Annotated in this window: 39 protein-coding genes and 2 tRNA genes (1 of these 41 running past the window's edge); 29 read left to right on the top strand and 12 right to left on the bottom strand. The window is 64.6% G+C overall.

Annotation, left to right across the window (positions count from 1 at the left end):
* Window positions 1-279 precede the first annotated feature (279 nt).
* The 9 genes from folP to phoR all read left to right on the top strand — a co-directional run bounded on the left by folP (window position 280) and on the right by phoR (window position 9,622).
* Entirely contained in the window at window positions 280-1,164 is an 885-nt protein-coding gene (folP, locus tag AWB70_RS24880; protein ID WP_053568512.1) for a dihydropteroate synthase, read from the top strand.
* 120 nt (window positions 1,165-1,284) lie between these two features.
* The gene (glmM, locus tag AWB70_RS24875; RefSeq protein ID WP_053568511.1) at window positions 1,285-2,646 is read left to right on the top strand and encodes a phosphoglucosamine mutase; all 1,362 of its coding nucleotides are present in this window, start codon (window positions 1,285-1,287) and stop codon (window positions 2,644-2,646) included.
* 209 nt (window positions 2,647-2,855) lie between these two features.
* Window positions 2,856-3,887 (top strand): phosphate ABC transporter substrate-binding protein PstS, encoded by a 1,032-nt coding sequence (gene pstS, locus AWB70_RS24865; RefSeq protein WP_014191916.1) that lies wholly within the window; start codon window positions 2,856-2,858, stop codon window positions 3,885-3,887.
* Between the two features lie 129 nt (window positions 3,888-4,016).
* The gene (gene pstC, locus AWB70_RS24860) at window positions 4,017-5,000 is read left to right on the top strand and encodes a phosphate ABC transporter permease PstC (RefSeq protein WP_041730542.1); all 984 of its coding nucleotides are present in this window, start codon (window positions 4,017-4,019) and stop codon (window positions 4,998-5,000) included.
* A complete protein-coding gene (pstA, locus tag AWB70_RS24855; RefSeq protein ID WP_014191914.1) occupies window positions 5,000-5,887 on the top strand; it encodes a phosphate ABC transporter permease PstA in 888 nt (295 codons plus the stop codon). Before pstC ends, pstA begins: the two co-directional genes overlap by 1 nt.
* 15 nt (window positions 5,888-5,902) lie before the next feature.
* Entirely contained in the window at window positions 5,903-6,763 is an 861-nt protein-coding gene (pstB, locus tag AWB70_RS24850) for a phosphate ABC transporter ATP-binding protein PstB (RefSeq protein ID WP_014191913.1), read from the top strand.
* Window positions 6,764-6,803: 40 nt separating this feature from the next.
* The gene (gene phoU / locus AWB70_RS24845; RefSeq protein ID WP_014191912.1) at window positions 6,804-7,508 is read left to right on the top strand and encodes a phosphate signaling complex protein PhoU; all 705 of its coding nucleotides are present in this window, start codon (window positions 6,804-6,806) and stop codon (window positions 7,506-7,508) included.
* A 50-nt stretch (window positions 7,509-7,558) separates the two neighbouring features.
* Window positions 7,559-8,260: a phosphate regulon transcriptional regulator PhoB gene (gene phoB / locus AWB70_RS24840; protein WP_008342029.1), complete on the top strand. Its 702-nt coding sequence runs from the start codon at window positions 7,559-7,561 to the stop codon at window positions 8,258-8,260.
* A 48-nt stretch (window positions 8,261-8,308) separates the two neighbouring features.
* Window positions 8,309-9,622 (top strand): phosphate regulon sensor histidine kinase PhoR, encoded by a 1,314-nt coding sequence (gene phoR / locus AWB70_RS24835; RefSeq protein ID WP_014191910.1) that lies wholly within the window; start codon window positions 8,309-8,311, stop codon window positions 9,620-9,622.
* A 672-nt stretch (window positions 9,623-10,294) separates the two neighbouring features.
* Here the strand turns inward: phoR and ppk1 are convergent.
* On the bottom strand, window positions 10,295-12,358 hold the full coding sequence (gene ppk1 / locus AWB70_RS24830) for a polyphosphate kinase 1 (protein ID WP_045450840.1): 2,064 nt from the start codon (window positions 12,356-12,358) through the stop codon (window positions 10,295-10,297).
* Window positions 12,359-12,622: 264 nt separating this feature from the next.
* On the opposite strand from ppk1, the gene ppx reads away from it, so the two are divergent.
* On the top strand, window positions 12,623-14,134 hold the full coding sequence (ppx, locus tag AWB70_RS24825; RefSeq protein ID WP_041730539.1) for an exopolyphosphatase: 1,512 nt from the start codon (window positions 12,623-12,625) through the stop codon (window positions 14,132-14,134).
* Between the two features lie 61 nt (window positions 14,135-14,195).
* Here the strand turns inward: ppx and AWB70_RS24820 are convergent, their stop codons facing one another.
* Both AWB70_RS24820 and AWB70_RS24815 read right to left on the bottom strand, forming a co-directional pair.
* Window positions 14,196-15,020 carry a GNAT family N-acetyltransferase gene (locus AWB70_RS24820; RefSeq protein WP_014191907.1) on the bottom strand — a complete coding sequence of 275 codons (825 nt, stop codon included), beginning with the start codon at window positions 15,018-15,020 and terminating at the stop codon, window positions 14,196-14,198.
* 147 nt (window positions 15,021-15,167) lie between these two features.
* Window positions 15,168-15,626 carry a SixA phosphatase family protein gene (locus AWB70_RS24815; RefSeq protein WP_045450839.1) on the bottom strand — a complete coding sequence of 153 codons (459 nt, stop codon included), beginning with the start codon at window positions 15,624-15,626 and terminating at the stop codon, window positions 15,168-15,170.
* A gap of 84 nt (window positions 15,627-15,710) precedes the next feature.
* On the opposite strand from AWB70_RS24815, the gene AWB70_RS24810 reads away from it, so the two are divergent.
* The 3 genes from AWB70_RS24810 to AWB70_RS39360 all read left to right on the top strand — a co-directional run bounded on the left by AWB70_RS24810 (window position 15,711) and on the right by AWB70_RS39360 (window position 16,453).
* A tRNA-Pro gene (locus AWB70_RS24810) sits at window positions 15,711-15,787 on the top strand.
* Between the two features lie 70 nt (window positions 15,788-15,857).
* Window positions 15,858-16,031 carry a hypothetical protein gene (locus tag AWB70_RS38865; RefSeq protein ID WP_159680310.1) on the top strand — a complete coding sequence of 58 codons (174 nt, stop codon included), beginning with the start codon at window positions 15,858-15,860 and terminating at the stop codon, window positions 16,029-16,031.
* A gap of 278 nt (window positions 16,032-16,309) precedes the next feature.
* Window positions 16,310-16,453: a DUF2147 domain-containing protein gene (locus tag AWB70_RS39360; protein WP_232355357.1), complete on the top strand. Its 144-nt coding sequence runs from the start codon at window positions 16,310-16,312 to the stop codon at window positions 16,451-16,453.
* Window positions 16,454-16,458: 5 nt separating this feature from the next.
* On the opposite strand, the gene AWB70_RS24805 is transcribed toward AWB70_RS39360, so the two are convergent.
* The 3 genes from AWB70_RS24805 to AWB70_RS24795 all read right to left on the bottom strand — a co-directional run bounded on the left by AWB70_RS24805 (window position 16,459) and on the right by AWB70_RS24795 (window position 18,526).
* Window positions 16,459-16,779, bottom strand: a complete 321-nt coding sequence (locus tag AWB70_RS24805; protein WP_014191904.1) for a hypothetical protein — start codon at window positions 16,777-16,779, stop codon at window positions 16,459-16,461.
* 29 nt (window positions 16,780-16,808) lie between these two features.
* Window positions 16,809-17,498 carry a peptidoglycan DD-metalloendopeptidase family protein gene (locus tag AWB70_RS24800; RefSeq protein ID WP_082378063.1) on the bottom strand — a complete coding sequence of 230 codons (690 nt, stop codon included), beginning with the start codon at window positions 17,496-17,498 and terminating at the stop codon, window positions 16,809-16,811.
* A gap of 125 nt (window positions 17,499-17,623) precedes the next feature.
* Window positions 17,624-18,526: an aldose epimerase family protein gene (locus AWB70_RS24795; protein WP_053568509.1), complete on the bottom strand. Its 903-nt coding sequence runs from the start codon at window positions 18,524-18,526 to the stop codon at window positions 17,624-17,626.
* A 569-nt stretch (window positions 18,527-19,095) separates the two neighbouring features.
* Here AWB70_RS24795 and AWB70_RS24790 point away from each other — a divergent pair.
* The 3 genes from AWB70_RS24790 (at window position 19,096) to AWB70_RS24780 (ending at window position 20,805) form a co-directional block, all read left to right on the top strand.
* The gene (locus AWB70_RS24790; protein ID WP_053568508.1) at window positions 19,096-19,926 is read left to right on the top strand and encodes an undecaprenyl-diphosphate phosphatase; all 831 of its coding nucleotides are present in this window, start codon (window positions 19,096-19,098) and stop codon (window positions 19,924-19,926) included.
* A gap of 101 nt (window positions 19,927-20,027) precedes the next feature.
* Window positions 20,028-20,104 (top strand) — tRNA-Arg (locus AWB70_RS24785).
* A gap of 245 nt (window positions 20,105-20,349) precedes the next feature.
* Window positions 20,350-20,805 carry a response regulator gene (locus AWB70_RS24780; RefSeq protein WP_053568507.1) on the top strand — a complete coding sequence of 152 codons (456 nt, stop codon included), beginning with the start codon at window positions 20,350-20,352 and terminating at the stop codon, window positions 20,803-20,805.
* On the opposite strand, the gene AWB70_RS24775 is transcribed toward AWB70_RS24780, so the two are convergent.
* Both AWB70_RS24775 and AWB70_RS24770 read right to left on the bottom strand, forming a co-directional pair.
* On the bottom strand, window positions 20,705-22,006 hold the full coding sequence (locus AWB70_RS24775) for a cyanate transporter (protein ID WP_045450835.1): 1,302 nt from the start codon (window positions 22,004-22,006) through the stop codon (window positions 20,705-20,707). The two genes, AWB70_RS24780 and AWB70_RS24775, sit on opposite strands and share 101 nt — an antisense overlap.
* Window positions 22,003-23,205 carry an amidohydrolase family protein gene (locus AWB70_RS24770; RefSeq protein WP_053568506.1) on the bottom strand — a complete coding sequence of 401 codons (1,203 nt, stop codon included), beginning with the start codon at window positions 23,203-23,205 and terminating at the stop codon, window positions 22,003-22,005. The genes AWB70_RS24775 and AWB70_RS24770 overlap by 4 nt, the downstream gene beginning before the upstream one ends.
* A gap of 148 nt (window positions 23,206-23,353) precedes the next feature.
* Here AWB70_RS24770 and AWB70_RS24765 point away from each other — a divergent pair, with 148 nt between their 5' ends.
* Complete coding sequence (locus AWB70_RS24765) at window positions 23,354-24,055, top strand: GntR family transcriptional regulator (protein WP_053568548.1); 702 nt, start codon at window positions 23,354-23,356, stop codon at window positions 24,053-24,055.
* A 77-nt stretch (window positions 24,056-24,132) separates the two neighbouring features.
* Here the strand turns inward: AWB70_RS24765 and AWB70_RS24760 are convergent, their stop codons facing one another.
* Window positions 24,133-25,698 (bottom strand): acid phosphatase, encoded by a 1,566-nt coding sequence (locus AWB70_RS24760; RefSeq protein ID WP_053568505.1) that lies wholly within the window; start codon window positions 25,696-25,698, stop codon window positions 24,133-24,135.
* 247 nt (window positions 25,699-25,945) lie between these two features.
* Here AWB70_RS24760 and AWB70_RS24755 point away from each other — a divergent pair, with 247 nt between their 5' ends.
* From AWB70_RS24755 to AWB70_RS24745, 3 genes are all read left to right on the top strand, one after another.
* The gene (locus AWB70_RS24755) at window positions 25,946-27,289 is read left to right on the top strand and encodes a cytochrome-c peroxidase (RefSeq protein WP_053568504.1); all 1,344 of its coding nucleotides are present in this window, start codon (window positions 25,946-25,948) and stop codon (window positions 27,287-27,289) included.
* Window positions 27,290-27,412: 123 nt separating this feature from the next.
* Window positions 27,413-27,811 (top strand): RT0821/Lpp0805 family surface protein, encoded by a 399-nt coding sequence (locus tag AWB70_RS24750; RefSeq protein ID WP_053568503.1) that lies wholly within the window; start codon window positions 27,413-27,415, stop codon window positions 27,809-27,811.
* 19 nt (window positions 27,812-27,830) lie between these two features.
* Window positions 27,831-28,280: an NUDIX hydrolase gene (locus tag AWB70_RS24745; RefSeq protein ID WP_053568502.1), complete on the top strand. Its 450-nt coding sequence runs from the start codon at window positions 27,831-27,833 to the stop codon at window positions 28,278-28,280.
* Here the strand turns inward: AWB70_RS24745 and AWB70_RS24740 are convergent, their stop codons facing one another.
* Both AWB70_RS24740 and AWB70_RS24735 read right to left on the bottom strand, forming a co-directional pair.
* On the bottom strand, window positions 28,281-29,237 hold the full coding sequence (locus AWB70_RS24740; protein ID WP_075644229.1) for a transporter substrate-binding domain-containing protein: 957 nt from the start codon (window positions 29,235-29,237) through the stop codon (window positions 28,281-28,283). It abuts the gene before it with no gap.
* Between the two features lie 92 nt (window positions 29,238-29,329).
* Complete coding sequence (locus tag AWB70_RS24735) at window positions 29,330-31,039, bottom strand: glutamine--tRNA ligase/YqeY domain fusion protein (protein WP_045450829.1); 1,710 nt, start codon at window positions 31,037-31,039, stop codon at window positions 29,330-29,332.
* Window positions 31,040-31,370: 331 nt separating this feature from the next.
* Here AWB70_RS24735 and AWB70_RS24730 point away from each other — a divergent pair, with 331 nt between their 5' ends.
* Window positions 31,371-31,583, top strand: a complete 213-nt coding sequence (locus AWB70_RS24730; RefSeq protein ID WP_053568501.1) for a hypothetical protein — start codon at window positions 31,371-31,373, stop codon at window positions 31,581-31,583.
* A gap of 26 nt (window positions 31,584-31,609) precedes the next feature.
* On the opposite strand, the gene AWB70_RS24725 is transcribed toward AWB70_RS24730, so the two are convergent.
* Window positions 31,610-32,830, bottom strand: coding sequence for a CaiB/BaiF CoA transferase family protein (locus AWB70_RS24725; RefSeq protein ID WP_053568500.1), 1,221 nt, complete (start codon window positions 32,828-32,830; stop codon window positions 31,610-31,612).
* 212 nt (window positions 32,831-33,042) lie between these two features.
* Here AWB70_RS24725 and alaS point away from each other — a divergent pair, with 212 nt between their 5' ends.
* The 8 genes from alaS to AWB70_RS24685 form a co-directional block, all read left to right on the top strand.
* Complete coding sequence (alaS, locus tag AWB70_RS24720; protein ID WP_045450827.1) at window positions 33,043-35,667, top strand: alanine--tRNA ligase; 2,625 nt, start codon at window positions 33,043-33,045, stop codon at window positions 35,665-35,667.
* A 154-nt stretch (window positions 35,668-35,821) separates the two neighbouring features.
* Window positions 35,822-36,067 (top strand): hypothetical protein, encoded by a 246-nt coding sequence (locus AWB70_RS24715; RefSeq protein WP_041730535.1) that lies wholly within the window; start codon window positions 35,822-35,824, stop codon window positions 36,065-36,067.
* A 112-nt stretch (window positions 36,068-36,179) separates the two neighbouring features.
* On the top strand, window positions 36,180-37,235 hold the full coding sequence (locus AWB70_RS24710) for a threonine aldolase family protein (protein WP_053568499.1): 1,056 nt from the start codon (window positions 36,180-36,182) through the stop codon (window positions 37,233-37,235).
* Window positions 37,236-37,310: 75 nt separating this feature from the next.
* On the top strand, window positions 37,311-37,745 hold the full coding sequence (locus AWB70_RS24705) for an acyl-CoA thioesterase (RefSeq protein ID WP_053568498.1): 435 nt from the start codon (window positions 37,311-37,313) through the stop codon (window positions 37,743-37,745).
* A 70-nt stretch (window positions 37,746-37,815) separates the two neighbouring features.
* Window positions 37,816-38,697, top strand: a complete 882-nt coding sequence (locus AWB70_RS24700) for a branched-chain amino acid ABC transporter permease (protein ID WP_053568546.1) — start codon at window positions 37,816-37,818, stop codon at window positions 38,695-38,697.
* Complete coding sequence (locus AWB70_RS24695; protein WP_053568497.1) at window positions 38,690-39,778, top strand: branched-chain amino acid ABC transporter permease; 1,089 nt, start codon at window positions 38,690-38,692, stop codon at window positions 39,776-39,778. The genes AWB70_RS24700 and AWB70_RS24695 overlap by 8 nt, the downstream gene beginning before the upstream one ends.
* Entirely contained in the window at window positions 39,775-40,515 is a 741-nt protein-coding gene (locus AWB70_RS24690) for an ABC transporter ATP-binding protein (protein WP_053568496.1), read from the top strand. Before AWB70_RS24695 ends, AWB70_RS24690 begins: the two co-directional genes overlap by 4 nt.
* A protein-coding gene (locus AWB70_RS24685) for an ABC transporter ATP-binding protein (RefSeq protein ID WP_053568495.1) crosses the window boundary here: on the top strand, window positions 40,512-40,557 show its start. It continues 647 nt past the right edge of the window; the window shows 46 of its 693 coding nt (coding positions 1-46); it begins with the start codon at window positions 40,512-40,514; the stop codon falls past the right edge of the window. Before AWB70_RS24690 ends, AWB70_RS24685 begins: the two co-directional genes overlap by 4 nt.

The raw sequence follows: 40,557 nt of genomic DNA, 5'->3' as shown, positions 1-40,557 counted from the left end.
ATCATGGCGGATCGTCCGCCGCGTCCGCCGAAGAACATGCCGCCGCCGTCGGGCGATACGCCTTCGGGTGGCAGCAGCGGTACCGAGGTCAAGCCGGGCAACGCGCCGGCAACGGCCTGAGTTTTCCGCGTTCGTTCATGGGCCGGTGTGCATTGCACGCCGGCCCATTTTCCATTCAGGGCCCGGTTTTAATGAGATGCTGAACGGCACGTAGCGCACGGCGCTCGCTATGCCAGACGATCTCCCCGTCCAGCCCATTCCTTCATTCGTTCGACTCGCTTGACCACTTCGACCTCATCCCCGTTTTCAGCAGCACCGCTTCAGTGCGGCCGCTTCACGCTGACCTTCGAACGCCCGCTCGTCATGGGCATCCTCAACGTCACGCCGGATTCCTTTTCGGATGGCGGCCGGTTCATCGCTCGCGATGCCGCGCTTGCGCGCGCCGAGCAGATGCTCGCCGACGGCGCCGACATGATCGATATCGGCGGCGAGTCCACGCGTCCCGGCGCGCCGCCTGTCCCGCTGGACGAGGAGTTGGAGCGCGTCGTGCCGATCGTCGAGGCGTTGCGTGACGTCCGTGCGCCGCTTTCCGTCGATACGTACAAGCCGGCGGTCATGCGCGCCGTGCTCGACGCCGGCGCGGACATGATCAACGACATCTGGGGCTTTCGCCGGGAAGGCGCGCTCGACGTCGTCAAGAACAGCAACTGCGGCCTCTGCGTGATGCACATGCTCGGCGAGCCGCAGACGATGCAACTGCACGAGCCGATGTACGAAGATGTCGTCGCCGAGATCCGTGCGTTCTTCGCTGAACGCGTGACCACGCTGACGCAGGGCGGCGTGAGCGCGGCGCGCATCAGTCTCGATCCGGGCTATGGTTTCGGCAAGACCGTCGAGCACAATTACCAGTTGCTCGCGCATCTCGCCGCGACCCAGCCGGCCGGAGCAGCCTTCCCGCTGCTCGCGGGCATGTCGCGCAAATCGATGCTCGGCGCCGTCACCGGACGCGGCGCGGGCGAGCGGCTCGCGGCGAGCGTCGCCGCCGCGGTCTGCGCGGCGGAGCGGGGCGCGGCGATCATCCGCGTGCACGACGTCGCCGAAACCGTCGATGCGCTGAAGGTCTGGCAAGCAACAAAAGAAGCCGCCGCGAATGGGCATCATTGAGCCTTGGCGCCATTGGAGAGGTCTTCCGGCGCAGGCCGCGCGCGCCAATATAACTATCATCAACACTATGTCGCGGATCGATAACCGCAGCCATATGTCCCGCGAGGAGGGCAAGCAATAATGGCACGTCAATATTTTGGAACGGACGGCATCCGTGGGCGCGTCGGCGTCGCGCCGATCACGCCGGATTTCGTACTTCGGCTCGGCTACGCCGCGGGCAAGGTGCTCGCGGGCGCGGATCGCGCGCTGCAGAAAAAGGGCAATCGGCCGACGGTGCTGATCGGCAAGGACACGCGCGTGTCCGGCTACATGCTGGAAGCGGCGCTGGAGTCGGGCTTTTCGGCGGCGGGCGTCGACGTGATGCTGGCCGGCCCGATGCCGACGCCGGGCGTCGCCTACCTCACGCGCGCGCTGCGGCTGTCGGCGGGCGTGGTGATCAGCGCGTCGCACAATCCCTACAACGACAACGGCATCAAATTCTTCTCCGCCGACGGCAACAAGCTGCCCGACGAAGTCGAGCTTGAAATCGAGCGCCAGCTCGAACTGCCGATGGAGTGCGCGCCTTCCGAGCAACTCGGCAAGGCGCGGCGCCTCGACGATGCGGGCGGCCGTTACATCGAGTTCTGCAAGAGCACGTTTCCCGCGAATTTCGACTTGCGCGGCCTGAAGCTCGTGGTGGACTGCGCGCACGGCGCCGCCTATGACGTCGCGCCGCACGTCTTTCACGAACTGGGCGCGGAAGTGGTGTCGATCGGCGTCTCGCCGAACGGCTTCAATATCAACGACGGCGTCGGCGCGACCGCGCCCGATGCGCTCGTGCGCGCCGTGGTGGAGCACAAGGCCGACATCGGCATCGCGCTGGACGGCGACGCCGATCGTCTGCAGATCGTCGATTCGACGGGCCGGTTGTATAACGGCGACGAGTTGCTGTACGTGCTGGTGAAGGATCGCATCGCGACCGACGGCAAGGTGGACGGCGCGGTCGGCACGCTGATGACCAACATGGCCGTGGAAGTGGCGCTGAAAGAGGTCGGCGTGCAGTTCGTGCGCGCGGCCGTCGGCGACCGCTACGTGCTCGAGAAACTGCGCGAGAACGGCTGGCAACTGGGCGCGGAAGGCTCCGGCCACATTCTGTCGCTCGACCGTCATTCGACCGGCGACGGCATCGTCTCGGCGCTTCTGGTGCTCGCGGCGATCCAGCGCAGCGGCAAATCGCTCGATCAACTGCTCGACGGTGTGAGCCTTTTCCCGCAGAAGCTGATCAACGTGCGCATGAATGCAGGCGCGGACTGGAAAGCCAGCGACGCGATTCGCCGCGCGGTCGAGCAAGCCGAGCGTTCCCTCCAATCGCACGGCCGGGTCTTGATTCGCGCGTCGGGAACTGAGCCGGTTCTGCGCGTGATGGTAGAAGCGTCGGCGCAAAAGGATGCGGTTCAGTACGCGGAAACGATTGCGCAGGTCGTAAAAGAAGCGACTTCGTAGGCGTTTACTGAATTTCTCGTCACTTCGCTAAAAGCGGGCTTCGGCCCGCTTTTTTATTTGCGTCGGGCGCTTGACAAAGCCGCTGTGATCAAACTTTCGGCGCGTAAGAAAACTGACATGTTTGCTTCACGATTAGTCATATTACTGTCACAGACTCCTCCTATATTTCGCGGTGTCGTCTCACACGCTCACAACCCTGGAGGTTAAGAATGAAATTGATGCAAACCGCGCTGGCCGGCCTGATTGGCGCCGTGTTCGCCATCTCCGCGCAAGCAGCCGACATCACCGGCGCGGGTAGTACCTTCGCAGCCCCGATCTACACCAAGTGGGCAGACGCCTACCAGAAAAACGGCGGCGGCAAGGTCAACTACCAAGGCATCGGCTCGTCGGGCGGTATCAAGCAGATCATCGCGAAGACCGTGGATTTCGCGGGCTCCGACGCTCCGCTGAAAGACGACGAACTCGCGAAGGACGGCCTGTTCCAGTTCCCGACGGTGGTCGGCGGCGTGGTGCCGGTGATCAACGTGCCGGGCGTGAAGGCGGGTGAAGTGACGCTGTCGGGCCAGGTGCTCGGCGACATCTACCTCGGCAAGATCAAGAAGTGGAACGACCCGGCGATCGCCGCGCTGAACCCGAAGGTCAAGCTGCCGGATACGGACATTGCCGTGGTGCGCCGCGCCGACGGTTCGGGCACGAGCTTCATCTGGACGAACTATCTGTCGAAGGTCAACACGGAGTGGAAGTCGAAGGTCGGCGAAGGCTCGACCGTCAACTGGCCGACGGGCACGGGCGGCAAGGGCAACGACGGCGTCGCGGCCTTCGTGCAGCGTCTGCCGGGCGCGATCGGCTACGTGGAGTGGGCGTACGCGAAGCAGAACAAGATGACCTACGTCGGCCTGAAGAACGCGGCCGGCACCGTCGTCGAGCCGAAGACCGACACGTTCAAGGCCGCTGCCGCGGGCGCGGACTGGTCGAAGTCGTTCTATCAGATCCTGACGAACGAGCCGGGCCAGAACGCATGGCCGATCGTCGGCGCGACCTTCGTCCTGCTGCACGCGACGCAAGAGAAGCCGCAGCAAGGTTCGGAAACGCTCAAGTTCTTCGACTGGGCGTTCAAGAACGGCAATCAGGCTGCGAACGATCTGGACTACATCTCGCTGCCGGATTCGGTCGTTGCCGAAATCAAGACGCAATGGAAGGCGAAGGTGAAGGACGCTTCGGGCAAGTCGGTCGCGGAATAAGCGCGGCAAGCAGTCGTTTCAAACTGTCCTAAGCTATCGATTCGAGGGACAGCAAAGCAGAGAAAGCAAGCCGCGCGGCGAGCCCAAGGTTCGCCGCGCGGTCTGACACGTAGCGAAACCAAGGCTCCCATGTCGGACATCAATCTTTCGTCGGCGGTGCCGGCGGCGCATACACAGCGCGCGCCGAGCCGTATCGGCGACATCGTTTTCGGCGGCGTGACGCGGCTTGCGGCCGTCATCACGCTGCTTCTGCTTGGCGGCATCATCGTTTCGCTGCTCATCGCGTCGCTGCCGACCATCCACAAATTCGGGCTTTCGTTTCTCTGGCGCGCGGAGTGGGATCCACCCAGCGAGAGCTTCGGCGCGCTGGTGCCGATCTACGGCACGATCGCGACCTCGATCATCGCGCTTATCATCGCCGTGCCGGTGAGCTTCGGCATCGCGCTGTTTCTGACGGAACTCTCGCCCGCGTGGCTGCGCCGTCCGCTCGGCGTCGCGATCGAACTGCTCGCGGCGATTCCGTCGATCGTGTACGGCATGTGGGGCCTGCTCGTGTTCGCGCCGATCTTCGCGGAATACTTCGAGAAGCCGCTCGGCCATTTGCTCGGCGACGTGCCCGTCATCGGCATGTTCTTTCAGGGCGCGCCGATCGGCATCGGCATTCTGTGCGCGGGCGTGATTCTCGCGATCATGATCATCCCGTATATCGCCTCCGTGATGCGCGACGTGTTCGAAGTCACGCCCGTGCTGCTGAAGGAATCGGCGTACGGCATCGGCTGCACGACGTGGGAAGTGATGTGGAAGATCGTGCTGCCCTATACGCGCGCCGGCGTGATCGGCGGCGTCATGCTCGGCCTCGGCCGCGCGCTCGGCGAAACGATGGCCGTCACGTTCGTCATCGGCAACACGAATCTGCTCGACAACGTCTCGCTGTTCTCGCCCGGCAACAGCATCACCTCCGCGCTCGCGAACGAATTCGCGGAAGCGAGCCCGGGCCTGCATACGTCCGCGCTGATGGAACTCGGTCTCATTCTGTTCGTGATCACGTTCTTCGTGCTCGCGATTTCGAAGATCATGCTGATTCGCATGGAACGCGGGGAGGGCCGTAAATAATGAGCCGTCCCGCTACCTTCAATCAGGACCCGAAGCGCCTGCAGGCCACGCGCCAGAAGCTGCAAAGCCGCCGCCGCGGCACCAATGCGGTCGCGCTGACGCTGTCGCTCGCCGCCATGGCCTTCGGTCTCATTTGGCTCGTGTGGATTCTCTTCACGACGCTCAAGCTCGGCATCGGCGGTTTGTCGGTCGATCTGTTCACGCAATCGACGCCGCCGCCGAACACCGATGGCGGCGGTCTCGCCAACGCGATCGTCGGCTCGCTGATGCTCGTCGTGCTCGCCACCTTCGTCGGCACGCCGCTCGGCATTCTCGCGGGCGTCTATCTCGCCGAATACGGCCAGAAGCGCTGGCTCGCGAACGTCACGCGCTTCATCAACGACATTCTGCTGTCGGCGCCTTCGATCGTCGTCGGTCTGTTCGTGTATGCGCTCGTCGTCGCGAAGATGGGCCGCTTTTCCGGCTGGGCGGGCGTGATTGCGCTGGCGCTGCTGCAGATTCCGATCGTGATCCGCACGACCGAGAACATGCTGAAGCTCGTGCCGAACGCGCTGCGCGAGGCCGCGTTCGCGCTCGGCACGCCGAAGTGGAAGATGGTGATGTCGATCACGCTGAAGGCGTCGATCGGCGGCATCGTGACGGGCGTGCTGCTGGCGGTGGCGCGCATCGCCGGCGAAACCGCGCCGCTCCTGTTCACGGCGCTGTCGAATCAGTTTTTCTCGTGGGACATGAATCAGCCGGTGGCCAACCTGCCGGTGACGATCTACAAGTTCGCGATGAGTCCGTTCCCGCAGTGGCAATCGCTCGCGTGGGCCGGTGTGTTCCTGATTACGCTCGGTGTGCTGGGTCTGAATATCCTGGCGCGCGCGATCTTCTCGAAGAAATAAGGGTGGAGTGATTCCATGAATATGGTCGAAAGCGGTGTCAACCACCAGGAAAAGCAGATCGAACGCGGTCCGGTTCCCGGCAGCGTGCGCCCCACGCACGCCTCGCAGCCGGCGGATTCGATCAGGCCGAAGATCGAGGTGAAGAACCTCAACTTCTTCTACAACAAGTATCACGCGCTGAAGAACATCAACCTGCGCATTCCCGAGAAGAAGGTCACGGCTTTCATCGGGCCGTCGGGTTGCGGCAAATCCACGCTTTTGCGCACCTTCAACAAGATGTACGCGCTCTATCCGGAGCAGCGCGCGGAAGGCGAGATCCTGATGGACGGCGCGAACCTGCTCGACACGACGCGCGACATTTCGCTGCTGCGCGCGCGTGTCGGCATGGTGTTCCAGAAGCCGACGCCGTTTCCGATGTCGATCTACGACAACATCGCGTTCGGCGTGAAGATGTTCGAGCAGCTTTCGCGCTCGGAAATGGACGATCGCGTCGAATGGGCGCTCACGAAAGCCGCACTCTGGACCGAAGTGAAGGACAAGCTGCAGCAGAGCGGCTACGGTCTGTCGGGCGGTCAGCAGCAGCGTTTGTGCATTGCGCGCGGTATCGCGATCCGTCCGGAAGTGCTGTTGCTCGACGAGCCGTGCTCGGCGCTCGATCCGATCTCGACGGGCCGCATCGAAGAGCTGATCGCCGAATTGAAGAGCGATTACACGGTCGTGATCGTCACGCACAACATGCAGCAGGCGGCGCGTTGTTCGGACTACACTGCCTATATGTACCTGGGTGAATTGATCGAGTTCGGCGACACCGAAAAGATCTTCATCAAGCCGGCCCGCAAGGAGACGGAAGACTACATCACGGGCCGCTTCGGCTGATCGCCGGACGGGTGAAACGGAAAGGCTTTAAGGAGCAAATATGTCCGATAAACATCTTTCGAGCCAGTTCGACGCCGACCTCAACGCGGTGTCGTCGAAAGTGCTGGAAATGGGCGGTCTCGTCGAGTCGCAGATCATCGCGGCGATGCAGGCGTTGAACGAGTTCGACATCGGCATCGCCGATCAGGTGATCGCGGCCGAAGTGCGTCTGAACACGATGGAAGTCGAGATCGACGAAGAGTGCAGCAACATCATCGCGCGCCGTCAGCCGGCTGCGCGCGACCTGCGCCTGTTGATGGCGATCTCGAAGACGATCACGAATCTGGAGCGCGCCGGCGACGAAGCCGAGAAGATCGCCAAGCGCGTGAAACGCATCAACGAAGACGGCGCGGGCCGCACGGTGAACATCGCGGAAATCAAGCTCTCGGGCGAGATGGCGGTGTCGATCCTGCGCCGCGCGCTCGATGCGTTCGCGCGTCTGGACACGGTGGCGGCAGCGCAGATCGTGCGCGACGACAAGGCTATCGACGATGAATTCCGCGCCTTCGTGCGCAAGCTCGTGACGTACATGATGGAAGATCCGCGCACCATTTCGGCGGGCCTCGACTATCTGTTCATCGCGAAGGCGGTGGAGCGCATCGGCGATCACGCGAAGAACATCGCCGAGTTCATCATCTACATCGTGAAGGGCACGGACGTGCGTCACATCTCGCGCGATCAGCTCGAACGCGAGGCGTTGAGCTGATTCGTTGCCGAGCAATCGTTTTAACTCAAGGAAAAGGTCAAGAGGTGCCGATGCCCAGCAGTATCCTCGTCGTCGAAGACGAACCCGCGATCTCCGAATTGATTTCGGTGAATCTTCAGCATGCGGGACATTGCCCGATTCGCGCCTATAACGCGGAACAGGCGCAAAACCTGATCAGCGACGTGCTGCCCGATCTCGTCCTGCTCGACTGGATGTTGCCGGGCAAGTCGGGCATCGCGTTCGCGCGCGAGCTGCGCAACAACGAGCGCACGAAGCATATTCCGATCATCATGCTGACGGCGCGCGGCGACGAGCAGGACAAGGTGCTCGGCCTCGAGATCGGCGCGGACGATTACGTGACGAAGCCGTTCTCGCCGAAGGAACTGATGGCGCGCATCAAGGCGGTTCTGCGCCGGCGCGCGCCGCAGCTCACCGAAGACGTGGTCGCGATCAACGGCTTGCGGCTCGATCCGGCGACGCACCGTGTGGCAGCGAGTCATTCGGGCAACGATATCAAGCTCGATCTCGGCCCGACCGAATTCCGTCTGCTGCATTTCTTCATGACGCATCCGGAGCGCGTGCATAGCCGCACGCAATTGCTGGATCAGGTGTGGGGCGATCACGTGTTCGTCGAAGAGCGTACGGTCGATGTGCATATCAAGCGTCTGCGCGCCGCGCTCAAGCCCGCGGGCTGCGATGCTATGATCGAAACGGTGCGCGGCAGCGGTTACCGGCTTGCCAAAAGCGCCTGAGTTCCGCTTCGACTTGCCGCATCAACGTCATCTAGACACACCGACAACATGAACATCATCTGGACGCGTGCCATCGTGTCCCTCGCGCTGCTCGCCGCGTTAAGCGCGGCGATCGGTGCATTCGCGGGCGTGCGCGTGGCGCTCGCCTTTGCGGTGCTCATGCTCGTCGTGCAGGGCTTTTTCGTTACCTATCACATGCAGCGCCTGTGGCGTCTGCTCGAAGCGCCGGTCTATGGCGAGGTGCCGAGTGCGCTCGGCATCTGGGGCGAAATCTATTACCGTCTGCACAAGCTCGCGAAGCGCTGGCACGCGCAAGTGCGTCAGGTCGAGCAACAGCATGCGCGCTTCATTCAGGCGATCCAGGCCTCGCCGAACGGTGTGGCGATGCTCGACGATCACGATCAGATCGAGTGGTGCAACGCGATCGCCGAGGAGCACTTCGGGCTCGATGCCAAGCGCGACTTGCGCCAGCACATCACGCATCTCGTGCGCAATCCGGACTTCGTGCGTTATCTGAACGCGCATCATTACGAAGAGATGCTCGTGATGCGCGGCATGGGCGTGCATCGCAAGTACACGGTATCGGTGCAGGTGTTTCCGTATGGCGAGAACCGCAAGCTGCTGCTCACGCAGGACATCACCGAACTGGAGCGCACGGACTCGATGCGCCGCGATTTCGTCGCCAATGTTTCGCATGAGTTGAAGACGCCGCTCACGGTCTTGTCCGGCTTTCTCGAAACGATGCGCGAGTTGCCGCTCGACGAAGCGGACCGCATGCGTTATCTCGACATGATGGAGCAGCAGGCGTCGCGCATGCAGAACATCGTGCGGGACTTGCTCGTGCTCGCGAATCTCGAAGGCGATATGCGTCCGCCGGGCGATGAGTTGCTCGACATGCGCGCGGTGATGCGGCATCTGGAAGACGATGCCAATAACCTGTCGAACGGGCGGCATCGGATTTCGTTTCAAAGCGATGATGCGTTGACCGTCGCCGGGGCCGAGACTGAAGTGATGAGTGCGCTTGGCAATCTCGTGACTAACGCGGTGCGGTATACGCCGGATGGCGGGGCCATCGAGGTTTCGTGGCAGCGCATGAAGGATCGTGCGGTTTTTGCCGTGCGGGATAGCGGGCTTGGGATTCCTGCGGAGCATATTCCGCGGTTGACGGAGCGGTTCTATCGCGTGGATCGGAGCCGGTCGCGGGATACCGGGGGGACTGGGTTGGGGCTGGCTATCGTCAAGCATGTGTTGCAGCGGCATAATGCCGAGCTTGATGTTAAGAGTGAAGTTGGAAGGGGGAGTACGTTTGTTGTTAGATTTCCCGCTTCGCGGACGGCTTTGAGGAAGTCGTTGGCGGCTTGATTGGGTTTTTTTTGCCACCGGATCCCGTATTCGTGTCGGTCTATTAGCACTGCCCCTCCCCGGGGCGGGGGTAACTTTCTTTGCTGCTGCAAAGAAAGTCACCAAAGAAAGCAGCTTTGTCACCGCCCGCGGTCACACGCAGTTTGGCCAATTTTCTCCTCGGGGAATGGCCCTCGCCTAAAGAGTGCCCTCATAAACCCAACCGGGCTTGGATCGCACACGGTCTGACAAGCCATAACTTTGAACGCGCTGGTTCAGCACAAAATAGCTTCGGCACAGCGCTTCGCGCTGCCGTTGGGCATGCGAGGGAAACCAGCGAACACGAGTGCACTCGCGCACCCGATGAACCCATCGGCCGCGAAGCGGGCTGGAACTTGAAATGGCTGTACCCGTTGGTTAAGCGGCGCGATGCGACAGACCGTGCGCGATCCAAGCCCGGTTGGGCCTGTGAGGGCACTCTTTAGGCGAGGGCCGTTCCCCGAGGAGAAAAATGGCCAAACTGCGTGTGACCGCGGGCGGTGACAAAGCTGCTTTCTTTGGTGACTTTCTTTGCAGCAGCAAAGAAAGTTACCCCCGCCCCGGGGAGGGGCAGTGCTAATAAACCAACAAGAAAACGGGATCCGGCGATCAAACCAGAAAACTAACTTACGGGATCCCGCGATTCAAAAAAAATCAAGAACAAAACTTAGCCAACAACCCCAATTGCGCATTGCGAATAGCCTTCCCCGGCCTCCGCTTCCGATAATGCCCATCACTCTGCATAACCCACGCCGACTGATTATCCCCAAGACAAACCGACAAGCCCTCGGCAATAACCCGCCGCTTCAACCGCCGATCGCGAATCGGAAACGCCACTTCCACGCGCCGGAAGAAGTTCCGATCCATCCAGTCCGCGCTGGACAGAAACACATCTTCCTTGCCATTAGCATAAAAATAGAAGATGCGATGATGTTCGAGAAACCGCCCGACGATCGACCGAACTGTGATGTTCTCCGAAAGATCCTCGACCCCCGGCTTCAGCGAACACACGCCCCGCACGATCAGATCGATCTTCACGCCCGCATGCGACGCCTCGTAAAGCGCGGCAATCACCGTAGGCTCCAGCAGGGCATTCATCTTCGCGACGATCCGCGCTCGCCGGCCCGCGCGCGCATGCTCGGCCTCGGCGCGAATCGCGTCGATGAGCTTCGCGTGCAGCGTGAACGGCGACTGCCATAGCTGATTCAAAGGAATCTCTCCGCCGATTCCCGTCAACTGCTGAAAGACGTGATGCACGTCTTCGCACATCTCCTGATCCGAAGTCATCAAGCCGAAGTCGGTATAAAGACGCGCCGTGCGCGGATGATAGTTGCCCGTGCCCAGATGCGCATAACGCTTCAGGACGAGCTTGCCGCCCTGCGATACGCGCCGCACGATCAGCATCATCTTCGCATGGCACTTGTGGCCGACCACGCCATACACCACATGCGCGCCCACCGCTTCGAGCTGCGACGCCCAGTTGATGTTCGTCTCTTCGTCGAAGCGCGCAAGCAGTTCCACGACGACCGTCACTTCCTTGCCGTTGCGCGCGGCCTGCATGAGCGCATCCATCAACGGGGAATCGGTGCCGGTGCGGTAGATCGTCTGCTTGATCGCAACGACTTGCGGATCTTTCGCGGCCTGCAGCAGCAGTTCGAGCACCGGCTGAAAACTCTCGTACGGGTGATGCAGCAGGATATCGCCCTGATCGATCGCGTCGAAGAGATTCGACGTGTTCGCGATCGCCTTCGGCACCGAAGGAATATGCGGCACGAACTTGAGGTCCGGCCGGTCCACCATCTCGGGCAACTGCATCAGACGCACGAGATTGACCGGCCCGTTCACGCGATACACATCGCGCTCGCTCAACTGACCTTCGTCCAGCAGACGCCGCACGAGATGCGGCGGCGTTTCCGCCGACACTTCGAGCCGCACCGCATTGCCCAGATGCCGCGCGGGCAATTCGCCTTGCAGCGCGACGCGCAGATTGGTGATCTCGTCTTCATCGACGAAAAGCTCGCTGTTGCGCGTGATGCGGAACTGGTTGCAACTGCGCACGACGAGATGAGGAAACAGTTCGTTGACGAAGTGCTGCATGAACGAGCTGAGCAGCACGAAGCCATGCGGATAACCCGACAGCGCCTCGGGCATGCGCACGAGGCGCGGCAGCGCGCGCGGCGCCTGCACGATGCCCATCATCGCCTGGCGGCCGAAAGCGTCCGTGCCTTCCAGTTCGACAACGAAGTTCAGACTCTTGTTCAACACCCGCGGAAACGGATGCGCGGGATCGAGCCCGATCGGCGTGAGCACCGGCAAAAGCTCGTTGTAGAAGTAGTCGCGCGCCCACGCGGTCTGCTGCTCGGTCCAGTCTTCCGCGCCGTGAAAGTAGATGCCTTCCATTTCGAGCGCGGGCAGCACGATGTCGTGCAGCATCGAATACTGCTGGCGCACGAGGCGCTGCGCGCGCTCCGAAACCAGGTCGTAGACGTGCTGCAACGACATGCCGTCCGGCGACAGCGAGCCGGGGTTGTCGCGCATCTGTTCTTGCAGACCCGCCATACGGACTTCGAAGAATTCGTCGAGGTTGCTGCTCGTGATGCAAATGAATCGCAGGCGTTCAAGCAAGGGAACCGTCGTGTCGGCGGCTTGCGCGAGGACGCGCTCGTTGAAACCTAAAATGCCCAGTTCGCGGTTGAATAACGGATAGCGTATGGACATCGGGGGGAGGGAGGGTGTCTCGATCAGATGGGCAAGGAAGCTCTCAGATGTTCTCACAGTATCATGTGTTTTTTATGACAGAACGATTTTCACGAATTCTACTCATTATGCGGATAGCGTCGCTAGCGCGCACGCGCGATTTTCGGATAAGCCGCGTACGGCTCCGAGCGGGCGCGCGCCGCGGCGGCATAGAATAGAATTCGTGCGCTGCAACAGCGCCGCTGTGACAGTGCCTTTCCCCACTTCACGATTTCCGGATCTCCGATGGTCACACATCCCCATCTTCTTGCCGCGGTCGACCTCGGATCGAACAGCTTCCGGTTGATCGTCGGCCGGGTCGAGGAAACGCCCGCCGGCAGCCAGATCTATCAGGTCGACGCGCTGCGCGAGCCCGTGCGGCTCGGCGGCGGACTCTCGAAGGACAAGATGCTCGACCGCGCATCGCAAGTGCGCGGCTGGGATGCGCTGAAGCGCTTCGGCGAACGTCTGCGCGATTTTCATCCCGATCAGGTGCGCGCCGTCGCCACCAATACCTTGCGCGTCGCAAAAAACGCCCACGACTTTCTCGTCGAGGCGGAAAGCGCGCTCGGCTTTCCGATCGAAGTCATCGCCGGGCGCGAGGAAGCGCGCCTCATCTACGCGGGCGCCGCGCATTCGGTGCCGGCGAGCGCGGGCAAGCGGCTCGTGGTCGATATCGGCGGGGGCTCGACGGAGTTCATCATCGGCTCGCATTACACGCCGATCCACATGGAGAGCCTGTATATCGGCTGCGTGAGCCATAGCCGCCAGTTCTTCCCGGCCGGCAATGTCGACGAATACACCATGCGCCAGGCCGAGCTCGCCGCCAAGCGCGAGATTCAGATCATTTCGCGCGAATACAAGCAGACGGGCTGGGATCAGGCGATCGGTTCGTCGGGCACGGCGCGCGCGCTCGCGGAGCTGATCGAGGCGAACGGCTTCAACGATCCCGACGTCACGCACGGCATTTCGCGCGTCGGCCTGGAGCGGCTCAAGCGCGCGCTCATCAAGGCCGAGAACGTGAACCGGCTGAAGCTCGTCGCGCTCAAGCCGGATCGCGTGCCGGTGCTCGCGGGCGGCCTGTCGATCATGCTCGGCGTGTTCGAGGAACTGGGCGTTGAATACGCCGATACCACCGACGCCGCCTTGCGGCTCGGCGTGCTGTACGACCTGCTCGGGCGCTCGCAGCATCAGGACATGCGCACCGTGACGGTCGAAGGCTTCAAGCGCCGCTATGGCGTGGATGCCGCGCAGGCGGAGCGTATCGGCGAACTGGCGATCAGTTTCTACGATCAGCTCGGCGAGCCCGACGAAGACGTGCGCGAGGAAAACCGCATGTTCCTCGCGTGGGCGGCGTCGCTGCACGAGATCGGCCTGTCGATCGCGCATAGCGCCTATCACAAGCACTCCGCGTATATCGCGAGCAACGCCGACATGCCCGGCTTCTCGCGCACCGATCAGGCCCGGCTCGCGGCGCTCGTGCTCGGCCACGCGGGCAAGCTCGGCAAGATCGCGCAGGCGCGCGACATCGACTGGACGCTGCTGTTCTGTCTGCGGCTTGCGGCGCTCTTGTCGCGCCGGCGCACGGATGTCGGGCTGCCGGGCATCGAGGTGAAACGGGCGGGCGGCGGCTTCGAGGTGCATCTGCCCAACGAATGGGTGGCCAATAATCCGCTCACCGATTACAGCCTCGTGCAGGAAGCGATGGAATGGGAGAAGATCGGCCGGCCGTATCGCGTGGTGTATACGGGCGATTGAGTCGATCGATGCCGCAAGGAACAAGGCCCCGTCGAGCGGGGCCTTGTTGCGTTTTGGGGCTTTACCGCCCCTGCATGTCGCCGATGAAGTGTCGCGCGTAGCGCGCGTTGATCTCCGACAGACGGAACAGCGTGAGGAAGTCAGCGGTGTTGAAATCCGGGTCCCAGGCCGGCGCGCCGCAGATCTTCGCGCCGAGACGCAGATAACCCTTCACGAGCGGCGGCGGGCTCACGTTCGCGCCGGTGCGCAGTTCCTCGACCGGCAGCGGCGTGTGCGGGAAGGCGCGATATTCGGGCGCCGTCAGCGCATCGGCGGGAAGCGAGGTGTAGAGATTCGCGGCGTAATGCCCGCCGTCGATCATGCCGACGCTCGCGCAGCCGAGCATCGTCTCGTAGCCGTTTTGCATCATGTACGCGGCGAGGCCGCCCCACAATGACATGATCACCGCGCCGTTGCGATAGTCCGGATGCACGCATGAGCGGCCCACTTCGACGAGCTTCGGCCGCAGGTGCGTGAGGCGCGACACGTCGAACTCGCTTTCCGCGTACAGGCGGCCGATGCGCGCGGCCTGATGCGGCGGCAGCACGCGATACGTGCCGACCACCTGCAGCGTATCGAGATCGCGCACGAGCAGGTGATCGCAGTAGGCGTCGAAGGCGTCGACATCGAGACCGGCGGGACCGGACAGGCGTGCACCCATTTCTTCGGAGAACACGCGATAGCGCAGGCGCTGGGCGTCGCGCAGGGCGTCGTCGTCGCGCGCCCACGCGACTTGCAGGCGCTCGCGGCCCGTATGCGTTTCGGAAGGGCGCGGAAGGTGGCGGCGCGAATCGAGCGAGAGCGATGACGCTCCGAGTTGCAGGAAAGGCGTCGGCAAATCTTGCATTGGCGTTCCTCGACAGGACGTGGCTTCAAGTCCTCGCCAATGTAGTAATGCGCGGTGACGCTCGCATGGCATCGCAATGACGTTTCGATGAAACGACACGCGCATGACGGCGAGCTTACGCCGCCCGAATGCGGCGCGGATTGCGGCTCAGAGCAGGTCGGGATTGACCACGGCGCGCAGCACCACCTGGCCGTCGCCGCCGCGCGTGCGCCCCTGAAACCACCAGATGCCCGATTTCTTGATCGGCCATTCCGCTTCGTGGCCGGTCATCAAGAGCGCGGCGACGTGGCCGAGCGTCGGCTGGTGCCCGATCACGACGACCGTTTCCGCGATGCCGTCGGGCCAGCCCGCCGCATCGAGCACGGCTTGCGCGCCGTTGCCCGGCGCGAGCTCGTCGGCGACGCGATAGCGGTCCCCGAAGGCTTCGGCGGTCTGGATCGTGCGCGTCGCGGGGCTGGCGAGCAGCACGGCGTCGTCGCCGACGCGCGCTTTCAGCCATTTGGCGACGCCTTGCGCCTGCTTGCGCCCGCGCGGCGTGAGCTGCCGCGCGAGATCGCTCGACGCCTGGTCTTCGGCTTCGGCGTGACGCCACAGAATGAGGTTCATCGAGATCGTCTCCGGTTGATGAGAACATAACTCTGAACTCGCCATTGCGGATGCGCATCGGGCACGTTACAATCTGCGGCTCGACGGAGCGTAGCGCAGCCTGGTAGCGCATCTGATTTGGGATCAGAGGGTCGAAGGTTCGAATCCTTTCGCTCCGACCACGATACACGAAGGGGTTACAAGTTACGGCTTGTAACCCCTTTGTCTTTTCGACGACCGTCCGGGAGATTCATGCCGCGTCTCGTTTCCGCCTTACTCTGCACCGCGTTCATCACGCTCGGCCTGAGCGCATGCGCCGAGCCCGCGCACCAGAAGCGTCCGCCGCAAGATCCGCCCGACTACAAGGGCGTGCCGACGGACATGACGCCGCCATCGATGATCGCGCCGTCCACCAAGCCGCAATAACCTTCCACGAAAAAAGCGAAGCCCCGATGCGGGCACACCGGGGCTTCTGACCCGCGCCCCCGTTCGCGCGGAGATCGGGCACGGGCTGACGCCAGTCTAGGGACATCCGCCGCGCGCCTTTGTATGCGGTTGTTTCGGCACGTAACGGGATGAAAAGCGGCGAGGGGAACAGCGAAACCGCGAAGCGCTGCCTGCCGCACGTTTGGCGGCAGTTGGTTTCTGCAGAATGTGGCCGGGGCAGGTATTATCGGGCGGACTTGTTTCAAATTGTGTCTGCCATGAATCTGCTCTGGCTCTTCGCTGCTGTCGCGCCGCTCGCCGTGGCATCGCTCGTTGCGTTCGCCGCGCATATCGATCCGCTGTCGGGACACTGGCGCACGCGGCGCTCGAAAGACTCAAAGGACGACACCGCCGACGCCTGATGGCGTCACTGCTTGCAGCGGATCACCATCGAGCGGGTCTTGATGTTCGCCCCGAAAATTCCGCCGACCGAGCCGCCCGCCGTCGCACCGTTGTCCGCGTCTTTCGACACCACATCGTAGCCATATGCGCCGCATGTCTCGCCCGCCTGCTTGTAGCAGGCCGCCCAGCTCGTGCTCGCATCGGCGCCGCTGCAGTTGATCGCGAAGCCCGTCTCGCCGGAAGGCAGATAGGTCATCGTCGGGCCGCTCGCGCAGCCGGCGAGCGCGCCGCTCAGCGCCAGCGCCGCGCCGAGCGCGGCCGTGTTCATCCTCTTCGTCAAACTCATCGATTTTCCTCGTAACGTCCGCCCGGCCTTCAGCGGGGCGGCAGGTAGCGCGCCGGGTCCGTCGAGCGGCCCATGTAGCGCACCTCGAAATGCAGCATCGTGCGATTGCTGTCGGTATCGCCCATTTCGGCGATTTGCTGGCCCTGCTGCACGGTCTGGCCTTCCTTCACCAGCAGCGCGCGATTGTGGGCGTAGGCGGTCAGATACTCGTCGTCGTGTTTGACGATCAGCATGTTGCCGTAGCCGCGCAGGCCATTGCCCGCGTAGACGACATTGCCCGTTGCCGCGGCGACGACTGGCGTGCCCGCCGCATTGGCGATGTCGATGCCCTTCGAGTTCTTGCCGTCGAAGCCGCGAATGACGCTGCCCTGAGCCGGCCAGACGAGCGTGACGCCCGGCCCGGCCTTGTTCTGCGACAGCGCCTCTGCGCTCGCCTCGCTCTTCGCGCTCGCCGCGCCCGCAGCCGATGACTCCGCCGCGCTCGCGCTGCCCGCCGGCGGCGCAATGCGCAGCACCTGACCGACCTCGATGGCATCCGGATTCGTGAGCCCGTTCCAGCGTTTGATGTTGTTGACCGTCGTGCGATTCGCACGCGCGATCTTCGACACCGTATCGCCGCGCTCGACGCGATAGAACCCCGGCGCGACCGGCCCCGTTCCACATGCGGCCAACACTGCGATGAGCGATGCGCAGACGAGCCGTCTCATTCGTTTTTGCAAACCTGACCTCGCAAAGCACCGCCGCGAGCCGTGCACGGCACGGTTGCGCGGCGAATCGAAAGGCAGGATTTTACCGTCTCGGGTTTCCCCGGACAGAAAGACGCTTTGAACGGACGCCGCGCGCCTTACTCGCCCGCCGTGACGACGAGCCGGAGCGACGCCGTTTCGGTCTTGCCCGGCGCGAGCCAGCGCAGCCCGCGGCCGTTGTGGATCGCGTCGGGCAGGCCGATCCACGGCTCGACGCAATAGAAGTCCGACGTGTCCGATTCGGTCCAGGTCGTGACGGCATACCACGGCACCGAGTCCGGCTGGTCCAGCTCGAAGCTGACCGTGCGCTTGAGCCCCGGCATCTTCAGCCGCATCGGCTCGTCGGAGGGGCGCGTGAGGCAGTGAAACGTATCGATGATCTGCGGATCGGCCAGCGAATAACGCGGCTGGCCCGGCTCGGCCTCGCTGATCGAGCCGTCGGCCAGTTGCCGGCGCCGCTCGGTGCGCGGCAGCTCGACGCTGCTTTCGCCGCGCTGCGTGTGCGGCAAATGGAAGTAGAAGTGATGCCCGGCGTAGTAGGGCAGCGCCACCTCTCCCGGATTCGACGTCGTGAGCTCCACCTCGATCGTGTTGCCGTCGACGATGCGGTACGCCGCCTCGAAGCGGAACGCGAACGGATAGCCGTCGCGGGTCGCGTCGCTGTCGACGAGCGTCATGCGCAGGCCGTGGCCATCGGCGTCGCGTGTGCAGGAGAAGGGCAGGTTGCGCGCGAAGCCGTGCGTCGGCAGCGCGTGCACGACGCCCTCGGGATCGCGCCATTTGCCGATTTCTCCATCGACGAAATGCCGGCCGAGAAACGGAAAGAGCAGCGGATTGCCGCCGCGGATTTTCGCGGGATTCGACCAGTCGGGCGCGTCTGGCCAATGGATGACCGGCTCGCCGCCGACGCGCCAGGTCATGAGCCGTCCGCCCGCGCGCGGCGCGAGCAGAAGGGCGGCGCCGTCGCGCTCGATTTCGATGACGTCAGTTTCCGTTGACATGATGGCCGTGCGCTCCGTGGATGGACTGGACGCCGCGCATGCGATGGTGCGCGGCTGGAACCGTCGATTCTGCCTTCAAATTTTCTACGGAAAAACCCTTTGCGGGAAATTGCGACTGAGCAAGCGTCATGCAATATGTTGTTATGCGGAACCAGTGTTGGGAATCAGACGGACAAGGAGTAATCATGGATCTGGCGATGGCGATGGGCGTCGCGATGTTCGGCCTTTTCGGCGCGAGCACGGCAATCTTCCTCTATAAGCTGAAGGCCTGAGCGGGCGATCGCCGTTCCGCTGCGCTCGACGGCGTGTCTAAGCGTAATTCCTTTCGGAAGGCTTAGGTTTTCCTTGCGATAGTTGTTCGTTTAACCCACGGTTGACTGTCGATACATTTTGTGTGCAGTTAGCGCTTGGCGCTCGATTTCGCGACCGGCATAATCGGTCCCGTTTGCGCGCCGTATCGACTTATCCCTCCTGTTCCACCTTCCCGGTCCGCCTTCTTCGGCTTCGCGAGATGCGAGGGATGGAACTGCACGGCGCGTCCTTTCTCCTCCTCAAAAAAGGACCGACGCGTGACTCTGTGGTTTCTCGTTTTTCTGAGCGTGCTCCAGGGCGTGACCGAACTTTTTCCGGTCAGCAGCCTCGGTCACACGCTGCTCGTTCCCGGCCTGATCGGCATGCATATCGACAAGCACGCGCCGCAATTGCTGCCGTTTCTCGTCGCGCTGCATCTCGGCACGGCCATCGCGCTGCTCTGGTATTTCCGTGACCGCTGGATCGCGCTGATCCGCGGCTTTTTCGCGTCGCTCGGCGGCCGCCGCAACGACGACGGCCACATGATGTGGGCGCTCATCATCGGCACGATTCCGACGGGCATCGTCGGGCTGCTGCTGGAAAAGCGCCTGGAGGCGATTTTTCACGATCTGCGGATCGTCGCGGCGGCGTTGATCGTCAATGGCGTGCTGCTGTGGCTGGGTGACCGCCTGCAGAGAAACCGCGCGACGCGCGCGCCCGAGAAGCTCACGTTCAGGCAGGCGTTTCTGGTCGGGCTTGCGCAGATTGGCGCGCTGATTCCCGGCTTCTCGCGCAGCGGCCTGACGATGATCGCGGGCGTCGGCGCGGGGCTCACCGCGGAAGCGGCGGCGGAGTTTTCGTTCCTGCTCGGCACGCCGATCATTTTCGCGGCGGGCGTGCTCGAATTGCCGAAGCTCTTTCACGCGCCGGGGCAACTGGCCGATGCGGTGCTCGGCGGCGTGCTGACGGGCATCGCGGCGTATCTGAGCGTGCGTTTTCTGATGCGCTATTTCGAGGGGCACGGCAAGCTCGCGTCGTTCGGCGTGTACTGCGTGATCGCGGGCATCTTCTTCTTCGGCTGGTTCATGATGCATCCGCAACCGGTGTAACGAACGCGGGACAGGCGCGGCGGCGAATGAGGTAAAATCGCGGTCTCTTCCCGATCCGTGGCTGAGTTTCGATTGTCAGCCTGGCCGCGCGTTCCGGTTCTCCGCCCTTAGCTCAGCTGGATAGAGCAACGGCCTTCTAAGCCGTAGGTCACACGTTCGAGTCGTGTAGGGCGGGCCAAGTGGTCCGCTTCGAGCCCGGTCTATGCGACTGGGCTTTTTGCTTTCTGAAGCCAGCGCAAACGCGCCGAGCCCGAGCCCCTCCTGGCCTAAATCCTGCCCTCGCTTTCCGCACGAACACAGCGGATCTCGCAATCCCGCGCCCCGCAACGCTTACACACAATTCCGGTTCGACACGCAGCCCGCTCCCGGTGCGCGCATGCCTCACCGTGGCGCGCGCCGCTCCACGAAGGTGACAGGAACGCCTTGAACAACCGAGCCTACGAAACCAGCCCGGCGCAATGCTCGCTATGGACTCGCAAGCAATCGCGTCTGCCGCCCGAATCGCGCCGCGTGCTGCTGGCGCTGTCGGAGCGCGTGCTCGGCGCATCGCTCGTGTCGCTCTTCGAGCTCAAGGGCTTTCCGGCGCAACTGGCCGTCGATTCATCGTCGGTCGGACGGATCGTCGGGCAATGGCGGCCGCATGTGCTGTTTCTCGATACGCGCGTCGGCGGCAGCGGCAACTATGCGCTCGTACGCGCACTGCGCGAAGCCGATGACGACGCCCATCGCCTCGTCATCGCGATGAGCGGCTTTCTGCCCGAAGAGCCGATCGCGCGTCTCAAGGAAGCGGGCTACGACGGACATTGTCGCCGTCCGTGCCCCGTGTGGCAGATGACGGATCTGCTCGACGAATACTTCGCGTGCCGCGCGGTGCGCTGACTTCGCCGCGCGCGGCCATCGCCCGTGCATAACTGCGCGGGCTGAACACGACATTCAGCGCGATCATCGCGACGAGGCTGGCGGCGAGCATCATCCACGACATCGAGAAGCCGCCGCTCACATCGCGCACCACGCCCGCGACGACCGGCGCCAACGCCGCGATCACGAAGCCCACGCCCTGCACGAACGCGACGAGCCGCCCGGCGAGCTCCGGATCGTCGGCGTGATCGAGCGTCAGCACGAGCGTGAGCGCGAACACGCCGCCAAGCCCGCCGCCGAGCAGCGCGACGACCACGAGCGGCGACGAAAGCGGTGCGACGAGCAACAGGCCGAAACCCGCCAGTTGCGCGACGAGACCGAGCGCAAGCCACGGACGCCGGTCGCGGCCGCCGCCGAAGCGCGCGGCCGCCATCGGCAGGAGCAGCGCGGACGACGCCTGAAACACCGTGAGCATCGCGAGCAGCGCGCCGCTTTCGGTCACGCCGCGGCCGAGTTGCTGGTAATGCGCGGGCATCCACGCAACGAGGCTCGTGTAGCCGCCGTTGACGAGCCCGAAGAAGATTCCGAGCGTCCACGCGCGGCGATTGAAAAAGAGCGACGGCGCGCGCGCGGCGCGGCGCGGCGACGAAGCGCGCGGCAACGCGTCGGCGCGCATGAGCAGCAGCCACACCGCGAGCGCGATCGCCGCAGGCAAGGCCCAGAAAGCCAGCCCCGCCTGCCACGACATGCGCGACGCGACCGCCGGCGTGATGCTTGCGCCGAGCCCGCCGCCCGCCATGATCGACGCCGAATAGAGACCCATCGCGAAGGGCAGGCGCGCGGAAAAACGCGTCTTCATCACGCCGGGCAGCAGCGCCTGAATGACCGCGACGCCCGTGCCCGCGACGGCCGCGCTCGCGATCAGCGCCGCCGCGTGTCCCGCGACGAGCCGCGCGGCGCAGGCCACGACGATCGCCACCAGCCCGATCGCCACGCCGCGTGCATTGCCCATCGCGCCTGAAAGAGCGCTCGCGCCGAACGCGCACACGCCCATCGCCACGACGGGCAAGCCGGTCAGCATCGACGCGCCGCGAAACGACAGCCCCGTCGCGTTCAGGATCACGCCCATTAGCGGGCTGATCGATGTTAAGAGCGGCCGCAGATTCAACCCGATCGCGACGATCACCGCGAGCCACGCGAGGTTCGATGCGCGCGGGGTCATCGCGTGAACCCGGAATCGATCGGCGTGCCGTTGGCCATCACGAAGCGGCGCGGCGGGCGCATCGCCACGGCTTGCGCGACGTTCTCCGCGTCGACGAGCACGAGATCGGCGCGCATGCCCGGCGCGAGGCCGTAGTCCGCGAAGCCGCACGCGCGCGCCGCTTCGATCGACACGCAATCGAACGCGGCGGCGAGATCGTCGTCGCGGCGCAGGTCGTAACGCATCGCGATCAGCCTCGCGCGATCGAGCATGTCGGGCGAGCCGAAGGGCGTCCAGGCGTCGCGAATGCCGTCGTTGCCGCCGAAGAGCGTCACGCCCGCCGCGCGCGTCTCGCGAAACGGCGGCACCGGCACGGAAGCGGGCGCGGTCGTCAGGAGCGCGACGCCCGCGCGCGCGATGCGTTCGAGCAGCGCGCCGCGCCGCGCATCCGGCAGCGCGCCGAGGCAGAACGCGTGGCTCACGACGACGCGCCCCGCGTAGCCATGCGCCTCCACGCGGTCGAGCAGCAGATCGAACGTGAACGCGCCGAGCTCGCCGGGCTCGTGCAGATGCATATCGATCGGCTTGCCATGTTTGGTGGCGAGCGCGAAGGTGACATCGAGCGAGGCGGCCGGATCGCCGTCGATGGAAGCAGGATCGAGCGCGCCGAGCACGTCCGCGCCATTCGCAAGCGCCGCATCGAGCAACTCGCGCGTGCCGGGGCGCTTCAGCACGCCGGATTGCGGAAACGCGACGATCTGCATGTCGAGCACGTCGGCGAGCGCGGCGCGCGTATCGCAGACGCCTTCGAGGTGACGCAGTCCCGCATCGGTGTCGATATCGACGTGCGTGCGCAGGCGCGTCGTGCCCTCGCGCAGAAAGGCGAGGGCGAGCGCGCGCGAGGCCGCGGCGGCGTCGTGACCGCTTTGCGCGCGCCAGCGCCGCTCGTTCTCGATGCGGTCGGTGAGGCGCGGGCCCACCGCATTGCGATACCACGGCATGCCCCACGTGGTCTTGTCCAGATGCGTATGGCCTTCCACGAAGCCGGGCAACAGCAGCGCCGACGCGCCGTCTATCACCGTGTCGCCGGGCGCGGGCTGGCGCTCGCCGTGAGGAACGATCGCGTCGATGACCGCGCCGCCGCTTGCACCCGTTATGCGCACGTCCACCGGCGCGCCGCCGAACGGTCGTGCATCGACGATCCAGATCGATGGTTTCATACGATGTATCCTCCCGTGCTCCGTGCATTTGGTTGACCATTCTAGCAGTGTTTGGTCAACCAAAAATACGCCGAAAGTGATAACCCGAATTCGCATCGGCGCGCGGGCACTGGCTACAATGCGGATCAACGCAAGCACGACAGGCATCATGGCATCCCGCAAGGACACATCATCCAACGAAATTTCCGCTGACGAGCGCGTCTACGCCGCGATCACGTCGGCGCTTTTGCACGGCAAGCTCGCGCCGGGCGCGCAACTCGTCGAGCGCGAGCTTGCCGCCGCGTTCGACTGCACGCGCGGCACGATCCGCAAGGTGCTGGCGCGCCTCGGCGCGGAAGGCAAGCTGACGCTGGAGGCGAATCGCGGCGCATTCGTGCCGTCGCCGACGCCCGAAGACATCCGCGAGGTCTATCGCGCGCGTCAGGTGGTGGAGGCGGGCGTCGTCGCGGCGCTGTGCGGCACGCTCGCGACGCAGGCGAAGCGCGCGCTGCGCGCGCATGTGAAGGCGGAGCAGCGCGCGGTGAAGGCGGGCAGCGTGGAGGAATGCGTGCGGCTCGCGGGGCGCTTCCATCTGCTGCTCGCGGAACTCGCCGGCGCGCCGGAGGTGCATGTTTTTCTCGCGAAGCTCGTCGCCAAGACCGAGCTCTACAAGGCGCTGTTCGATCCGACCAAACTGTCGAACTGCGCGTCGGACGAACATGGCCGTCTCGTCGATGCGCTGGAACAAGGCGATCTCGGCACCGCACTCGCCGCAATGCGGACGCATCTCGACGAGCTGGAAGCGCGCGTGCTCGCGCAGGCGAGCGGAACGCGCACGAACGATCTGGCGTCGCTGTTCGCGGGCGCCTGAGGCAAGCGAAAAAAACGGGCCGCGGTTTTCACACCGCGGCCCGTTTGATTGCAGCGCCGAATAACGCCGAATAACGCTTACTGCGAAAAGTCGAGCGCGCCGGTCAGATCGCCCATCTTCTGCGCGCCGTTGGCGGCGAGCGCGGCGTCGCGCGCGGTGATACCCGGCAGCGACGGCAGGCTGAAGCGCTTGGTGATGAAGCGCAGGATCGACGTCGTGTCGTACTGCGTGTGATCGACGAAGCCTTTCTTCGCATACGGCGAGACGATGAGCGCCGGAATGCGCGTGCCCGGACCCCAGCGGTCGCCCTTCGGCGGCGCGACGTGATCCCAGAAGCCGCCGTTTTCGTCGTACGTCACGACGACGACCATGTTCTTCCACTGCGGGCTCTTCTGCAGATGGGAGATCAGATCGGCGATGTGCTGGTCGCCCTGCGCGACGTCCGTGTAACCGGCGTGCTCGTTCAGGTTGCCCTGCGGCTTGTAGAACGCGACTTGCGGCAAGGTGCCCGCGTCGATCGCCTTGATGAACTCCGAACCGTTCGTGCCGCCGTCCAGCAAATGCTGCGCGCGGTTGGCCGTGCCCGGCGCGAGATCGGCGAAGTAATTGAACGGCTGATGGTGCGTCTGGAAGTCAGGCACCACGTTGACCGCGCCGTTGATGACCGAGCGGTCCGCCAGCGCCGCGCCCCACGAACCGCCGTACCACGCCCAGCTCACGCCGGCATTGTTCAGCAGATCGCCGATATGCTGCTGCGTCTGCGGCGGCAGCGTGGTGGCCTGGCCCGGGTCCGCGAGGTTCGGATCGCCGCCCGTCGCAGGCTTGTTGCCGCTCGGCTGATACGGCGGCTGCATGGTGTTGATCGCGTAGAAGTCCGGCGTCAGATTGCCCGAGTTCACGAAGAGGCCCTGCGTGTTGCCGGTGAGTGCCGAACCCGCGGCCTTCGCGAGCTTGAGTGACACGCCGTCCGCGTTCACCGCCGAAATCGAGCTTGCCGCGGGGCTCTTGTCCGCGTTCGGATAGACCGGCGTACACGCGCAGACGAGCCACTGGTGGTTCAGGAACGAGCCGCCGAACGCGCCCATGAAGAAGTTGTCCGCGAGCGTGTATTGCTGCGCGATCTTGTAGAGCGGCAGCTTGTCCGGCGGCGTGTCGTAGTGGCCCATCACGAGGCCGCCCGAATCGCCCCACGCGGCGAACATGTCGTTCTTGCCGCCGTCGATCTGCATCTGGTTCTCGTAGAAACGGTGATACAGATCGCGCGTCGTGACGTTGAGCTGCGTGTTGAAGCCGTTTGCCGCGTCGATCGCGAAGGGCGTGTTCGGCAGGTTGGCCGTCATCGCTTCGGTGATCGCGGGCGTCACGCCCGTCGCCGTCAGGCCGCCCCAGATTTTCGGCAGCGTGGCCAGCACGCTGCCGTCGCGGTCGAGCTGCTGCGAATTGGCGGCCGTCACGTTCTGCAGACCGTTCGCGCCGGGGAATTGACCGTACAGGTTATCGAAGCTGCGGTTCTCGGCGTAGATCACGACAACGTTCTTCACCGAGGAGATGTCGTTGTCGTGATTGTCGTCGCCGCCGCATGCGTAGAGGCCGAATGCGACCGTCGCCGCGAGCGGCGCCGCGCAAACGAGTTTTTTGTTCATTGCGATTCTCTCTTGTGTTGTGAACCGGCGCACGACGCGGGCTTTGTCGTGGGGAAGCCTTTGCCCGCCGGCGTGCGCAGTGTCGCAACGCAAGTTGACGAAGCCATGTAATAAGGCTTTCGTTTGCGTAATGTTCGCTTAATAAATATTACGAAGCGGCCTTGCCGTGAAAGCGTCCGCGTTTGTCACATGAAAGACATGCGCCCGACATACGCTTCGGCTTCTTTCAATTCGATGTCACACGTCCATGTCTTCGATGCGTCTGCCGTTCGTTCTCTGCACGCTCGCGTTCGCCGCGTTATCCGCCGCGATGAGCGGCTGCGATTCCCATGCGGCCAGTGCGAACACGAATGCATCGACGCAGCCGGCGGCCCCGGGTGCCGCACCGCAAGCGCAGACGCGTGCCGAAGTCTTCGCGCACGTGAAGCAGATGACGTCGCTCGGCGAGAAGCTCTTCTTCGATCCGTCGCTCTCCGGCTCGGGCAAGCTCGCCTGCGCGTCGTGTCACAGTCCGGGCCACGCGTTCGGGCCGCCCAATGCGCTGTCCGTGCAGCTCGGCGGCAACGACATGCATCGGCCGGGCTTTCGCGCGGTGCCCTCCCTCAGGTATCTGCAATCGGTGCCCGCGTTCACGCGGCATTTCCACGATTCCGACGACGAAGGCGATGAAAGCGTCGATGCCGGCCCGACCGGCGGACTGACGTGGGACGGCCGCGTCGATCACGGCGCGGATCAGGCGCGCATTCCGCTTCTCTCGACGTTCGAAATGGGCAGCACGCCGGCCAGGGTCGCGGCCGCGGTGAAGGCGTCGCCGTATGCGGACGACTTCCGCAAGGCCTTCGGCGGCAGCGTCTTCGACAGCGACGACAAGACCTTCGCCGCGGTGCTGCAATCGCTCGAAGCGTTCGAGCAGACGCCCGCGCAGTTCTACCCGTACACGAGCAAGTTCGATGCGTTCCTCGCCGGCCGCGCGAAACTCAACGACGCCGAGATGCACGGCCTGCAGCTTTTCAACGACGAGAACAAGGGCAACTGCGCGTCGTGTCACATCAGCCAGCGCGCGAAAGACGGCTCGCCGCCGCAGTTCAGCGATTTCGGCCTGATCGCGCTCGGCGTGCCGCGCAATCGCGCGCTGCCGATCAACAAAAATCCGAAGTTCCACGATCTCGGCGCGTGCGGCCCCGAGCGCACGGACCTGAAAGGGCAGGACGAATACTGCGGCATCTTCCGCACGCCGTCGCTGCGCAATGTGGCGACGCGCAAGACTTTCTTCCACAACGGCATCTATCACAAGCTGGACGACGTGGTGCGTTTCTATGTCGAGCGCGACACGAATCCCGAGAAGTTCTATCCGGTGTCGAAGCAAGGCGTCGTCGAGAAATTTGACGATCTGCCGAAGCGGTACTGGGCCAATATCAATACCGATCCGCCGTTCGACCGCAAGAAGGGCGACAAGCCCGCGCTCGACGAAGCCGAGATCCGGGACGTCGTCGCGTTCCTCAACACGCTGACCGACGGCTACGACCCCGCGAAGGACAAGGACTCGCAAAAGGGTATCGGCATCGGCGAAGTGAAGTCCGCGTCCAACTGAGTCTGACGCGCCCGCGTCATGCTATCCTCGGTGCGGCCCGCTCGCGCGCGCTGCAGTTGGTGATTCCGTTGCCGCTCTGGTTGCACGTGCAGACGGCCAAACATCCGCAACGAGGAGAATCCAATGCCGAACACACATCGGGCGCTCGCCCGCGCCCCGTATCTGGCGATCGCCGCCGCCGCGATTCTGGCCGTGAGCGCACAGGCCGAAGCCGCCAATCTGGGCTTTCTGAACGACACGCCCATCACCTACATGAAGCAGCGCGACCTCCAGGCGCTCAACAATGCCGCGCAGGTCGCGCTGAACACGAAGCAGGACGGCGAGTCGCTCGACTGGGACAACAAGGGCGCCGGCAACACGGTGCCGATCAACGGCACGGTCACGCCCGAAAACAGCTTCGAATCGGGCGGCCTGAAGTGCCGCAAGATCACGCTCGTCGCGCACGCGAAAGGGCAGACGCAAACCTGGACGCCGGTTGCCTGCAAGCAGAGCGACGGCAAGTGGAAACTCAAGAAGCAGTGATGAACGGGGAACGCAATCGATGACCGGTCGCACCGTATCGTGCGGCGTGGTCATGCTGAACATGCAAGGCGACGTGCTGCTCTGTCACGCGACCGAAACCACGCACTGGGACGTGCCCAAGGGCGCCGCCGATCCCGGCGAGAGTCCGCGCGACGCGGCCTTGCGCGAGCTCGTCGAGGAAACGGGCATCGTGCTAGCGCCCGAGCGCCTCAAGGATCTCGGGCGCTTCGTCTATCGGCGGGACAAGGATCTGCATCTCTTCGCGGTGCGCGTGAGCGAAGAGGACGTGCGGCTCGAGAATTGCATCTGCGAATCGTACTTCCCGCGCTATAGCGACGGCACGATGATTCCCGAGATGGATGCGTACCGCTGGGTCAGTCCGGCGGATGTCGACCGGTACGCGAGCCGCAGCCTCGCGCGGCTTTTCCAGACCACGCTGTCGCTCGCGGAATTGCACGAGACGCTTTGATCAGTCGACCGTGCGGTCGTTCGGATGCGCGAAGAGCGCTCTCATTTCCGCCGACATCGGGAATTGCAGGTTCATGCCGTCCGGCGGGATCGGCCGCATGAACCACGTTTCGTAGAGCTTCGCCGCCTCGCCCGAGCGCTGCATGTTGGCGATCACGTCATCGACGATGCGCTTGAACACCGGATCGCCCTTGCGCATCATGCAGCCGTACGCTTCGTTCGCGAGCGACGTGCCCGTCACCTTGTATTCGCCGCGCGCCGCGCCTTCCTGCGCAATCTTGCCGTAGAGCAGCGGATCGTCCATCACGAACGCCACCGCGCGGTCCGATTTGAGCGCGGCGAAGCCTTCCGCATGATCGCGCGCGCTGATGATGCGCAGATTCAGCTTCTTGTCGATGTCCATCTGCCGCAGCATGCGCTCGTCCGACGTGCCCGCCGTGGTCGAGACGGTCTTGTTCGCGAGGTCGGCGTAATCGTGGATGCCCGACTTCTTCTTCACCGCCATACGGATGCCGTACTGAAAGAAGCTGTTCGAGAACGCGACGAGCGGATCTCGCTCGGCGACATGCGCGGTCGAGCCGCATTCGAGATCGACCTGATTGTTCACGACATAGGAAATGCGATTCGCCGACGTGACCTGCACGTTCTTCACGGCGAGATTCGGCATGTTGAGACGCTTCTTGATCTCGTCGACGACCTTCAGCGCGATGTCGTACGAGTAGCCGACCGGCTGCTGCTTCACCGTGTATGAAAACGGCACCGACGATTCGCGCGTGCCCAGCACGATCGCGCCGTTTTCGGCGATCTTGCGCAGCGTCGCGGAGGGCTGCATCTGATCGACGGCGGCCTGCGCCCGCGCGAGTTCGGCGGCGGTGGCGGCATGCGCGCTGACGGCCGCGAGCAGCAGGGAGGCGACGGTGGCAGTTCGTTGCGCCCGTGAGCGGTGCGGCAGCTTCATGATGTCCTCGTGAGGCGGCTTGCGACGATTGCGGTAACGCGCGGGAAGCGCCGCGTGGCCGCGCGGCGCTTCGAACTTCGACTGCTCCGGCGTCAGGCCGGCTTGCCCCAGCTGTCGCGCAGGCCGACGATGCGGTTGAACACGGGCTTGCCCGGCTGCGAATCCACGCGGTCGGCGACGAAATAGCCGTGCCGCTCGAACTGGAAGCGGTCTTCGGCGTTCGCTTCGCGCGCGGAAGGTTCCAGATAGGCGTTCACGACGCGCTTCGAATCCGGGTTCAGCGCATCGAGGAATTCCGCGCCCCCCGCGCCCGGTTGCGGTTCCTTGAAGAGACGGTCGTAGAGACGTACTTCCGCCGCATAGGCGCTCGCCGCGCTGACCCAGTGGATCGTGCCCTTCACCTTGTAGTTGTTCGCGCCTTCGGTGCCCGAGCGGCTGTCCGGGAAGTAGTTGCAATGGACGGCGATCACGTTGCCGTTCTCGTCCTTGTCCGCGCCCGTGCATTCCACGACGAAGCCATACTTCAGGCGCACCTTGTTGCCGGGGAAAAGGCGGAAATAGCCTTTTGGCGGCGTTTCCTGGAAGTCTTCGCGTTCGATCCACAACTCGCGCGAGAAGGGGAACGAGCGCACGCCGCGATCCGGATGATGCGGATGCACCGGCGCGCTGCATGCTTCGCTCTGGCCTTCCGGATAGTTGTCGATGATGAGCTTGAGCGGATCGAGCACGGCGATCGCGCGCGGCGCTTTATCGTCGAGATCGTCGCGCAGCGCGCCTTCGAGAATGCTCATGTCGATCCACGAATCGACCTTCGTCACGCCGACGCGCTCGACCATCAGGCGGATGCTCTCGGGCGTGAAGCCGCGCCGCCGCACGCCGACGATGGTCGGCATGCGCGGGTCGTCCCAGCCCTCGACGTGATTGTCCTGCACGAGTTGCAGCAGCTTGCGCTTGCTGGTGATCGCATACGTGAGGTTCAGGCGCGAGAATTCGATTTGCTGCGGCAGCGGGCGCTCGAACACGCCGTCGTCGGCGAGTTGCGCGAGGAACCAGTCGTAGAGCGGCCGGTGATCCTCGAACTCCAGCGTGCACAGCGAATGCGTGATGTTTTCGATCGCGTCCGACACGCAGTGCGCGTAGTCGTACATCGGGTAGATGCACCACGTATCGCCCGTGCGGTAGTGATGCGCGAAGCGGATGCGGTAGATGACCGGATCGCGCATGTTGAAGTTCGGCGAGCCCATGTCGATCTTCGCGCGCAGCACGTGCTCGCCTTCCTTGAACTCGCCCGCCTTCATGCGGCGGAAAAGGTCGAGGTTCTCGTCGGGCGTGCGTGTGCGGTACGGCGAGTCGATGCCCGCTTCGGTGGCCGAGCCGCGCGTGGCGCGCATCTCTTCGGCGGTCTGGCTGTCCACGTACGCCTGGCCCTTCTTGATGAGCATTTCGGCGTACTCGTACAGCTTGTCGTAATAGTCGCTCGCGAAGTACTTGTGCTCGGTGCCGTTCTTGTTCCACTCGAAGCCGAGCCACTTCACGGCGTCGATGATCGAATCGACGTATTCGACGCTTTCCTTTTCGGGGTTCGTGTCGTCGAAGCGCAGATGGCAGACGCCGCCGTATTGCGCGGCAAGCCCGAAGTTCACGCAGATGCTCTTCGCATGGCCGATATGCAGATAGCCGTTCGGCTCCGGCGGAAAGCGCGTTTCGACCCGCTGCGACCATTTGCCGGAGCGGTTGTCGTCTTCGATGATGTTGCGAATGAAATTGGATGGCGCCGGGGCGTCGTTGCGATCGGTGTTCATGCGAAAGAAGGTGCCAGCGGATGCGCTCGCGCGCGTGAGAACGGTTCGGGAAGCGTGACCCTGCGGGAAACGCGTACGAATGCCTTGAATATTGGGTCGATTCTACCTTACGCAACCGTGCGGGACAGCCCGCGCGGGTTTGCGGCGGTTCCATTACATCGATTACCGCGAAGCGCGGCGTTCGTAACCGCCGTAACGGGACGTAAATCGCGTTGAAAGGGGCGCGCGTGCGATTTTAAGATCGGCTCGCCTGCCTGGAATGCGCCCGCTTCGGCGGCGCCGCGGCAAGAAAAGCACAACACATCACAACGACAACACAAGGACAGCCATCATGAAAAAGATCGCCATCACGACGCTCAAATTCGCCGCCGCGGCCGCACTCGTGTCGAGCCTCGCCGCCTGCGCCAACGTCTCGCGCCAGCAGGCGCACGCCGGTGTCGGCGCGGCCGCGGGCGGCGCGCTCGGCTATCTCGTCACGGGCGGGCCGATCGGCACCGTCGCGGGCGCGGCGGCGGGCGGGCTGATCGGCGCCGCGGTTCGCTAATACTGCGCTGATACCGCGCCGATGCGTCAGATCGCCTTCGCTTCCCGCAGTCGCGCGATTTTCGCCTCGTCGTAGCCGAGCACGCCGGCGAGCACGTCCGATGTGTGCTCGCCCAGCATCGGCGGATGCGAGCGCGCCTCGGGCGGCGTCGCGCTCATCTTGATCGGGTTCGCGACGAGCTTGACGGCGCCGCCCGTCGGATGCGGCAGGTCGATCTGCATCTTGCGCGCGAGCACTTGCGGGTCGTCGAACACTTCGCCGAGATCGTTGATCGGGCCGCACGGCACGCCCGCCGCTTCGAGTTCCGAGATCCACGCGTGCTTGCCTTTGAGCCGCACCATGTCCGCGAGAATCGGCACGAGGAGGTCGCGGTTGCGCACGCGCGAGGGGTTCGTCGAGAAGCGCGCGTCGTCCGCGAGCTCCGCGCGCCCGCCGGTTTCGACGAATTTGCGGAACTGCCCGTCGTTGCCCACCGCGACGATGATCCAGCCATCGCTCGTCTGGAAGGTCTGATACGGCACGATGTTCGGATGCGCGTTGCCCCAGCGCACCGGCGGCTTGCCGCTCGCGAGGAAGTTCGTGTTCATGTTGGCGAGCATCGCGACCTGCACGTCGAGCAGCGCCATGTCGATGTATTGCCCTTCGCCCGTGCGGTCGCGGTGCGCGAGCGCGGTGAGCACGCCGATCGTCGCGTACATGCCGGTCATCAGATCGGCGATCGCGACGCCGGCTTTTTGCGGGCCGCCGCCCGGCTGGCCGTCGCGCTCGCCGGTAATGCTCATGAAGCCGCCGATGCCCTGCACGATGAAGTCGTAGCCCGCGCGCGGCGCATACGGCCCCGTCTGCCCGAAACCCGTGACCGAGCAGTAGACGATGTCCGGCTTGACCGCCTTGAGCGATTCATAGTCCAGCCCGTATTTTTTCAGTTGCCCGGCCTTGTAATTTTCGAGGACGACGTCGCTTTGCGCCGCGAGCTCGCGCACGATCTGCTGGCCCTCCGGCGTGGCGATATCCACGGTCACGGAGCGCTTGTTGCGGTTGGCCGCGAGATAGTAGGCGGCTTCGCGCGTGTCCTCGCCGTCCGGCGTCTTCAGGTAGGGCGGGCCCCAGTGACGCGTGTCGTCGCCGGTTTCGGGCCGCTCGATCTTGATGACGTCCGCGCCGAAATCGGCGAGGGTCTGCGCGCACATCGGTCCCGCCAGCACACGGGTCAGGTCCAGCACGCGGATATGGCTCAATGCTCCCATTCGATTCGTCTCGCTCGTTGATGTCTCCCGAATCGCGACTGTCGCACAGAACCGCCGCGCGCGCGATAGCGGACACCCTGCGAGCGCGCCCGCCGGACGGGCCGCGCGCGGCGAATCCCGTATAATCGACAATCACCCTTGCCACGCCGGCAGCGCCCGAAAAGCGTTGCCCGCGGGCGCCATCAAAGAACCGAAGACACGCCCCGTACGCTATGAAAGCCGCCGAAATACGCGAGAAATTCCTGAAGTTTTTCGAATCGAAGGGCCATACGATCGTGCGTTCGTCGAGCCTCGTGCCCGGCAACGACCCGACGTTGCTCTTCACCAACTCGGGCATGGTCCAGTTCAAGGACGTGTTCCTGGGCAGCGAATCGCGGCCGTACTCGCGCGCGACCACCGCGCAGCGCAGCGTGCGCGCGGGCGGCAAGCACAACGACCTGGAGAACGTCGGCTACACGGCACGGCATCACACGTTCTTCGAGATGCTCGGCAACTTCTCGTTCGGCGATTACTTCAAGCGCGACGCGATCCACTATTGCTGGGAACTGCTGACGAAGGTCTATCAGCTTCCCGCCGAGAAGCTCACTGTCACGGTCTACCAGGAAGACGACGAAGCCTTCGACATCTGGGCGAAGGAAATCGGCGTGCCGGTCGAGCGCATCATCCGCATCGGCGACAACAAGGGCGCGCGCTACGCATCGGACAACTTCTGGCAGATGGCCGACACCGGCCCGTGCGGCCCGTGCTCCGAAGTGTTCTACGACCACGGCCCGGAAATCTGGGGCGGCCCGCCGGGATCTCCCGAGGAAGACGGCGACCGCTTCATCGAGATCTGGAATCTCGTGTTCATGCAGTTCAACCGCGACGCGCAAGGCAACATGACGCCGCTGCCCAAGCAGTGCGTCGATACCGGCATGGGTCTCGAGCGCCTCGCCGCCGTGCTCCAGCACGTGCATAGCAACTACGAGATCGACCTGTTCCAGACGCTCATCAAGGCGGCCGCGCGCGAAACGAACACGCCGGACCTGGAAAACAATTCGCTGAAGGTGATCGCGGACCACATCCGCGCGTGCTCGTTCCTGATCGTCGATGGCGTGATTCCCGGCAACGAAGGCCGCGGCTACGTGCTGCGCCGTATCGTGCGCCGCGCGATCCGCCACGGCTACAAGCTCGGCAAGAAGGGCGCGTTCTTCCACAAGCTCGTGGCCGATCTCGTCGCGGAAATGGGCGCGGCGTACCCGGAACTGGCGGATGCGCAGCAACGCGTGACCGACGTGCTGCGTCAGGAAGAAGAGCGCTTCTTCGAAACGATCGAGCACGGCATGTCGATCCTCGAAGGCGAACTCGCCGATCTCGACAAGAAAGGCGTGAAGCAACTGGACGGCGAACTCGCGTTCAAGCTGCACGACACCTACGGCTTCCCGCTCGATCTGACCGCGGACGTCTGCCGCGAGCGCGGGGTGAGCGTCGACGAACCCGCGTTCGACGACGCGATGGCGCGCCAGCGCGACCAGGCGCGCGCGGCGGGCAAGTTCAAGCTCGCGGCGGGGCTCGACTACTCGGGCGCGAAGTCCACCTTCCACGGCTACGAAAAGGAAATTTTCGACGACGCGAAGATTCTGGCGATCTACGTCGAAGGCGCGTCGGTGCAACAGGCGAAGGACGGCCAGCAAGCGGTCGTCGTGCTCGATCACACGCCGTTCTACGCGGAATCCGGCGGTCAGGTCGGCGATCAGGGCGTGCTCGCGAATGCGAACGTGCGCTTCGCCGTCGCGGATACCCTGAAAGTGCAGGCCGACGTCGTCGGTCATCACGGCACGGTCGAGCAGGGCACGCTCAAGGTCGGCGACGTCGTGAAGGCGGAAATCGACGGTATCCGCCGCGCCCGCACCGCGCGCAATCACTCGGCTACGCACCTGATGCACAAGGCGTTGCGCGAAGTGCTCGGCGGCCACGTGCAGCAGAAAGGCTCGCTCGTCGATGCCGATAAAACCCGCTTCGACTTCGCCCACAACGCGCCGATGACGGACGACGAAATCCGCCGCGTCGAAGCGATCGTGAATAACGAGGTCATCGCGAACGCGCCGGGCGTCGTCCGCGTGATGTCTTACGACGAAGCCGTGAAGGGCGGCGCAATGGCGCTCTTCGGCGAGAAATACGGCGACACGGTGCGCGTGCTCGATCTCGGCTTCTCGCGCGAACTCTGCGGCGGCACGCACGTGCAGCGCACGGGCGACATCGGCTTCTTCAAGATCGTGATGGAAGGCGGCGTCGCGGCGGGCATTCGCCGCGTCGAGGCCATCACCGGCGACAACGCCGTGCGCTACGTGCAGGAACTGGATCAGCGCATCAACGCGGCGGCGGGCGTGCTGAAGGCGCAGCCTTCCGAGCTCACGCAGCGCATCGCGCAGGTGCAGGAGCACGTGAAGTCGCTGGAAAAGGAACTCGGCGCGCTGAAGTCGAAGCTCGCCGCGAGCCAGGGCGATGAACTCGTGGCGCAGGCCGTCGATGTGTCGGGCGTGCAGGTGCTCGCCGCGACGCTCGAAGGCGCGGACGTGAAGACGCTGCGCGAAACCGTCGACAAGCTGAAGGACAAGCTGAAGAGCGCGGCCATCGTGCTCGCATCGGTCGAGGGCGGCAAGGTCAGCCTGATCGCGGGCGTGACGCCGGATGCGTCGAAGAAGGTGAAGGCGGGCGAGCTCGTCAACTTCGTCGCGCAGCAGGTCGGCGGCAAGGGCGGCGGCCGTCCCGACATGGCGCAGGCGGGCGGCACCGAGCCGGCGAATCTGCCGGCCGCGCTCGCGGGCGTTCAGGGCTGGGTGCAGCAGCAGCTTTAAGCCTTATGCTTTAAGCGCGGTTCGCGTTCCGCGTTTCACGTTCCGTTAAGGCGGCTCGATCTGATGAAGATCGGGCCGTTTTTCATTACGCACTGTCAGGTATGGCGCGTGCGTCTCTCATCGTGACGTTCAATCAACACAAGGGAGACGACTGATGAATCGCACACTCGCATCGATCATTCTGGCTTCGGCGATGCTCGCCGCCACCGGCGCCGCGCAGGCGGAGGGCTGTCTGAAGGGTGCGGCCGTCGGCGGCGTGGCGGGGCACGTCGCGGGCGGCCACGGCACGGCGGGCGCGGTTGGCGGCTGCGCCATCGGCCATCACGAAGCGAACAAGAAGGAAAAGAAGGCGCAGGAAGCCCAGCAGGCCAACGCCGCGAGCGCGCCGAACGCCAAGTGACCGCTCGCCGGCCGGGTGAACCGCCGAGCCGCTAAAATGGCCCGATTGCCGGCGCGCGCGATGCTTTCCCGCTCGCGCGCGCCGCGTTCGAACCGGCCATCGAAGCGATCTCATGACAGCACCCACGGACCCGACCCAGCATTTCGCCTCCGACAACTACGCAGGCATCTGCCCCGAAGCGCTAGACGCGCTGATCCAGGCGAATACGAGCGGCCACGAGCCCGCCTATGGCGACGATTCGTGGACGGCGCAAGTCTGCGACCGCATCCGCGATCTCTTTCAGACCGACTGCGAAGTTTTCTTCGTGTTCAACGGCACGGCGGCGAATTCGCTCGCGCTCGCCTCGCTGTGCCAGTCGTATCACTCGGTCATTTGCCACGAGCTCGCGCATATCGAAACCGATGAATGCGGCGGCCCCGAGTTCTTCTCCGGCGGCTCGAAGCTGCTCACGGCGAAGGGCGAGAACGGCAAGCTCACGCCGGATGCCATCGAGGAACTCGTCACCAAGCGCGCGGACATCCACTATCCGAAGCCGAAGGTCGTCGCGCTCACGCAGGCGACCGAAGTCGGCACTGTCTACACCGTCGAAGAGATTCGCGCGATCGCGGCCATTGCGAAGCGCCGGCATCTGAAAGTGCACATGGACGGCGCGCGCTTCGCGAACGCGGTCGCGACGCTCGGCGTGCATCCGTCGGAGATCACGTGGCGCGCCGGCGTGGACGTGCTGTGCTTCGGCGGCACAAAAAACGGCTTGCCGGTCGGCGAGGCGGTCGTGTTTTTCGACCGTTCGCTCGCCGCCGACTTTGCCTATCGGCTGAAGCAGGCGGGACAGCTTGCCTCGAAGATGCGTTTTATCTCCGCGCCGTGGCTGGGTCTTCTCGATGACGACGTCTGGCTGCGCAACGCGCGTCACGCCAACGCGATGGCGCAACTGATGGCCGAGCGGCTCGTCGCCATTCCCGGCGTCAGCCTGCTCTTCAAGCCCGAAGCGAATGCCGTGTTCGCCGAACTGCCGGGGCACGTCGCCGTGGCGCTGCGCGCGAAGGGCTGGCGCTTCTATCAGTTCATCGGCTCGGGCGGCTGCCGTCTGATGTGCGCATGGGACACGCAACGCGAGACCGTCGAGCGCTTCGCCGACGACGTGCGCGCGTTGGCCGCCGCGCGTTGAATCCGGATTGACACCCGCGCCGCAGCGCTCCACCATGCCCGCACCTTCTCCACCGGACTCGCGTCCATCCCGACGATGACCAAGCCGACGCCGACCACGCGCGCGGACTACGCGCACTTTCTGTCGATCAGCACGCGCTGGTCGGATAACGACGTCTACGGGCACATCAACAACGTCGTCTATTACAGCTACTTCGACACGGTCGTGAACGAGTACCTGCTGCGCGCGGGCGTGCTCGATTTCAGCGAGGGCGAGACCATCGGCCTCGTGGTCGAGACGCGCTGCAATTTCTTCGCGCCGGTGGTGTTTCCCGAGCCGATCGAGGCGGGCTTGCGCGTCGAGAAGCTCGGCAACACGAGCGTGCGTTACGAAGTCGGCATCTTCACGCAAGGATCCGGCGAAGCCGCCGCGCAAGGGCATTTCGTGCACGTCTACGTGGATCGCGTCACGCGCAGGCCGGTGCCGCTGCCGGCGCCGCTCGTCGCCGCGCTCAAGCCGCTCGCCAACTGAGGGCTGCGTCTTGCTTCAGTGGTTCGCCGTGAGCCTGCTCAACGGCGTGAGCGTGGGATTGCTGCTCTTCATGCTGTCCGCCGGCCTCACGCTGATCTTCTCGATGCTCGGCGTGCTGAACTTCGCGCACGCCAGCTTCTACATGCTCGGCGCGTATGCCGGGCAGGCGCTCGCCGCGTATGGCGGCTTCTGGCTCGCGTTGATCGGCGCGCCGCTCGTGGTCGGCGTGGCGGGCGCAGGGTTCGAACGTCTGCTGTTAAGACGCGTGCATGCGCGCGGCGCGCTCGCGGAAATGCTGCTGACCTTCGGCGCGGCCATCGTGATCGGCGAGGGCGTGAAGCTCGTCTGGGGGCTCGGTCCCGTGCCCGCGACTGTTCCGCGCGTGCTCGACGGTGCGCTTTTCACGCTCTTCGGCGCGTCGTTCGCGCGCTATCGCGTGTTCATGATGGCGGTCGCCATCGCGATGCTCGCCGCGCTCTGGCTCGTGCTGCGCATCTCGAAGACCGGCCTCGTCGTGCGCGCGGCGCTGACGCATCCCGCCACGGTGGAAACGCTCGGTCACGATGTGCCGCGCGTGTTCACGATGGTCTTCGCCGTCGGGGCCGCACTCGCCGCGGCAGGTGGTGTGATCGGCGCGCCGCTTGCCGTCATCGAGCCCGGAATGGCCGATGCGGTCGGCCCGATCGTGTTCGTCGTCGTGGTGATCGGCGGTCTCGGCTCGCTCTCGGGCGCGCTGGCGGCTTCGCTGCTCGTTGGCTGCGTGCAGACTTTCGCGGTGGGTGCGAGCGCGTCGGCGGGAAGCATGGCCGCATCGTTCGGCGTGACCTTGCCGGACGCGTGGGCGGGGCTGACCGTCGCGCAACTCGCGCCCGTGCTGCCGTATCTGCTGCTCGTCGCGATGCTGGCGCTGCGCCCGCGCGGACTCTTCGGCGAGCGCACGCGCGATGCGTAAGTTCATCGCGCTCGCGCTCGTGTGTGCGTTCGCGCTTGCGCTGCCGCCGCTCGTCTTCGATCAATCGTGGCTGCTCGCGTATCTCGCGCAAACGGCGACGCTCATCGTCTTCGCGCTTTCCTACAACCTGCTGCTCGGCGAGACGGGCTTGCTGTCGTTCGGGCACGCGGTGTATTCGGGTCTCGGCGCATTCGCCGCCGCGCAGGTGTTCAATCGCTTCGGCGTGCCGTTGCCGCTCCTGCCGGTCATCGGCGGCGTGGCGGCGATGCTCGTTGCCGTCGTCTTCGGCGCGATGTCGACGCAGCGCGCGGGCACGGCCTTCGCGATGATCACGCTCGGTCTGGGCGAGCTCGTCGCCGCGTGCGTGTGGCTCGTGCCGGGCTGGTTCGGCGGCGAGGGCGGCGTGACGATCGATCGCGCGAGCGGGCCGCCGTTCTTCGCGTGGACCTTCGGGCCGCTTGCCGAGGCGTATGCGCTGATCGCGTGCTGGTGCGTGATCTCCGCGCTCGCGATGTTCGCGTTCTCGCGCACGCCGATGTGCCGTCTCGCCAACGCCGTGCGCGACAACCCCGCGCGCGCCGCCGCGATCGGCTTCGCGCCGGCGCGCGTGCGTCTCGCCATGCTCGTCGTGTCGGCGTTCTTCGCGGGCATCGCGGGCGTGCTGGCGTTGATCAACGTCGAACTGGTGTCGGCGGAAAGCGTCGGCCTTGCGCATTCGACGAGCGTGCTCGTCGCGACGGTGATCGGCGGCGCGGGCGCGTTCCTCGGTCCCGTTGCCGGAGCGGTGCTGCTGACTTTCTTCAGCGTCGCCGTGGCGAGCGTCACCGCCGCGTGGCCGATGTATCTCGGGCTCTTCTTCATGTGGGTGGTCGTTGCCGCGCCCGAGGGCGTCGTCGGGCTTTTCAGGCGCGATGCGAGGGCCTTGTGCTTCGGGCTCGTCAGCGGGATCGCGTGGGGCGCGGCGGTGGTGATCGTCGTCGAGTCGCTGTACGCGCATCGACAGGATGCGATGTGGCTTGTCGCGTTGCCGTGCGCGCTGCTCGGTGTCTGGCTCGCCCGCCGCACGAGGCCCGCGCGATGAACGCCGCGCTCGACGTGCACGGCGTCGTCAAGCGCTTCGGTGCGACGCGCGTGTTGCACGGCGTCGATCTGCACGTCGCGGCGGGCGAGCGGCATGCGCTCATCGGGCCGAACGGCGCGGGAAAGTCCACGCTCTTCGATCTGATTTCGGGGCGCGCGCGGCCCGACGCGGGGCGCATCGTCGCGAACGGCATCGATGTGACCCATCAATCGCCGCAGCGGGTCTCGCGAACGCTCGCGCGCAGTTTCCAGACGACCAGCGTGTTCGGCGCGATGTCCGTGCTCGACAACCTTCGTTGCGCGGCGCTCGGCGCGGCGTCCGCGCGCTTCATCGATAAATGGCTGCCATCGAGACATATCGATGAACGCGCGCGCGCGATGCTCGATGCGATCGGCCTGGCCGAACGCGCCAACGAACGCGCCGCGCGGCTCACTTATGCGGAGCAGCGCGCGCTCGATCTGGGCATCGCGCTCGCGACCGACGCGCCCATCATCCTGCTCGACGAACCGACCGCCGGCATGAATCGCGCGGAAGCCACGCGCGCGCTCGCCCTGATTCGCGCGACGACGCAAGCGCGCACGCTGCTCGTGATCGAGCACGACATGGACGCGGTGTTCGGTCTCGCGGATCGCATCTCGGTGCTGGTGCAAGGGCGCGTGATCGCCACCGGCACGCCCGCAGCGATTCGCGCGAATCCCGACGTGCAGGACGCTTATCTCGGCGGGGCGGCGACATGAGCTTGTGCATCGAGAACTTACGTGCGTGGTACGGCGCGGCGC

Origin of the sequence: Caballeronia cordobensis, from assembly GCF_001544575.2 — a bacterium.
GTDB lineage: Bacteria > Pseudomonadota > Gammaproteobacteria > Burkholderiales > Burkholderiaceae > Caballeronia > Caballeronia cordobensis.
Note: the sequence above shows the minus strand (reverse complement) of the source record. Positions and strands in the feature narration are given on the sequence as shown.

Coding starts and splice junctions, on each gene's coding strand:
- AWB70_RS24760 (WP_053568505.1), bottom strand. CDS start 25,698: ATGAACAAAAAACTCGTTTGCGCGGCGCCGCTCGCGGCGACGGTCGCA.
- AWB70_RS24730 (WP_053568501.1), top strand. CDS start 31,371: ATGAAAAAGATCGCCATCACGACGCTCAAATTCGCCGCCGCGGCCGCA.
- AWB70_RS24815 (WP_045450839.1), bottom strand. CDS start 15,626: ATGAACCTCATTCTGTGGCGTCACGCCGAAGCCGAAGACCAGGCGTCG.
- AWB70_RS24820 (WP_014191907.1), bottom strand. CDS start 15,020: ATGCAAGATTTGCCGACGCCTTTCCTGCAACTCGGAGCGTCATCGCTC.
- pstA (WP_014191914.1), top strand. CDS start 5,000: ATGAGCCGTCCCGCTACCTTCAATCAGGACCCGAAGCGCCTGCAGGCC.
- glmM (WP_053568511.1), top strand. CDS start 1,285: ATGGCACGTCAATATTTTGGAACGGACGGCATCCGTGGGCGCGTCGGC.
- phoR (WP_014191910.1), top strand. CDS start 8,309: ATGAACATCATCTGGACGCGTGCCATCGTGTCCCTCGCGCTGCTCGCC.
- AWB70_RS24765 (WP_053568548.1), top strand. CDS start 23,354: ATGGCATCCCGCAAGGACACATCATCCAACGAAATTTCCGCTGACGAG.
- ppk1 (WP_045450840.1), bottom strand. CDS start 12,358: ATGTCCATACGCTATCCGTTATTCAACCGCGAACTGGGCATTTTAGGT.
- AWB70_RS24795 (WP_053568509.1), bottom strand. CDS start 18,526: ATGTCAACGGAAACTGACGTCATCGAAATCGAGCGCGACGGCGCCGCC.
- AWB70_RS24755 (WP_053568504.1), top strand. CDS start 25,946: ATGTCTTCGATGCGTCTGCCGTTCGTTCTCTGCACGCTCGCGTTCGCC.
- AWB70_RS39360 (WP_232355357.1), top strand. CDS start 16,310: ATGAATCTGCTCTGGCTCTTCGCTGCTGTCGCGCCGCTCGCCGTGGCA.
- AWB70_RS24715 (WP_041730535.1), top strand. CDS start 35,822: ATGAATCGCACACTCGCATCGATCATTCTGGCTTCGGCGATGCTCGCC.
- AWB70_RS24700 (WP_053568546.1), top strand. CDS start 37,816: ATGCTGTCCGCCGGCCTCACGCTGATCTTCTCGATGCTCGGCGTGCTG.
- pstB (WP_014191913.1), top strand. CDS start 5,903: ATGAATATGGTCGAAAGCGGTGTCAACCACCAGGAAAAGCAGATCGAA.
- AWB70_RS24775 (WP_045450835.1), bottom strand. CDS start 22,006: ATGACCCCGCGCGCATCGAACCTCGCGTGGCTCGCGGTGATCGTCGCG.
- AWB70_RS24690 (WP_053568496.1), top strand. CDS start 39,775: ATGAACGCCGCGCTCGACGTGCACGGCGTCGTCAAGCGCTTCGGTGCG.
- AWB70_RS24750 (WP_053568503.1), top strand. CDS start 27,413: ATGCCGAACACACATCGGGCGCTCGCCCGCGCCCCGTATCTGGCGATC.
- ppx (WP_041730539.1), top strand. CDS start 12,623: ATGGTCACACATCCCCATCTTCTTGCCGCGGTCGACCTCGGATCGAAC.
- AWB70_RS24805 (WP_014191904.1), bottom strand. CDS start 16,779: ATGAGTTTGACGAAGAGGATGAACACGGCCGCGCTCGGCGCGGCGCTG.
- AWB70_RS24705 (WP_053568498.1), top strand. CDS start 37,311: ATGACCAAGCCGACGCCGACCACGCGCGCGGACTACGCGCACTTTCTG.
- AWB70_RS24735 (WP_045450829.1), bottom strand. CDS start 31,039: ATGAACACCGATCGCAACGACGCCCCGGCGCCATCCAATTTCATTCGC.
- AWB70_RS24710 (WP_053568499.1), top strand. CDS start 36,180: ATGACAGCACCCACGGACCCGACCCAGCATTTCGCCTCCGACAACTAC.
- AWB70_RS24770 (WP_053568506.1), bottom strand. CDS start 23,205: ATGAAACCATCGATCTGGATCGTCGATGCACGACCGTTCGGCGGCGCG.
- AWB70_RS24740 (WP_075644229.1), bottom strand. CDS start 29,237: ATGAAGCTGCCGCACCGCTCACGGGCGCAACGAACTGCCACCGTCGCC.
- AWB70_RS24725 (WP_053568500.1), bottom strand. CDS start 32,830: ATGGGAGCATTGAGCCATATCCGCGTGCTGGACCTGACCCGTGTGCTG.
- phoU (WP_014191912.1), top strand. CDS start 6,804: ATGTCCGATAAACATCTTTCGAGCCAGTTCGACGCCGACCTCAACGCG.
- AWB70_RS24695 (WP_053568497.1), top strand. CDS start 38,690: ATGCGTAAGTTCATCGCGCTCGCGCTCGTGTGTGCGTTCGCGCTTGCG.
- pstS (WP_014191916.1), top strand. CDS start 2,856: ATGAAATTGATGCAAACCGCGCTGGCCGGCCTGATTGGCGCCGTGTTC.
- alaS (WP_045450827.1), top strand. CDS start 33,043: ATGAAAGCCGCCGAAATACGCGAGAAATTCCTGAAGTTTTTCGAATCG.
- phoB (WP_008342029.1), top strand. CDS start 7,559: ATGCCCAGCAGTATCCTCGTCGTCGAAGACGAACCCGCGATCTCCGAA.
- AWB70_RS38865 (WP_159680310.1), top strand. CDS start 15,858: ATGCCGCGTCTCGTTTCCGCCTTACTCTGCACCGCGTTCATCACGCTC.
- pstC (WP_041730542.1), top strand. CDS start 4,017: ATGTCGGACATCAATCTTTCGTCGGCGGTGCCGGCGGCGCATACACAG.
- AWB70_RS24745 (WP_053568502.1), top strand. CDS start 27,831: ATGACCGGTCGCACCGTATCGTGCGGCGTGGTCATGCTGAACATGCAA.